The sequence below is a fragment of the Sphingopyxis sp. genome (assembly GCF_050725615.1).
GTDB lineage: Bacteria > Pseudomonadota > Alphaproteobacteria > Sphingomonadales > Sphingomonadaceae > Sphingopyxis.
On record NZ_JBOHHU010000011.1, the window covers coordinates 1 to 56461 of the forward strand.

Annotated in this window: 51 protein-coding genes and 1 tRNA gene (1 of these 52 cut by a window edge); 27 read left to right on the forward strand and 25 right to left on the reverse strand. The window is 65.9% G+C overall.

The window, feature by feature from the left end; translation table 11 throughout:
* Positions 1-91: 91 nt before the first annotated feature.
* Positions 92-1432: a bifunctional folylpolyglutamate synthase/dihydrofolate synthase gene (locus ACREB7_RS04075; protein WP_431591017.1), complete on the forward strand. Its 1341-nt coding sequence runs from the start codon at positions 92-94 to the stop codon at positions 1430-1432.
* A gap of 213 nt (positions 1433-1645) precedes the next feature.
* Here the strand turns inward: ACREB7_RS04075 and ACREB7_RS04080 are convergent, their stop codons facing one another.
* From ACREB7_RS04080 to ACREB7_RS04090, 3 genes are all read right to left on the reverse strand, one after another.
* Entirely contained in the window at positions 1646-2389 is a 744-nt protein-coding gene (locus ACREB7_RS04080) for a tetratricopeptide repeat protein (protein WP_431591018.1), read from the reverse strand.
* A gap of 3 nt (positions 2390-2392) precedes the next feature.
* Entirely contained in the window at positions 2393-3949 is a 1557-nt protein-coding gene (locus tag ACREB7_RS04085) for an AmpG family muropeptide MFS transporter (protein WP_431591019.1), read from the reverse strand.
* 113 nt (positions 3950-4062) lie between these two features.
* On the reverse strand, positions 4063-4500 hold the full coding sequence (locus tag ACREB7_RS04090) for a response regulator (RefSeq protein ID WP_431591020.1): 438 nt from the start codon (positions 4498-4500) through the stop codon (positions 4063-4065).
* 154 nt (positions 4501-4654) lie between these two features.
* Between ACREB7_RS04090 and ACREB7_RS04095 the strand changes: the two genes are divergently transcribed.
* Both ACREB7_RS04095 and rsmD read left to right on the forward strand, forming a co-directional pair.
* Positions 4655-5512 carry a pseudouridine synthase gene (locus ACREB7_RS04095; RefSeq protein ID WP_431591021.1) on the forward strand — a complete coding sequence of 286 codons (858 nt, stop codon included), beginning with the start codon at positions 4655-4657 and terminating at the stop codon, positions 5510-5512.
* The gene (rsmD, locus tag ACREB7_RS04100) at positions 5512-6057 is read left to right on the forward strand and encodes a 16S rRNA (guanine(966)-N(2))-methyltransferase RsmD (RefSeq protein ID WP_431591022.1); all 546 of its coding nucleotides are present in this window, start codon (positions 5512-5514) and stop codon (positions 6055-6057) included. Before ACREB7_RS04095 ends, rsmD begins: the two co-directional genes overlap by 1 nt.
* On the opposite strand, the gene ACREB7_RS04105 is transcribed toward rsmD, so the two are convergent.
* From ACREB7_RS04105 to ACREB7_RS04115, 3 genes are all read right to left on the reverse strand, one after another.
* Positions 6054-7220, reverse strand: a complete 1167-nt coding sequence (locus ACREB7_RS04105) for an aspartyl protease family protein (protein ID WP_431591023.1) — start codon at positions 7218-7220, stop codon at positions 6054-6056. The two genes, rsmD and ACREB7_RS04105, sit on opposite strands and share 4 nt — an antisense overlap.
* Before the next feature lie 74 nt (positions 7221-7294).
* Entirely contained in the window at positions 7295-8557 is a 1263-nt protein-coding gene (locus ACREB7_RS04110; protein WP_431591024.1) for an MFS transporter, read from the reverse strand.
* Between the two features lie 93 nt (positions 8558-8650).
* A complete protein-coding gene (locus ACREB7_RS04115; protein WP_431591025.1) occupies positions 8651-9205 on the reverse strand; it encodes a septal ring lytic transglycosylase RlpA family protein in 555 nt (184 codons plus the stop codon).
* A 326-nt stretch (positions 9206-9531) separates the two neighbouring features.
* Here ACREB7_RS04115 and ACREB7_RS04120 point away from each other — a divergent pair, with 326 nt between their 5' ends.
* The 4 genes from ACREB7_RS04120 (at position 9532) to ACREB7_RS04135 (ending at position 15186) form a co-directional block, all read left to right on the forward strand.
* The gene (locus ACREB7_RS04120; RefSeq protein WP_431591077.1) at positions 9532-11823 is read left to right on the forward strand and encodes an ATP-dependent helicase; all 2292 of its coding nucleotides are present in this window, start codon (positions 9532-9534) and stop codon (positions 11821-11823) included.
* A 154-nt stretch (positions 11824-11977) separates the two neighbouring features.
* A complete protein-coding gene (locus tag ACREB7_RS04125; RefSeq protein WP_431591026.1) occupies positions 11978-12901 on the forward strand; it encodes a DUF4349 domain-containing protein in 924 nt (307 codons plus the stop codon).
* A gap of 54 nt (positions 12902-12955) precedes the next feature.
* Positions 12956-14005, forward strand: coding sequence for an aspartyl/asparaginyl beta-hydroxylase domain-containing protein (locus ACREB7_RS04130; protein ID WP_431591027.1), 1050 nt, complete (start codon positions 12956-12958; stop codon positions 14003-14005).
* Positions 14006-14022: 17 nt separating this feature from the next.
* Positions 14023-15186, forward strand: a complete 1164-nt coding sequence (locus ACREB7_RS04135; protein ID WP_431591028.1) for an acyl-CoA dehydrogenase family protein — start codon at positions 14023-14025, stop codon at positions 15184-15186.
* A 30-nt stretch (positions 15187-15216) separates the two neighbouring features.
* On the opposite strand, the gene ACREB7_RS04140 is transcribed toward ACREB7_RS04135, so the two are convergent.
* Positions 15217-15292, reverse strand: a tRNA-Ala gene (locus ACREB7_RS04140).
* 90 nt (positions 15293-15382) lie between these two features.
* Between ACREB7_RS04140 and ACREB7_RS04145 the strand changes: the two genes are divergently transcribed.
* Positions 15383-16399, forward strand: coding sequence for an NADP-dependent oxidoreductase (locus tag ACREB7_RS04145; RefSeq protein ID WP_431591029.1), 1017 nt, complete (start codon positions 15383-15385; stop codon positions 16397-16399).
* A gap of 179 nt (positions 16400-16578) precedes the next feature.
* On the opposite strand, the gene ACREB7_RS04150 is transcribed toward ACREB7_RS04145, so the two are convergent.
* Both ACREB7_RS04150 and ACREB7_RS04155 read right to left on the reverse strand, forming a co-directional pair.
* Positions 16579-17979, reverse strand: coding sequence for a DEAD/DEAH box helicase (locus ACREB7_RS04150; protein ID WP_431591030.1), 1401 nt, complete (start codon positions 17977-17979; stop codon positions 16579-16581).
* 139 nt (positions 17980-18118) lie between these two features.
* Positions 18119-18643, reverse strand: a complete 525-nt coding sequence (locus ACREB7_RS04155) for a hypothetical protein (RefSeq protein ID WP_431591031.1) — start codon at positions 18641-18643, stop codon at positions 18119-18121.
* A gap of 191 nt (positions 18644-18834) precedes the next feature.
* Between ACREB7_RS04155 and ACREB7_RS04160 the strand changes: the two genes are divergently transcribed.
* The 3 genes from ACREB7_RS04160 (at position 18835) to ACREB7_RS04170 (ending at position 21712) form a co-directional block, all read left to right on the forward strand.
* The gene (locus ACREB7_RS04160; protein WP_431591032.1) at positions 18835-20259 is read left to right on the forward strand and encodes an FAD-binding oxidoreductase; all 1425 of its coding nucleotides are present in this window, start codon (positions 18835-18837) and stop codon (positions 20257-20259) included.
* Positions 20260-20379: 120 nt separating this feature from the next.
* Entirely contained in the window at positions 20380-21156 is a 777-nt protein-coding gene (locus ACREB7_RS04165) for a SapC family protein (RefSeq protein ID WP_431591033.1), read from the forward strand.
* Positions 21157-21169: 13 nt separating this feature from the next.
* Positions 21170-21712, forward strand: coding sequence for a cytochrome b (locus tag ACREB7_RS04170; RefSeq protein ID WP_431591034.1), 543 nt, complete (start codon positions 21170-21172; stop codon positions 21710-21712).
* Positions 21713-21729: 17 nt separating this feature from the next.
* Here the strand turns inward: ACREB7_RS04170 and ACREB7_RS04175 are convergent, their stop codons facing one another.
* Positions 21730-21933, reverse strand: a complete 204-nt coding sequence (locus ACREB7_RS04175) for a DUF1674 domain-containing protein (protein ID WP_431591035.1) — start codon at positions 21931-21933, stop codon at positions 21730-21732.
* Between the two features lie 43 nt (positions 21934-21976).
* Here ACREB7_RS04175 and ACREB7_RS04180 point away from each other — a divergent pair, with 43 nt between their 5' ends.
* Positions 21977-23266, forward strand: coding sequence for an RsmB/NOP family class I SAM-dependent RNA methyltransferase (locus ACREB7_RS04180; RefSeq protein WP_431591036.1), 1290 nt, complete (start codon positions 21977-21979; stop codon positions 23264-23266).
* 10 nt (positions 23267-23276) lie between these two features.
* On the opposite strand, the gene ACREB7_RS04185 is transcribed toward ACREB7_RS04180, so the two are convergent.
* The 4 genes from ACREB7_RS04185 to ACREB7_RS04200 all read right to left on the reverse strand — a co-directional run bounded on the left by ACREB7_RS04185 (position 23277) and on the right by ACREB7_RS04200 (position 29135).
* Positions 23277-25061 carry a tetratricopeptide repeat-containing protein gene (locus ACREB7_RS04185; protein ID WP_431591037.1) on the reverse strand — a complete coding sequence of 595 codons (1785 nt, stop codon included), beginning with the start codon at positions 25059-25061 and terminating at the stop codon, positions 23277-23279.
* Positions 25058-26269, reverse strand: a complete 1212-nt coding sequence (locus tag ACREB7_RS04190) for a YARHG domain-containing protein (RefSeq protein WP_431591038.1) — start codon at positions 26267-26269, stop codon at positions 25058-25060. Before ACREB7_RS04190 ends, ACREB7_RS04185 begins: the two co-directional genes overlap by 4 nt.
* Before the next feature lie 26 nt (positions 26270-26295).
* Positions 26296-27324: a glycosyltransferase family 2 protein gene (locus ACREB7_RS04195; protein WP_431591039.1), complete on the reverse strand. Its 1029-nt coding sequence runs from the start codon at positions 27322-27324 to the stop codon at positions 26296-26298.
* 83 nt (positions 27325-27407) lie between these two features.
* A complete protein-coding gene (locus ACREB7_RS04200; protein WP_431591040.1) occupies positions 27408-29135 on the reverse strand; it encodes a DUF885 domain-containing protein in 1728 nt (575 codons plus the stop codon).
* 129 nt (positions 29136-29264) lie between these two features.
* Here ACREB7_RS04200 and ACREB7_RS04205 point away from each other — a divergent pair, with 129 nt between their 5' ends.
* The 4 genes from ACREB7_RS04205 (at position 29265) to ACREB7_RS04220 (ending at position 33479) form a co-directional block, all read left to right on the forward strand.
* Complete coding sequence (locus ACREB7_RS04205) at positions 29265-30575, forward strand: MFS transporter (protein ID WP_431591041.1); 1311 nt, start codon at positions 29265-29267, stop codon at positions 30573-30575.
* A 151-nt stretch (positions 30576-30726) separates the two neighbouring features.
* Positions 30727-31395 carry an RBBP9/YdeN family alpha/beta hydrolase gene (locus tag ACREB7_RS04210; protein WP_431591042.1) on the forward strand — a complete coding sequence of 223 codons (669 nt, stop codon included), beginning with the start codon at positions 30727-30729 and terminating at the stop codon, positions 31393-31395.
* Positions 31392-32312, forward strand: a complete 921-nt coding sequence (gene cysK / locus ACREB7_RS04215) for a cysteine synthase A (protein ID WP_431591043.1) — start codon at positions 31392-31394, stop codon at positions 32310-32312. The genes ACREB7_RS04210 and cysK overlap by 4 nt, the downstream gene beginning before the upstream one ends.
* A 42-nt stretch (positions 32313-32354) precedes the next feature.
* Positions 32355-33479 carry a cell wall hydrolase gene (locus ACREB7_RS04220; protein ID WP_431591044.1) on the forward strand — a complete coding sequence of 375 codons (1125 nt, stop codon included), beginning with the start codon at positions 32355-32357 and terminating at the stop codon, positions 33477-33479.
* A gap of 277 nt (positions 33480-33756) precedes the next feature.
* Here ACREB7_RS04220 and ACREB7_RS04225 read toward each other — a convergent pair whose 3' ends face one another.
* From ACREB7_RS04225 to cysD, 5 genes are all read right to left on the reverse strand, one after another.
* On the reverse strand, positions 33757-34887 hold the full coding sequence (locus ACREB7_RS04225; RefSeq protein ID WP_431591045.1) for a zinc-binding dehydrogenase: 1131 nt from the start codon (positions 34885-34887) through the stop codon (positions 33757-33759).
* Between the two features lie 296 nt (positions 34888-35183).
* The gene (locus ACREB7_RS04230; RefSeq protein WP_431591046.1) at positions 35184-35948 is read right to left on the reverse strand and encodes a 3'(2'),5'-bisphosphate nucleotidase CysQ; all 765 of its coding nucleotides are present in this window, start codon (positions 35946-35948) and stop codon (positions 35184-35186) included.
* Positions 35920-36198 (reverse strand): DUF2061 domain-containing protein, encoded by a 279-nt coding sequence (locus ACREB7_RS04235; RefSeq protein ID WP_431591047.1) that lies wholly within the window; start codon positions 36196-36198, stop codon positions 35920-35922. The genes ACREB7_RS04230 and ACREB7_RS04235 overlap by 29 nt, the downstream gene beginning before the upstream one ends.
* 3 nt (positions 36199-36201) lie before the next feature.
* Positions 36202-38118: a sulfate adenylyltransferase subunit CysN gene (cysN, locus tag ACREB7_RS04240; protein ID WP_431591048.1), complete on the reverse strand. Its 1917-nt coding sequence runs from the start codon at positions 38116-38118 to the stop codon at positions 36202-36204.
* Entirely contained in the window at positions 38118-39023 is a 906-nt protein-coding gene (gene cysD, locus ACREB7_RS04245) for a sulfate adenylyltransferase subunit CysD (RefSeq protein WP_431591049.1), read from the reverse strand. The genes cysN and cysD overlap by 1 nt, the downstream gene beginning before the upstream one ends.
* A 136-nt stretch (positions 39024-39159) precedes the next feature.
* Here cysD and ACREB7_RS04250 point away from each other — a divergent pair, with 136 nt between their 5' ends.
* Genes ACREB7_RS04250 through ACREB7_RS04260 form a run of 3 tightly spaced genes read left to right on the forward strand, consistent with a single transcriptional unit; the run spans position 39160 to position 41005 of the window.
* Positions 39160-40326, forward strand: a complete 1167-nt coding sequence (locus ACREB7_RS04250) for an isovaleryl-CoA dehydrogenase (RefSeq protein WP_431591050.1) — start codon at positions 39160-39162, stop codon at positions 40324-40326.
* 50 nt (positions 40327-40376) lie between these two features.
* Complete coding sequence (locus ACREB7_RS04255; protein WP_431591051.1) at positions 40377-40727, forward strand: hypothetical protein; 351 nt, start codon at positions 40377-40379, stop codon at positions 40725-40727.
* Positions 40724-41005: a hypothetical protein gene (locus tag ACREB7_RS04260; RefSeq protein WP_431591078.1), complete on the forward strand. Its 282-nt coding sequence runs from the start codon at positions 40724-40726 to the stop codon at positions 41003-41005. Before ACREB7_RS04255 ends, ACREB7_RS04260 begins: the two co-directional genes overlap by 4 nt.
* 174 nt (positions 41006-41179) lie before the next feature.
* Here ACREB7_RS04260 and ACREB7_RS04265 read toward each other — a convergent pair whose 3' ends face one another.
* Positions 41180-43264 carry a M13 family metallopeptidase gene (locus ACREB7_RS04265; protein ID WP_431591052.1) on the reverse strand — a complete coding sequence of 695 codons (2085 nt, stop codon included), beginning with the start codon at positions 43262-43264 and terminating at the stop codon, positions 41180-41182.
* Between the two features lie 147 nt (positions 43265-43411).
* Here ACREB7_RS04265 and ACREB7_RS04270 point away from each other — a divergent pair, with 147 nt between their 5' ends.
* The 6 genes from ACREB7_RS04270 to ACREB7_RS04295 all read left to right on the forward strand — a co-directional run bounded on the left by ACREB7_RS04270 (position 43412) and on the right by ACREB7_RS04295 (position 49379).
* On the forward strand, positions 43412-45010 hold the full coding sequence (locus ACREB7_RS04270; protein ID WP_431591053.1) for a carboxyl transferase domain-containing protein: 1599 nt from the start codon (positions 43412-43414) through the stop codon (positions 45008-45010).
* 7 nt (positions 45011-45017) lie between these two features.
* A complete protein-coding gene (locus ACREB7_RS04275) occupies positions 45018-45545 on the forward strand; it encodes a hypothetical protein (protein ID WP_431591054.1) in 528 nt (175 codons plus the stop codon).
* Positions 45546-45791: 246 nt separating this feature from the next.
* Positions 45792-46052, forward strand: a complete 261-nt coding sequence (locus tag ACREB7_RS04280) for an endonuclease domain-containing protein (RefSeq protein WP_431591055.1) — start codon at positions 45792-45794, stop codon at positions 46050-46052.
* A 182-nt stretch (positions 46053-46234) separates the two neighbouring features.
* Entirely contained in the window at positions 46235-48076 is a 1842-nt protein-coding gene (locus ACREB7_RS04285) for an acetyl/propionyl/methylcrotonyl-CoA carboxylase subunit alpha (RefSeq protein ID WP_431591056.1), read from the forward strand.
* Complete coding sequence (locus ACREB7_RS04290) at positions 48076-48528, forward strand: MaoC family dehydratase (RefSeq protein WP_431591057.1); 453 nt, start codon at positions 48076-48078, stop codon at positions 48526-48528. The genes ACREB7_RS04285 and ACREB7_RS04290 overlap by 1 nt, the downstream gene beginning before the upstream one ends.
* A complete protein-coding gene (locus ACREB7_RS04295) occupies positions 48528-49379 on the forward strand; it encodes an HpcH/HpaI aldolase/citrate lyase family protein (RefSeq protein ID WP_431591058.1) in 852 nt (283 codons plus the stop codon). The genes ACREB7_RS04290 and ACREB7_RS04295 overlap by 1 nt, the downstream gene beginning before the upstream one ends.
* A 99-nt stretch (positions 49380-49478) precedes the next feature.
* Here ACREB7_RS04295 and ACREB7_RS04300 read toward each other — a convergent pair whose 3' ends face one another.
* From ACREB7_RS04300 to hisI, 5 genes are all read right to left on the reverse strand, one after another.
* Positions 49479-50981: a phospholipase D-like domain-containing protein gene (locus tag ACREB7_RS04300; RefSeq protein ID WP_431591059.1), complete on the reverse strand. Its 1503-nt coding sequence runs from the start codon at positions 50979-50981 to the stop codon at positions 49479-49481.
* Between the two features lie 54 nt (positions 50982-51035).
* A complete protein-coding gene (locus ACREB7_RS04305) occupies positions 51036-52838 on the reverse strand; it encodes an acyl-CoA dehydrogenase C-terminal domain-containing protein (protein ID WP_431591060.1) in 1803 nt (600 codons plus the stop codon).
* A 65-nt stretch (positions 52839-52903) separates the two neighbouring features.
* Positions 52904-53335, reverse strand: a complete 432-nt coding sequence (locus tag ACREB7_RS04310) for a MerR family transcriptional regulator (RefSeq protein ID WP_431591061.1) — start codon at positions 53333-53335, stop codon at positions 52904-52906.
* Between the two features lie 68 nt (positions 53336-53403).
* Positions 53404-53937: a hypothetical protein gene (locus tag ACREB7_RS04315; protein ID WP_431591062.1), complete on the reverse strand. Its 534-nt coding sequence runs from the start codon at positions 53935-53937 to the stop codon at positions 53404-53406.
* Positions 53924-54298 (reverse strand): phosphoribosyl-AMP cyclohydrolase, encoded by a 375-nt coding sequence (gene hisI, locus ACREB7_RS04320; protein WP_431591063.1) that lies wholly within the window; start codon positions 54296-54298, stop codon positions 53924-53926. Before hisI ends, ACREB7_RS04315 begins: the two co-directional genes overlap by 14 nt.
* Positions 54299-54419: 121 nt before the next feature.
* On the opposite strand from hisI, the gene purF reads away from it, so the two are divergent.
* Together purF and ACREB7_RS04330 are read left to right on the forward strand one after the other, a co-directional pair.
* A complete protein-coding gene (purF, locus tag ACREB7_RS04325; protein WP_431591064.1) occupies positions 54420-55877 on the forward strand; it encodes an amidophosphoribosyltransferase in 1458 nt (485 codons plus the stop codon).
* A gap of 4 nt (positions 55878-55881) precedes the next feature.
* A protein-coding gene (locus ACREB7_RS04330; protein WP_431591065.1) for an SDR family NAD(P)-dependent oxidoreductase crosses the window boundary here: on the forward strand, positions 55882-56461 show its 5' portion. It continues 155 nt past the right edge of the window; only the first 580 of its 735 coding nucleotides appear in the window; the start codon lies at positions 55882-55884; its stop codon lies beyond the right edge, outside the window.

Genomic DNA, 56461 nt, shown 5'->3' on the forward strand with positions numbered 1-56461 from the left:
CGCAGTGGGTGGGGTCCATCGGCTTGCGCAAGGCCGATGGACCCCACCCCAACCCCTCCCCTGAAGGGGGAGGGGCTTTAAGGCGCCAAAGATGCCCGACCACGCGCACAGCACCGACCCCGCCGTCCAGACCCAGCTCGATCGCCTGACCGCACTGTCGCCGGGGCGCGACATTCTCGGCCTCGACCGCATCGCTGAGATTTGCGCACGCCTGGGCAATCCGCAGAATAGCCTTCCACGCACCTTCCATGTCGCGGGCACCAACGGCAAAGGGTCGACCTGTGCCTATCTCCGCGCGATCCTCGAAGCGCAGGGGCGCCGCGTCCACGCCTATACCAGCCCGCATCTCGTGCGCTTTAACGAGCGCATCCGGATCGCGGGGACGCTGATCGACGACGCCCATCTCGCGTCGCTGCTCGAAGAAGTGCTCGACGTCGCGCACGACCTGCAGGCGAGCTTCTTCGAGGTCACGACCGCCGCCGCCTTCCTCGCCTTCGCACGCACCCCCGCCGACGACTGCATCATCGAGGTCGGGCTCGGCGGGCGGCTCGACGCGACCAACATCATCCCCGCCCCCGCCGTGTGCGGCATCGCCTCGCTCGGCATCGACCATGAGGCGTTCCTGCTTGCCCCCGAGGCAGGGACGCCCGACGATCCCGCCGTCCGCATCGCCTGGGAAAAGGCAGGCATCTTCAAAGCCGGCGCCGCGCTCGCGACGCTCGATTATCCCGAACCGCTGATGCAGATCATCGGCGAACGCGCCGAAGCCGTTGGCGGTTCGCTGTTTTCCGAAGGGCGCGACTGGCGCATCGAATCCGCAGGCGACAGCTTTCGCTGGACCTCGACATTCGGGTCGATCGCCGCCCCGCTCGAAACGCGGATGGCCGGCGCGCACCAGCAGCGCAACGCCGGCCTCGCGATCGCGATGCTCAATATCGCGCCGCATCCGCGCCCTGACGAGGCCGAGGTGGCGCAAGGCGTCGCCGCCGCCTTCTGGCCGGGACGGATGCAAAGGCTGGGCAGCGGCCCCTTGACCCGGCTCCTGTCTGCGGGAACCGCCGTCTGGCTCGATGGCGGGCATAATCCCGACGCGGGGGCCGCGCTCGGACGCGCGCTCAAGGACAAGGCGCCGCTCCACATCGTCTGCGGCCTGCTGCGCAACAAGGATGCGACGGGTTTCCTGCGGCCGTTCGCCGATCGGATCGCGTCCTTTCAGGCGGTGCCGATCCCCGGCCACGAGCATCACGATCCCAAGGATCTCTGTCATTGGGTGCAGGACGATCTGGGGATCGTCGACGCACAGCCCTGCGCGGATGTCGAGGCGGCGCTGCATCATATCGCGGCGCACCGGGCGCCGGGCGAGGTGCTGATCTGCGGGTCGCTCTATCTCGCGGGGGTGGTGCTGGCGGCGAATGGCGAGGCCCCGGTCTAAGACGCGATGCCGGTATCGGCGGTGGGAGAGCGGATGTTCCGTCCAGACCTCCCCTCCCGCAAGCGGGAGGGGCAGCGAGGCTTGGCAGCTTGCTGCCTAGCCGTAGCGGGGTGGGCCTCTGCGCTGCCAGAAGCTCGCTGCGCTCGCGCCCACCCCCAACCCCTCCCGCCTGCGGGAGGGGAGATAAATGGCGGCTCTCGCCCGGCCGTACTCCTACCCCAGCTCGGCCAGCATCCGCTTGGCCCAGTCATACATGTCCGCGTTGGCCTTGAGCATCGCCGGCGGGGTGCGCTTCTTGCGCATCTCGACCTCGTTCAGCATCGCCCGGGCTCCCGCCTTGTCGCCGCCGGCGATGAGCAGCCCCGCGATCCGGCAGCGCACCTCGTCGCCGGGCACGCGGTCGACGATACCGCGATACAGCGCCAGCGCCTCGCCGCTGCGGTCGTCGAGCTCCGCCACCTTGGCGCGGAGGAGGTCGCGGCGGTCGCGTTCGGATTGCGATCCGGTTTCGGGTAGTCGGTCGAGCGCCTTCAACGCATCGGCCGACAGCCCGGCCTCATAGGCGGCCTCGGCGATCCGCATGTCGATCGCACGGTCGTTGTGCGGCGACATGCGCTCGGCCTCGCGAAACTGGTGCAACGCCTGTTCGAAACGGTCGCGGGCCATCAGCGCGTCGCCGAACGCCAGCCGGTTCGCGATCGTATCGCTGAAATCGACCGCATCGCGCGCGTCGCGGACATGGCGTTCGGGGTCCATGCTGTCGGCGATACTCGCCTTCACCTGGCCGACGCGCCGGTCGCGCGACAGGTTCGGCATGATCTCGACGATGAAATAGGCGATCATGCCGATCGCGGGCAGAAAGGCGATCGCCATGATCCACGCCGTGTTGCGTCCGGTCCGAAAGACATGGACGATGCACGCGACCTGCAGCGCGAGGCTAACGAAAAGCCAGAGCATCGGTCAGGCCGCTTTCAGCGCTGCTCCCTTCCACGCCAGCAATGCGCCGACGAGGAAAGCCGCGAGCGAGCCGTACATCACATGGGAGGCCAGCTCGAGTTGATTGGCCATCAACACCCCGACCACCCCGGCGACAATCAAGGCGAAGCCGATGATACGCGCCGCGCCGACCGGTTCGCGAAGCTTGCGTTCATCGATATCGCCGCTCTGGCGAATGGATTGCACGACATAGCCTTTGCGCCACATCATCCACAGCAAGATCATCCCGGGAATCGCCGCAACCACCGTCAGCCCCCAGAAACTGGTCCATCCGAGTTTTTCGGCGGCATAGCCGGCGGGGCCGGCCATGAAGGTCCGCCCGATGACCGCAACCGACGACAGCAATGCAAACTGGGTCGCCGTATAGGCGATGTTCGCCAATCCGGAGAGATAGACGGCGACCACGGTCAGCCCGATGCCGCTCGTGATATTTTCCGTCACGATCGACGCCACCAGCATCCAGTAATTATTGCCCGCGATGGAAAGCGCCATGAACATGAGGTTCGAGAACATCATCAACAGGACGGAAATCAGAAGCGCCCTGCCCATACCGAGCCACAGCACGAACGGCCCGCCCAAAGCCGATCCAATGATGAGCGCGGCAAACCCCCAGATCTTGTTCGCCGAAATATAGTCGAGATCGGCGAATTTCAGGTCGACGATCATCGGGCTGAGCATGGCCTGCCCCATCGCGTCGCCGACCTTGTAGACCAGGATGAACAGCAGGATCATCAGCGCGCCGTCGCGGGTCAGGAACTCGCGAAACGGATTGACCACCGTTTCGACGAGCCATTGCCCCGGCTTCATGCCGGACGCATGACTGAACCGGTCGACAAATTTGCCCTCTCCAGCCCAGAAGGCGCCGATGACCGCGGGAAGCACGCAAAGGGCGGTCAGCGCGTAGGCCACCGCCCAGCCAAGCCCCAACCCTTCCTGCGAGGCGAAATAGATCGTCCCGGCGCCCGCGATCAGATTGCCGGTGCGATAGCCGAACTGGTTGGTGGCCGTGCCGTGCGCGAACTCGTCTTCTTCCAATATCTCGATACGATAGGCGTCGATGACGATATCCTGTGTCGCCGAAAAAAAGGCCGTGACCACCGCCCAGAACAGGAACCAGCGATAATCGTCGGGCAGCGGGTTGCTCGCGCCCATCTGCCAGATGGCGATGACCAGAAAAAACTGAACAAAAAGCAGCCAGCTTCGCCGTTGGCCGAGGGCCTTTGTCAAAATCGGCAAGGGAATCTTGTCGACCAGCGGCGCCCACAGAAATTTGATCGTGTACGGAATACCGACCATTACCGCGAAACCGATGGTCGTCGGGGTGAAGCCGACCTTCGCCAGCCAGAATGTCATGGTGGCGGCCACCAGGGTGTTCGGGAAGCCGCTTGAAATGCCCAGGAGGAAAGCGACGGCCGGGTTCTTGCGCAGATAGGGCCGGAACGCCGGGATCGCGAGCGCGACGACGACCAGCCCGCCGAGGATGCCGGCGAAAATAAGGAAACGGATAAAATCGACGGACATGCGGCGCTCCCCGGGGACCGCTGGACAGCGGTTCTGTGCTTGGCGCCAAGGCCTAATGGCTTGGGGTCAAATTGGAAGCTTGTATTTGACGGTGGTGCGCCGAACCGTGCGGCTTACGCCGCTTCGGGTCGCCAATAGGTCTGGAGCCCCGACACCTTGCGCGGCGCCTGATTCTTGCACGCCATCGTTTCGAGCGCCTTCAGCGCCGACAGCAGCGCCGACGCGCTATGCGGCTTGTTCAGGCAGGCGAGCGCGATGTCGGCAGCGTCCTCGGGGCATTGCCCGGTCACCAACAGGACCGCGATCCCGCGATCGCGCGCCAGCCGCGCGACTTCGCGCCCGGTCATGTCGCCGGCCAGGCCGAGGTCGAGGACCAGCGCGTCGATCTGTTCGACGGCCATCAGCGCGACCGCCGCCTCGCCCGAATCGACCGAGGCGATGACGTCATAACCGCTGTGTTTCAGCGTCCGCTCATTGTCGAACGCGACCAGCGGATCATCCTCGATGACCAGCAGCCGCTTGATGCACGACGGGCGGGGCGCGAACAGCATGATGACTCCCTTTATCGGCGACATGACTCTCACTCCGGTATCGTGCAAGCGGGCAATTGCTTGCCATCGACGAAGCGATGCTTTTCCGGCTATGAGCGTGATCACAACGCAACACTTTGCCCCGAATAACGACAAGAAAGCCGTTTCCGTTCCCATGAAACCACCCCGCCCTCCCCGTTCGGGCCCGCGTTCCGCGCGTCCCGCCGACGTCAAGCCCGACGCGCCGCGCGGCCGCCGTGCCGCGCGTGTCGCCGCGCCGCCCCGCAAGCCCGCCGCCGAGGCCGAGCGCGAGGACGGCCCGCAGCGCATCGCGAAATTGCTCGCCCGCGCCGGCGTCGGCTCGCGCCGCGACGTCGAACGCATGGTCGAGGAGGGCCGCATCGCGCTCAACGGCGACGTGATCGTCCATCCCGCGCCGTTGCTGACCTCGCTCGACGGGCTGACGGTCGACGGCAATCCCGTCGCCAAGCCGGTCTCGACGCGGCTCTATCGCTTTCACAAGCCCGCCGGCTGCATCACTGCGGCGCGCGACCCCAAGGGGCGCAAGACCATCTATGACCTGCTGCCCAAGGGGCTGCCGCGCGTCATGCCGGTCGGCCGCCTCGACTATAATACCGAAGGGCTGCTGCTGCTGACCAACGACGGCGAGTTCAAACGCCAGCTCGAACTGCCCGCCAGCGGGGTCGAGCGCACCTATCGCGCCCGCGCCTTTGGCGACGTCAGCCAGGAACAGCTCGAGGAGCTGGCGCTGGGGATCGAGATCGACGGCGTCCGCTATGGCCGGATCGACGCGAACCTCGAACGCCGCACCGGGCGCAACCAGTGGGTCGAAATGACCCTGACCGAGGGCAAGAACCGCGAAGTGCGCAAGGTGCTCGAACATTTCGGCCTGCAGGTCAGCCGCCTGATCCGCACGCGCTATGGCGAATTCACCCTCGACGGCCTCGGCATGGGCGACGTCGATGTCGTGGCGCGCGACGATTTGTTCAAATTTCGTCGGCACCTCGGCTGATGCGGGTCATTGCCGGCGAATGGCGCGGCCGCAAGCTGCTCGCGCCCAAGGGCGACGCGACACGGCCGACCGCCGACCGCACACGCGAGACCTTGTTCTCGATGCTGGCCAGCCGCCTCGGCAGCTTCGAAGGGCTGCACGTCGCCGACCTGTTCGCGGGATCGGGCGCGCTGGGCATCGAGGCGCTGTCGCGCGGCGCGGCGCACTGCCTGTTCGCCGAACAGGACCGCGACGCGCTCGACGCATTGCGCCGGAACCTGACCACGCTCGACGCGGCAGCGCGCGCCGATGTGCGCGCTGGCTCGGTGCTCAGCCTGGGGCCTGCGCCGCGCGCCTATGACCTGCTGCTCTTCGACGCGCCCTATGGCACCGGCGCGGCGAGCGTCGCGCTCGACAAGATGCGCCGCCACGGCTGGGTCGGCGCCGACAGCTGGATCGCGGTCGAAACCGGCGAAAAGGAAGTGGTCGAGGTCGCGGGCTATACGATCGATACCGACCGCAAGGTCGGCAAGGCGCGGCTCAGCTTCCTGCGCTACGAGGGTTAGAGATAGGGTTTCAGGGTGAATTCGGCGCGCGCGCGTTTGCCGCCGCGTTCATAGTCGAGCGCCACCACATCGCCGCGGTTGCCGCCGAGCCGGCGCAGCAGCGCCGACCATTCGAGGCCGACGATCTCGTCGCCGACCCGCAGCCCGGCTTCCTTCGCCGGGCTGCCGTTGCCGATATCTTCGATGAAGATCCGCTTGCCCTTCTGCTCCATCCACGTCCCCGCCATGCCGTACCGTTCGGTCCCGGCGAAGCTCAGCCCGTTGGGCGCGACCCACAATTGCTTGCGCTTCGGATCGGTCGACAGATGGAAATGGCGGATCATCTCCAGCCCGACCAGCCCGTCGATATCGGGGAAATTGCCGTTGCGCGGCCCCGGCTCGGCCAGCGTCACCAGCGCGCCGGGAAAGGCAAATTTGTGCAAACGCACCTTGTCGGCGCGAAACATGCGCGTCGCGAGACTGCCCTGTCCGAAGCCGCTGGCGCGCACCGGCACATAGGGCCGGTCGCTGTCCCACCAGCCGAGCGTGCGCGCCGCCTTGCCGTCGAGCAGGATGTTGCGCGGCGCCCCGGTGTCGAGCATGAACCGCCCCGAAAAATCGCCGATCTGCACCGGCATCGCCAGGCCATAGCTCGCGCGCCGGGTAAAATAGCTGTCGGGGATCATATGCATGCCCGGGCGCTCGCTGCGTCCGTCGGGATAGATGCGCCACTGGCCCGCCACAAAATCGAGGTCGCTGTCCATGTCGGTGAACAGCGGCGCGCCGATCAGCCCGCGCGTGCGCCCGTCGACCACCGACTTGGTGCCGTGAAATTCCATATAGGGGATGCGGAACGTGCCGCCGATGACGACATTGTTGACGCGCAGCACCGACGTCCGCTCGACTCCGCCCAGCCCGCCGATCACGCTGGCGCCGCGTTCGCGCAATTTGACCTCGCTCGCCCAGCTGTCCGAAATCAGGCTTTCGGTCGTGCCGGTGTCGAGGATGAAGGGTTCGGCGGGCAATCCCTCGACCGACACATCGAGCCAAACGCGCTGGCCTTCGAGCTTGATCGGCGCCGCGAACATCGCCGGCCCGGCGGCCAGCGCCAGGCGCGGAAAGGCGGCGAGCCCCGGCGCGGCGACCGCCGCAGCGAGGAGAGAACGGCGATAGATCAATGACATGGTGCGACCTTGGACAGCGAGGGGGCGGTCAGCCTAACCGGCGGGCGATGACCCCGCAATGACAATCGGGCCAGTCAGCGCCGCCCGCGCACCATCAGCAATCCGAACCAGCTCACCACCCCCGCGAGCGCCAGATAGAGCCCGACCGCCGCCGTGCCGCGCCAGTCGCCCAGCGCCTGCGCGACGATCGGCGCGGCCGCGCCGCCCAATATACCGCCGGCGTTGAAGGTCATCGACGCGCCGGTATAGCGCACCTCGACCGGGAACAGCCCGGTCAGCCAGGCGCCGAGCGGGCCATAGACCAATCCCATCACGAACAGCGCCGACGCGAGCCCCGCGAAGATCAGTCCCCAGCTTCCCGACGCCAGCGCCGGCCCGAACAGGAAGCCGATCAGCACCGTCGCCCCGCATCCCCAGGTGAGCACTTTCTGCGGACTCGCCGCGTCGCTCCAGTAACCCGCGACGACGATGCCCAGGGCCATGAACAATATCGCGCCGAGCTGGATCAGCAAAAACTGCTCCTTCGGATAGCCGAGCGCCGTCGTGCCATGCGCGAGGGCGAAGCTGGTCGAGAGGTAGAAGATCGCGAAACAGGCGACGACCGCGAAGGTGCCCGCGAGGGTCGGCAGCAGATGATGCTTGAGCAACTCGCCGATCGGCACCCCGACGGGGCGATCCTGTTCGAGCGCTTCGGCGAAATCGGGGGTCTCGCCGATCTTCAGCCGCACCCACAGCCCCAGCCCAACGAGGATCGCCGACAGCAGGAAGGGAATGCGCCAGCCCCACGCCGCAAACTCGGCATCGCTCATCCCCAGCCCGAGCAGCAGGAACAGGCCGTTGGCGGCGATGAACCCGACCGGCGCGCCCAGTTGCGGCACCATGCCGAAACGCGCGCGCCATCCCGGCGGCGCATTTTCGACCGCGAGCAGCGCCGCGCCGCCCCACTCGCCGCCCAGCCCGAAGCCCTGGCCGAAGCGCAGGATGCACAGCAGCAATGGCGCGACCCAGCCGACCATCGCATAGGTGGGCAGAAAGGCGATCAGCAGGGTCGAGACGCCCATCAGCATCAGCGACGCCACCAGCGTCGACTTGCGCCCGATCCGGTCGCCATAATGGCCAAACACCACCGCGCCCACGGGCCGCGCGAAAAAGGCGAGGCCGAAGCTCATAAAGCTCAGCATCAGCTGCGCCGACGGCGATTCGGACGGAAAGAAGAGCGGCCCGAACACCAAAGCGGCGGCGGTGCCATAGATATAGAAATCATAAAATTCGACCGCGGTGCCGACAAGGCTCGCGGTCAGGATGCGCCGATGCTTAAGATAGGGTGCCAGATCCATGGGCGACCAATCCCTCCCCTTAGATGATGTTCGCCGCCTTGGACGCACTCCCCCGAGCGATGCAAGCCCGATGCTTCGCCCGGCTTGTTTCGTTTATCGGTCTTTCGCCGCCATCCGGTCGCGCAACCCTTGCAATTCCCGCCCCGAAACGGGTGGCAGCGACGCCGCCGCCTTGCCCTCGCGCAGCCGCTTGCGGTCCTTTTCCGACGGATCGACGCGGCGCACGCGCACGGCGGCATGGCCCTGCGCCTTGATCCCCAGTTCCTCGGCGGCGGCGCGCGACAGGTCGATGATCCGGCCCTGTGCGAAAGGGCCGCGATCATTGACCCGCACGATGATCCTCCGCCCGCTGTCGAGCGCGGTCACCTCGACATAGGTCGGCAGCGGCAGCGTGGTGTGCGCGGCGGTGATCCAGCCGGGCCGGAACTGCTCGCCATTGGCGGTACGGTTGCCCGATTCGTTCCCGTACCAGCTCGCATAGCCGACCGCGTCATAACCCGGTGCGGCGGCGGGCACATAGGTCGTGCCGCGCACCGTATAGGCCGGGCCGATCCGCACCGGCGTGTCGCCGACCGGACGGAAATTGCCGCCGGCGCAGGCGGTCAGCAGCAGGGCCGCCGATGCGGGGATCAGGATATGGGGGCGCATCGGGGCGACGGTAGAGGTGAAGGCGGGTCGGCGAAAGGGTGGCGTGGGTATTTGGGTGCTACCCTGCGCAGATACCCCCTCCCGCAGGCGGGAGGGGCAGTGAGGCTTGGCAGCTTGCTGCCTAGCCGCAGCGGGGTGGGTTTGCGCCCTGTCGGAAGCTCGCTGCGCTCGCGCCCACCCCCGGCCCCTCCCGCCTGCGGGAGGGGAGAGCAAACGTCTGCCCCCGATCGCCAGCCGACACCACGGCGACCAAACTGACCCCACGCCACTGGACAGCCCCCGCGCTGTTCCCTAATCGTTCGCGCGTGACCAACAGCCCTGCCTCGATGCCCGACCTGACCCGCCCCGACCCCTCGGACCCGCCCTATCTGCGCGGCCTCAACGGCCCGCAGCGCCAGGCGGTGCTCACCACCGAAGGGCCGGTGCTGATGCTCGCGGGCGCCGGTACCGGCAAGACTGCGGCGCTCACCGCGCGGCTCGCGCATATCATCGCGACGCGCCGCGCCTGGCCGTCCGAAATCCTCGCGGTCACCTTCACCAACAAGGCGGCGCGCGAGATGCGCGAGCGGATCGGGCGGATGATCGGCGACGCGGTCGAGGGCATGCCCTGGCTCGGCACCTTCCACAGCATCGCGGCGAAGATGCTGCGCCGCCACGCCGAGCTGGTGGGCCTCCAGAGCAATTTCACCATCCTCGACACCGACGACCAGCTGCGCGTGCTCAAGCAGCTGATCCAGGCCGAAGGGCTCGACGAAAAGCGCTGGCCGGCGCGTCAGCTCGCCGGGCTGATCGACAAGTGGAAGAACCGCGGCCTCGTCCCGTCCGACCTCGACGCCGCCGACAAGGAGGCCTGGGCCGACGGCAAGGGGCAGCATTTTTATGCGCTCTATCAGGCGCGGCTGAAGACGCTCAACGCCTGCGATTTCGGCGACCTGCTGCTGCACATGCTGGTGATATTGAAAACCCACCGCGACGTGCTCGAACAATATCAGGACCGCTTCAAATATATCCTCGTCGACGAATATCAGGACACCAATGCCAGCCAATATCTCTGGCTTAGGCTCCTTGCGCAATCGCGGAAAAATATCTGCGTCGTCGGCGACGACGACCAGTCGGTGTACAGCTGGCGCGGCGCCGAGGTCGCGAATATCCTGCGCTTCGACAAGGATTTTCCGGGCGCGACCGTGATCCGCCTCGAACAAAATTACCGCTCGACGCCGCAGATTCTCGCCGCCGCTTCGGCGCTGATCGCGCAGAACAGCGGCCGCCTCGGCAAGACCCTGTGGACCGAGCTTGAGCCCGGCGACAAGGTCCGCGTCGTCGGCGTCTGGGACGGCCCCGAGGAAGCGCGCCGCGTCGGCGAGGAGCTCGAAACGCTGCAGCACCGCCGCGTGTCGCTCGACCGCGCCGCGATCCTCGTCCGCGCGCAGTTCCAGACGCGCGAGTTCGAAGACCGCTTCATCGCGATCGGCATGCCGTACCGCATCGTCGGCGGCTTCCGTTTCTACGAGCGCGCCGAAATTCGCGACGCACTCGCCTATCTGCGCCTCGTCCAGTCGCCCGCCGACGACCTCGCCTTCGAACGCATCGTCAATGTCCCCAAGCGCGGGCTCGGCGACAAGGCGATCCAGCGCATTCACCAATTCGCGCGCGCCGAGCGCGCACCTTTGCTGCAGGCCGCGTCGCAGATCACCGAGACCGACGAACTCACGCCGCAGGCGCGCCGCCAACTCGCGAGTTTCGTCGCGCAGATGCGCGGCTGGCGGACCAAGGCGAACGAATTGTCGCACCCTGAGCTGACCCAGCTGATCCTCGACGAATCGGGCTATACCGCGATGCTCCAGGCCGACCGCAGCGTCGAAGCTGCGGGCCGCCTCGAAAACCTCTCCGAACTCGTCCGCGCGATGGAGGAATATGAGTCGCTCGAGGCGTTCCTCGAACATGTCAGCCTCGTCATGGACCGCGACAATGACGACACGACCGAAACCGTCACCATTATGACGATCCACGCCGCCAAGGGGCTGGAATTCGACCATGTCTTCCTCGCCGGCTGGGAAGATGGCGTTTTCCCATCGCAGCGTTCGATGGACGAGGGCGGCGTCGCCAGCCTCGAGGAGGAACGCCGCCTCGCCTATGTCGCGATCACCCGCGCCCGCGTGCGCGCCAGCATCTATCATGCCGCCAATCGCCGCATCTATGGCCAGTGGACGAGCAGCATCCCCAGCCGCTTCATCGCCGAAATCCCGCCCGAACATGTCGACAGCGAAAACAGCTTCGGCGGCGGGCAAAGCCTGTGGCGCGCCAATTGGTCGGCACAGGGCGACCCCTTTGCGCATGTCGCGGAGCGCCAGCCAGCGCGTACGATGACGCGCGGGCCGGCCTGGCAACGCGCCGTCGCGCAGTCGACGACGATCACCCGCGCCCCCGCCCCCAGCGAACGCGGCCCCGCCGCCTCGGTCGGCGCCAAGCCGCGCGCTGACCTCGCGATCGGCATGCGCGTGTTCCATGAGAAGTTCGGTTATGGCGAAATCATGGACATCGACGGCAACAAGCTCGAGGTCGAATTCGACCAGGCGGGCAGCAAAAGGGTGCTCGACAGTTTTGTGAAGGCGGCTTGAGGGAAGCGCCGTCTTGATGGCTGATTCAACACATTACCAAAGACCGTCGCCCCTTTCCGCCGCCAATCGCCCTATCGCAAACCCCATTGTCAACCAGATCAGTTATGATACTCCATCTCTCGCGACCAGCGAGTCGCTCTTTGGGAGAATCTGCATGAAAAATATGCTCTTAGCGGGCGCGATGGCGCTCGCCCTGGTCGGCTGCGGTGAAAAACCAGCCGAAGAATCCGCTTCCACCTCCTCACCTGCCGCCGAAACAACCGCCGATTCCGCGACGGAAGCCGCCGACGCCCCCGCCGCCCGCTCGACCGACGACGACACCCCCGGCGTCTCGATCTCCTCGGCCCCCGGGGTCGCCTTCGATTATAGCTATGCCTTCCGCCTCGACGACGGGATCATCTCCAAGGTCCAGCAGGAACATGCCGAGGCGTGCGAAATGCTCGGCGTCGCACGTTGCCGCATCGTCGATGTCCGCTACCAGCTCAACGACGAAAAGCGCGTCGAGGCGCAGACCCAGTTCAAGCTCGATCCCGGCATCGCGCGTCGCTTTGGCGCCGACGCGATCGCCAGCGTCGAAAAAGCCGAGGGCGTGCTCGCCGATGCGAGCGTCGCGGGCGAGGATGTCGGCAGCCAGATCGACGCCTCGCAGCAACGCAGCGCCGGCGCGGCGGCCGAGGTCGCGCGGCTCGAAGCGCGGCTGAAGGCCGGCGGGCTCGACAAGAATGAACGCGCCGAAATCCTTGGGCAGATTTCGACGCTCAAGGGCCAGCTCGGCGATGAACGCGCAACGCGCAAAAATGGCGAGGCGCGCATCGCGACGACGACGGTGGTGTTCAACTATGTCGGCACCGGCGGCCTGCCCGGCATCGGGCATAAAAACCCCTTCGCCGACGCGGGCGAGACGTTGATGGTCAGCGGCGGCACCGCGCTGTCCTTCGTGCTGACCTTCGGCGCCGCGGTCCTCCCCTGGGCGCTCGTCCTCGGCCTGCTGATCCTGATCTGGCGCAGCAATGCCGTCGTCGCGCTCCGCCGCCGCGTCGGCGGCGCCAAGCCCGCGCCCGATACGCCCGCCGGCTGACGCACCGCATGGGCGTCGCTTGCAAAGGTCCCCTGCCGCGCTATGGCGAAGGCCATGACGGGGCAGGCAACATGGCTGGACCAGGCACGCGACGCCCATCGCCGCGGCGATGACGCCGCCGAGGCGGCCGCGCTCACCGCCGCGATCCGCGCCGACCGCACGAATATCGCCGCCATTCTCGCGATGGCCGAACTCAAGCGCCGCCTCGCCGACGACCGCGCGGCGGGCAGCTTCTATCGCCTGGCGCTCGGCGTCACCGCACAGGCGCGCAGCGTCCCGTCGGCGCTCCATGCCGGCCTGCAACGCGCCGAAGCCTTCCTCGCCGCCACCGAACGGGCCTTCGCCGACCATCTGCTCGGGCAGTTGCGCGACGCCGGCATCGACGCGGCCGGCGCGACCCCGCGCGTCGCCGAGGCGCTGCGGATGCTGGCGGGCGACCAGCCGCTCTACCTCCAGCAACCGAGCATGTTCTATTTCCCCGGCCTTGCGCAGCGCGCCTTTTTCGAGCGCGCCGACTTCGACTGGGTTCCGGCGGTCGAGGCCGCGACCGCGGCGATCCGCGCCGAACTGGAAAGCCTGATCGCGGGCGCGACCGACCGCTTCGGTCCCTATGTCACCGCCAGCCCCGATCGCCCGCCGCCCAATAATCCGCTACTCGACAAGCCCGACTGGGGCGCCGCCTGGCTGTGGAAGGACGGCGCGGTCGCGGAGGGCATGGACATGCTCTGCCCGCAGGCCTTGGCCGCGCTCGCGCTCGCGCCGCAACCGGTGATCCCGGGCCGCGCCCCGCTCGCGCTTTTTTCGCGGCTCAAACCCGGCACGCATATCCAGCCGCACCACGGCATGCTCAACACGCGGCTGATCTGCCACCTGCCGCTGATCGTTCCCGACGGCTGCGCCCTGCGCGTCGGCGCCGAGACGCGTCCGTGGCGCGAGGGCGAGCTGACGATCTTCGACGACAGTTTCGAACATGAAGCGTGGAACCGCGGCGCCAGCGACCGCACGGTGATGCTGTTCGAAATCTGGCGCCCCGACATCGACGCCGACGAGCGCGCGCAATTGACGCGGATATTCTCCGCGATCGACAGCTATTCCGAACAATAGGGAAAGAGGAAAGACCGATGACCAATCCGGGCATGGACGCCGACATCTACGACGCCTTTATCGAGCAGCTCCAGCGCTATGTCCGCGAACGGCTGATCCCCGCCGAAGAGCAGCTCGAAGAACTCGGCCGCGTTCCCGACGACATCCTCGCCGAGATGCGCGACATGGGGCTGTTCGGCATCACCATGGCGCCCGAATATGGCGGCGCCGGCATGAACACCAGCCAATATGTCAATTTCATCAAGGAAATCGCCTACGCCTCGCCCGCCTATCGCTCGATCCTGTCGATCAACATCGGCATGGTCTGCAAGTCGATCACCGGGTTCGGCACCGATGCGCAGAAGGAGCATTGGCTGCCGAAGCTAGCGACCGGCACCATCGCCGCCTTTGGCCTGACCGAGCCCGACAGCGGGTCGGACAGCGCCGCAATGAAGACCCGCGCGGTGCGCGACGGCAATGGCTATGTACTGAACGGCACCAAGCGCTACATCACCAACGCGCCCTTCGCCGACGTCATCCTGGTGATGGCGCGCACCAATGCTGAGGCTTTGCCCAAGAATGCGCATGTCAGCGCCTTCCTCGTGCCGCGCGACGCGCCCGGCGTGTCGATCGGCAAGCCCGACGGCAAGATGGGCCAGGCGGGCTCGCAGATCGCCGACGTGATCCTCGAGGATGTCCATGTCGATGGCGATGCGCTGCTTGGCGGCGAGGAGGGCATCGGCTTCCGCGCCGCGATGCAGAGCCTCGACAACGGGCGCCTCTCGGTCGCCGCCGCCAGCGTCGGTTACGCCAAGCGCATGCTCGACGCGGGCCTCCAATATGCGATGGAGCGCAAGGCGTTCGGCGAACCGATCGCCAATTTCCAGCTGATCCAGGCGATGCTGGCGGACAGCAAGGCCGAAATCTACGCCGCCGAATGCATGCTGACCGACGCCTGCGCGCGCGCCGACCGCGGCGAAAAGATCATCGTCGAGGCCGCCGCGACCAAGATGTTCGCGAGCGAAATGTGCGGCCGCGTCGCCGACCGCGTCGTCCAGATCCACGGCGGCGCGGGCTATCTCAAGGAATATCTGGCCGAGCGCTTCTATCGCGACTGCCGCATTTACCGCATTTATGAAGGAACGACGCAGATCCAGCAGCTAGTCATCGCGAAGAACATGATTCGCGATTACGCGGGGTAAGCCGTTCGGATGGTGCGGGAAAAGGGTCGCTGGTGGAGCCGAGGGGAATCGAACCCCTGACCTCTGCAGTGCGATTGCAGCGCTCTCCCATCTGAGCTACGGCCCCGCGACGGCGGCGTCTTAACGGGACTGAATACGGCTGGCAACGGCTTTTCTGACGGTGCCGCCGCCGAAGCGGTCAAGCGGGGGAAATCTTATGGCCAAGGCATGGCATCTGACCAGTCGTCCGGCGGGTCTGCCGGTGATGGATAATTTCGCGCTGCGCGAAATCCCTGACGCGCCGCTCCAGCCCGACCAGCTCCGCGTGAAGAACCTCTGGCTATCGGTCGACCCCTATATGCGCGGCCGGATGAACGACGCGAAAAGCTATGCGGCGAGCTTCCAGATCGACCAGCCGATGACCGGCGGCGCGATCGGCGAGGTCATCGAGAGCCGCATGGATGGCTTCGCGGTCGGCGACCTGATCCTCCATATGGGCGGCTGGCGCGACGGCGGGGTGATCGGCCTCGACATGTCGCCGAACAAGCTGCCGGCGGCGGCGCTCGACGCGGGCATGACACCGCAGACCTTCCTGCACAATATGGGCCTGACCGGCGGGACGGCGTGGATCGGCCTGCTGCGCGTCGCGGCGGCGAAGCCCGGCGACACCGTGTTCGTATCGGCGGCGGCGGGCGCGGTCGGATCGGCGGTGGTCCAGATCGCCAAGGCGCGCGAGATGATTGTGATCGGCTCGGCGGGCGGCGCCGACAAATGCGCCTGGGTCAGCGACCTCGGCGCCGATGCGGTGATCGATTATAAGGCGGGCCCGGTGCTTCCCCAGCTCGCCAGGGCGCTCGAAACCCTCGGCAAGCCGGGGATCGACGTCTATTTCGACAATGTCGGCGGCGAGCATCTCGACGCGGCCTTTGCGACCGCCAACGACTTCGCGCGCTTTGCGATCTGCGGGATGATCGACGTCTATAACGACGGCCGCGCGCAGGAGATGAAATATATCATCCGCACCATCCCCGCGCGTATCCGCATGGAAGGCTTTATCTACACCGACCAGTTCTTCGACTGCATGGAGGAATTTTACGCCGACATGGGCGGGCTGATCGCCAGCGGCGCGGTGACGATGCGCGAGACGGTGCATGACGGGGTCGAGGCGACGCCGGATGCCTTCCTCGGGCTGTTCGCGGGAGCGAATATGGGGAAGATGCTGGTTCGGGTTTGACTTGGGGTAACCCCGCTTCGACCCAACGCCGACCCTTCAACCCGTTTGTGTCGAGCGAAGTCGAGACACGTGAAGGCACGCGCAACTTCTAGGTGTCTCGACTTCGCTCGACACAAACGGAAATAGAGGATTGCTCAAGGCAGCCAGCGGCCCCCGCCTTCGCGGGGGCGACGTGCAGATCAGCTACCGAAACCGAACTGCAGGAAGTCGGGCATCGGGCCGTTCCAGCCGTCGTCGGGGCCATCATCATCCTGATTGCGCGATTTCGCGGGTGCCGGCTTGCGGTCGTCGGCCTTCTTCGCGGGTCTCGCGGCCGGCTTTTCGGCGACCGGTTCGGCCGGGGCGGCTTCGGCGCGCTTCGGTTCGGCGGCGGGCTTGGCGCGACCACGGCCGCCCCGCGCGGGGCGTTCGGCGCGCGGCTCGCGCTCTTCGCGCGGCTCGGCCTTCGCCGGGGCGGCGTCGGCCTTGCCGGTGTCGAATACCGGTATTTTGTAGCCCGTCAGCTTCTGGATATTGTCGATCGCCTCGTCGTCCGACGGGGTGACCAGCGTGAACGCCCTGCCCTTCGCGCCCGCGCGGCCGGTGCGGCCGATGCGGTGGACATAGTCGTCGGGGTGCCAGGGCGCGTCGAAGTTGAAGACGTGGCTGACGCCCTTCACATCAAGCCCGCGCGCTGCGACGTCGGAGGCGACGAGAATGTTGATCGTGCCCGCCTTGAAGCGGTCGAGTTCGGCGATGCGGCTCGACTGGTCCATGTCGCCATGGATTTCGCCGGCGTTAAAGCCCGAGCGCTGGAGCGATTTCGCGAGTTCGCGCACCGTCGTCTTGCGGTTGCAGAAGATGATCGCGGTGCTGAGGTTCTCGGCATGGAGCAGGTCGCGCAGCGTGTCGCGCTTGCCGCGCTCGCTGGTCTTGACCAAAAACTGCTCGATATTCTCGTTGCGGCTCGCCGGGCGCGCGACCTCGATCGTCTTGGGGTTCGAGAGGAACTTGTCGGCCAGCTTCTTGATCGGCGGCGGCATCGTCGCCGAGAACAGCAGGGTCTGGCGATTCGCGGGCAGCTTGGTGCAGATATTCTCGATGTCGGGGATGAAGCCCATGTCGAGCATGCGGTCAGCCTCGTCGATCACGAGCAGGTTGCAGCCGGTGAGCAATATCTTGCCGCGCTCGAACAGGTCCATCAGGCGGCCCGGGGTCGCGATCAGCACGTCGACGCCCTTTTCCAGCGCCTTGACCTGATCGCCCATCTGCACGCCGCCGATCAGCAACGCCATCGTCAGCTTGTGATATTTGCCGTATTTTTCAAAATTTTCCGCGACTTGCGCCGCGAGTTCGCGCGTCGGCGCGAGGATCAGCGAGCGCGGCATCCGCGCCCGGGCGCGGCCATGCGCCAATATGTCGATCATCGGCAGCACGAAGGACGCGGTCTTGCCGGTCCCCGTCTGGGCGATGCCGATGATGTCGCGCATCATCAGGACCGACGGGATCACGCCCGCCTGAATCGGCGTCGGTTCGTCATAGCCCGATTCGGTGATCGCGCGCAGCGTTTCGTCGGAAAGGCCGAGGTCGGCAAATTTCATAGGGTCATCATGTCCGGAAAATTGAGGTCGCACGGCGTCCCACGCCAGCCCGCGCTGCGGCGGCCCTTGCGCAACTGGCGACAGAAAGTCAAGGAAAGCCGGTGAAATACACCGATTAATCGTCGTTCTAATCGTCGCCCTAATCCTCGTCGCGCACCGCGACCATCAGGCGGAACTTGTCGACCTCGCATTTGGCGCCCGTGCGCGCGTGAATTTCGTCACGATCCTCGCAAAGCTGGCCGTCCTTATTGCCCTTCATGTAGAAGCCCGCGTAGAAATCGAGCGCCCGGCAACCCCGGTTGAGCTGGGCGCGCAAACGCTGTTTCTGGCGGGTGATCAGGTCGATGCTGTCGCGCTGAACCGCTTGCATCCCGATGATGTTGCGCATCGCGACGCATTTCGGCGCCTTTTTCTCTTTCCAGACGATCGGGACTTCGCGCTTGCGCTGCGGCTCCCCCTGGCTGGCCGAAAAATTGGTCAGCGACGACCGCTGCGCCGGAACCCGGATGATGAGCTGCTGTTCGATGATGACCTGGAACCAGGGCGCATCGGCGCTCTCGGGAAGCGGCACCATCGCGGCGATCGGCTCGGGCGGCGCCAGCGGCGCCTCGGTATCGGCGGCCGGAGCGGCAGCCACCAGCAACAGGGCAAAAGTCGCCGTCACCGCGCGTCCGACGCCTTCGCTGCACCCTGGCAAAAACCGATATCCACCCGACGCTCCCGCACCATATGCTGGCTGGACGAGACGGTCCTGCTCGTCCATTGCCCCCCAATAGCAAGGATGATTGAACAGCAAATGAACTGTTGTCGACCCATTTTGGCAATCCCCATGTTCGCCGAAGCGCGCCGCCGGCGATGACCCGCCCCCCGTCACCCGACCTGCTGTCGCGGCTGGCCGCGCTGCTCGGGCCCAAGGGGTTTGCGACGTCCGACGAGGATCTCGCCCCCTGGCTGACCGACTGGCGCGGCAAATATCATGGCCGCGCCGCCGCGATGCTGTCGCCCGCCAGCACCGAAGAGGTCGCGGCGGTCGTCCGCCTTTGCGCCGAAAACGACGCCGCAATCGTCCCGCAGGGCGGCAACAGCGGCATGGTCGGCGGCGCCACGCCCGACGCCAGCGGCACGCAGTTGCTGCTCAGCACGCGCCGCCTGAACCGCATTCGCTCGATCGACGCCGCGGCCGGGTTCGCAGTTGCCGAAGCCGGCGTCATCCTCGAAACTTTCCACCATGCGGCGCTTGCCGAAGGCCTGCGCTTTCCGCTGACTTTGGGCGGCAAGGGATCGGCGACGATCGGCGGGCTGGTGTCGACCAACGCCGGCGGCACGCAGGTGCTGCGCCACGGCACGATGCGGGCGCTGGTCGCGGGGGTCGAGGCGGTGTTGCCCGACGGCAGCCTTTTCGACGGGCTGGCGCCGCTCAAGAAGGACAATCGCGGCTATGACCTGCGGCACCTGCTGTGCGGGGCGGAGGGCACGCTGGGGGTGGTCACCGCCGCGACCCTGCGCCTCGTGCCCGCCGCGCCGGATCGCACGACGGCCTGGATCGGTCTCGCCAGCCCCGACAAGGCGCTGCTGCTGCTGCGCCAGCTCGATGCGGCGATCGGCGCGCCGCTCGAGGGGTTCGAGATCGTCCCGCACGGCTGCCTCGACGCGGTGCTGTACCACATTCCGCAAACGCGCGCACCGCTGGACGCGCCGCACGCCTGGTATGCGCTGGTCGAACTGGCCGGCGGCAAGACCGACGACCTGTCGGCGCGGCTCGAAACCCAGCTCGCCATCGCGTTGCAGAACGGCGTGATCGACGATGTCGTGATCGCCAAGAACGACCGCGAAAGCGACGATTTCTGGCGGCTGCGCGACTCGATTTCGGAGGCTGAACGCGCCGAGGGTCCCGCGATCCAGCACGACGTCAGCGTGCCGGTCGATCGGATGCCGCGCTTCATCGCCGACAATCCGGCGCGGCTCACCGCCGCCTTTCCCGGCGCGCGCGCGCTGTCCTTCGGGCATCTGGGCGACGGCAATGTCCATCACCATGTCCAGCCCCCGGCGGACAGCGACGGCCGCGCCTGGATCGCCGCGCATGGCGAGGATGCCAGCCGCCTCGTCTATCGCCATGTCATCGAGCTAGGTGGTTCGATCTCGGCCGAACATGGCATCGGGCAGATGAAGCGCGACGTCTTTGCGCAGCTCGACAGCCCGGCCCGCCTCGCCGCGTTGCGCGGCGTCAAGGCGGGGCTCGATCCCGCCGGGCTGTTCAATCCGGGCAAGCTGATCGGCTGAGTCACGCCTTTTCCGGGGTGGCGGCGGGCATCGCCCCCTTGCGTCGCGGCGCGCGGGCCAATAAGGCGCGCAATCGCCTATTTTCGCCTGCACTCGCGGGTTTCAGTTCGGAGTTTCATCATGGCCACTGCGCCCGCCGCCAATCTGCCGCTTTTCTACAAGGATCTGGTTCCGCTCTCGAGCGTCGATCACGCCAATTTCCGCGCGCGTGCGCTCGATACCGCCGATTTCCTGATCAACCAGCACGCGGTGCCGCTGACCTCGGACGAATTTGTTTCGGCCTGCCGTTTCTACCCGATCGTTTTCTCGGCCGGCGACAATCCGGTGCCGCTGGCGCTGATGGGCCTCAACGAAGGCGTCAACACCTTCGTCGATGACAGCGGCAAGCTGATCAACCCCGTCTATGTCCCGGCCTATGTCCGCCGCTACCCCTTCCTGCTCGCCAAGCTGCGTCCCGACACCGACGAACTGTCGCTGTGCTTCGACCCGACCGCGGGCGCCGTGGGCGAATTTGATGAAGGCGACGCGCTGTTCGAGGGAACCGAACCGACCGAAGCCACCAAGGCGGTGCTCGAATTCTGCAAGAATTTCGAGGAAGCCGGCCAGCGCACCGGCGTGTTGATGGACGAGCTCAAAAAAGCCGACCTGCTGATGGACGGCGAAGTCAGCATCCAGCCCGAAGGCAGCGACAAGCCCTTCGTCTATCGCGGTTTCCAGATGGTCGACGAGAACAAGCTGCGCGAACTGCGCGGCGACGTGCTGCGCAAGATGATGCAGAACGGCATGCTCGGCATCATCTTTGCCCACCTCTTCTCGCTGCAGCTGATGCGCGAAGTCTTTGCCGAACAGGTAAAATCGGGCAAGGTGCCGCTGATTTCGGAAGCCCCGCTCGTTTGAGGATTTGAACCCGATGGCCACCATATCGACCGGCGCCCCGCGCTACACGAAGGTGGCCATCTGGCTTCATTGGGCGATCGGCCTCGCGGTCCTCGTCAACATCGGTCTCGCGATGCTGACCGAGGATCTGCCGCGCGAAACGCACCGCGCGGCGATGGCGACGCACAAGGCGCTCGGCATCGCCATCCTCGGCCTGACGCTGCTGCGCATCCTGTGGCGGCTCGGTCACAAGCCGCCGCCGCTGCCCGCCGCGACGCCCGCCTGGCAGCGCCCGCTGAGCAAGCTCGTCCATTTCCTCTTCTACGCGCTGCTGATCCTGCTGCCCTTGTCAGGCTGGGTGTGGATGTCGGCTGCCGACCGTCCGATCGATTTCTTCGGCCTGTTCACCATGCCGTCGATCGTCAGCCCGAGCAAAAGCCTCGCCGACACGCTCCACGAGCGGCACGAACTCTTGGGTCTGATGATACTCGGCCTCGCGGCGATCCATATCCTGGCGGCGCTGAAGCACCAGTTTTTCGACCGCACCGGGCTGATCGGCCGGATGAATCCCTTTTGACCGTCCGCCCGGCGGGGTCAGAAATCGATCGCCAGCCCCTTGAGTTCCCAGTCGCCATAGCGCACGGGATTGCGTCCGCCCGGCTGATCCGCCGCATCCGCTTCGCGGATCGGTTCGGGGGCCGGCACCGGGGCGTTGGTCCAGCCTTCGGGCGCTTTCACATGCGCGGGACGTTTGGCGGCGCGCGGGGTGCCGCCGATGGTTGCGGGTTCATCGGTCATCAGGACCGCAGTATAGGAATTTTCATGCCTGAGGCCAAGCATCATGGCTGACCGCCGTCCCCGCCGCCGTTCGCCGGGCGACGCCGAACCGCCGGGCACCGCGACCCGCCGCGCGGCGCTGCGCCTGATCGACGCGGTGCTGCGCCGCGGCGATCCGCTCGACATCGCGTCGCATGCCGCAACGCAGGGCCTGCCCCCCGCCGACCGCGCCTTTGCCGTCGCGATCGTCTCCGAAACCCTGCGCTGGATGACCGACCTCGACCTGCTGATCGATGGCGCGACCGCGCAGCCGCTGCCCGACGACGTCAAGTCGCGCGCGGTGCTGCGGCTGGCGCTGGCGCAACTGCTGGTGCTGAAAACCTCCCCGCACGCGGTGGTTTCGACCGCGCTGCCGCTGGTCGACGGCGGCCCGCGCCGCCTTGTCCACGCCATCCTGTCGCGCGCGCAGCAAGAGGAATGGCAGCTGCCCGAGCGCGCCAGCTTGCCGCCTGAAACCGCCGAGCGCTGGTCGGCGACCTGGGGCGACGCGATGGTCGAGGCGGCGGAGGCGTCGTGGAGCGCCGCGCCGCCGGTCGACCTGAGCTTCGCCGCCGCGCCCGACACCGCCGTCTGGGAAGACGCTGCGGCGCTCGCTACGCATCATCTCCGCCTGCCGCGCGGCAAGGCGATCGAAACGCTGCCGGGGTTCCGCGAGGGCGGCTGGTGGGTGCAGGATCTGGCCGCGAGCCTCCCTGCCCGGCTGCTCGGCGCCGGTGAGGGCCGTACCATTCTCGACCTGTGCGCGGCGCCGGGCGGCAAGACGATGCAGCTCGCCGCCGCCGGCTGGTCGGTCATCGCCGTCGATTCGAGCGCCAAGCGGCTGTCGCGGCTGGAGGAGAATCTCGACCGCACCGGGCTGGAGGCCGCCGTCATCCAGGGCGATATCCGGCAATGGCAGCCCGGCGAGGCGACCGACGCGGTGTTGCTCGACGCCCCCTGCACCGCGACCGGCATCTTCCGTCGCCACCCCGATGTGCTCCACCGCATCGAGCCGCGCCAGATCGCCGAGATGGCGGCGCTGCAAGCCGAACTGCTGACGCGGGCGGCCGCGTGGGTCAAACCGGGCGGCACGCTGGTCTATGCCACCTGTTCGCTCGAACCCGCCGAGGGCGAGGAGCAGATCGCCGCCTTCCTGTCCGGTCATCCCGGCTGGACGATCGATCCGCCACAGGCCGAGGAACTGCCGGCGGGCATCACGCCCGACGACCAGGGTTTCGTCCGCACCTTGCCCGGATTGCTGGCGGAGGCGGGCGGGCTCGACGGCTTCTTCATCGCCCGGTTGCGCGCGCCCTGACCGGCGCGCGCTAGGTCGACCGCCGCGACAGGCGATACAGCGCCAGCTCGCCATAATCCTTCGCCAGCCGCACCTTGCCGACATAGTCGCAGTCGAAATCGCGAGCATTGCCGAGCGCGAGCATCGCCGCCATCGGCTGGGTGCAATAGATTTGCCCGACCAGCGTCACCGGCTCGATCCGCGCGGTGCGCGTCACCTCGGTGCCATACCACAGCTCGTTGCCGACCACCGGGTCCTGCCCACGATAGATCGGCCCGAAATGGATGCCGGTGCGCATCCCGGCGTGGTGGCCATCGAGCCCCAGCCCCGCCGGCAGCACATCGAGCCGTTCCTGCATGTCGAGCGCGATCCGCGCCGCGATCGCGGGGTCGGAGATGATCGCATAGACGGCGTCGCCCCAGGTGTTGCGGAACAGCACCGCCTCGCCATAATCGTCGAGCACCCGCCCGATCCCGCCCATCACCTCGTTCGCGAAGATCGGCAACTCCGCCTCGCCAAGCTTTGAAAAACCGGCAAAATCGGCAAAGAGAATCGCATAAAGGCCGCGTCGCGTCCCCTCGGGCGGCTTGGGCGCCGGCGGAAAGTCGAGCGAGCGGTCGAGCCCGCCGACCGCGATCGTCACCGTCCGCCCGCCATGTCCGCGCCACAGCGCGATATCGGCGTTGGTGCCGGCGATCGCATCCGCGCTCCGCGCCGCGACGGCCGGATCGACGACCGCGAACTGGATCGCTTCGCTTTCCAGCTCGTGCGCGCGCAGCTTGGCGAGCCCCATCGCGGTGTGCGAGCCGAGGATGAATTGGCAATCGTCGCTGACATAGCGGGTGCTGCTCGCGAAATGGACCATCGCCGCCTCGTCGCGGCAGCGGATATAGCGGGCGATCCACTCCTCCCCGCCCGACCGCACCGATTGGGCGATAAAATCATCCTCGGCGAAGGGCAGGATGATCGTCAGGTCGATACCGCGCGCGATCGCCTCTTCGGCGAAGATGATGTCGGCGCCGCACGCCAGCGGACCGATCAGCGCCGACAGCGGCTGGGCGTCGAGCGCCGCCGCGATCGCCCGCTGCGCCCCCGCCTCGCCCTCGCCGCCGGCGCGGAACATCCGCCCGCAATAGACGCCGACCGGCGGCGGGCGCAGCAGGTCGACGATCGCGTTGGCGCTGTCGGCCGCGATCGCGCCGCTGCGCGCCAGCCGCTGGAACTGGCGGCAGGTCGAGGCGCGGTCGCCCGCGCGCGCGCTGCCCATGACATCGACCGCCTGCGCGTGGCGAACCGCCTCCTCGCCGCGCCCGAGCAGCAGCAGCGCCTCGATCAGCGTCACCGCGTCCCAATAATTCCCCGCCGCCCCCGCCGCCGCGATCGGTTCGGCCAGCGCGGCGGCGCGCTCGCGGTCGCCGAGCAGCGCAAAGAGGCTGGCGGCGTTGATCGCGGGGAAGGTCGCGCCCGACACCTCCCACGCATGATGATAGGCGGCGGCCGCCTTTTCGAGCCAGGGCCGCCGCTCATCAGCCGGATGATCGAAACCCCGGTCCTTCCAGATCCGCCCGGCGAGCGCGAGGCTGTCGGTGTCGCCCGACGCCGCGAGGTCGAGCGTCTCGTACAGATGCATCGCGCCGAGGCTGTCGCCCGAAGCCGCGAGCGCGCGCACCATCAGATAGCGCAGCCGCGGGCTGTCGACGCCCGCACGCCGCGCCGCCGCCGCACAGTCGAAAGCGCTCAGCGCGTCGCCCTGCCCCAGCCGGTGCGCGACCTCCTGCTCGCTCGCCGCGCAATCCGGCGCCGCGCCTTCGGTCATGGCGCGGCGGCTTCGGCCGATTTCAGCAGCGCGACATTGGCCTTTTCGGTCGGCGACAGCTGCACATTGTCGGCGGTCGGCTGATACCAGTCGAACTGGCTGAAATGCGCCCGCAGCCTGGCGTTCTTGAAACGGAAGCCGTGGCGCGCGAAAATCTCGTTGCGCGCGATCCGCAGTTCGAGCGCGCCATAGTTGGTGAGCTCGTCGGCCGACAACAGTCGCTCCGACGAATCGGGAATGACGACGCCGCTGCCGCCGACGCCGGTCGGCATCGGCCCGGCGGGAAGCGCCGACGATGCGCTCGGCGCCGAATCGGGGTTCGGCCCGTCGAGGACGCGGATCAGCTTGCGGAACATATAGCCGGTGGTGCCGTCGCCCTTGCGGACCCGCCACCAGGCGCCGCTCTGCTGATAGGTCAGGAATTTCTCACCCTCGAGCACCTTGCCCAGTATCTCCGACTGCGACGACGGCTTGGCGCGGATATTGGTGAAGCCTTCGGGATCGTTGATCACGGCGGCGAGGACAAAGGCCTCGACCGGCGCCGCGCCGCTGGTTCCGGCCGCAGCGCCGCCGGCCTCGGCCGCGCCGCCCGATCCGGGGCCCTCGCTCACGCTGGTCCGCATCGGCGTCGGCTGCAGCAGCCACCACAGCAATGCCGCCCCGACGATCGCGACCGCGCCCAATATCCACGGCAACGGCGAGGATCGGGGCGCTGCGGGCTCGGCGGCGGCGGCATAGGCGGCAGGCGCCGGGGCCGGTGCAGGCACTGGGGCCGGGGTAGACACAGGGGCTGCCACCGGCGGCGCTGCGGTCGGCGCACGCCCGCATAATTCCTCCAGGCTCATCAGCACCTTGCGCCAGCCGCTATGATCCGGTTCGCCGTTCCAGTCGCCAAGCTGGGCGAACTGGATCTGGTTGAACGGCAGCGGCGGCATGACGTCATCGATCGCCGTCTGCACCAGCTTTTTCTGGTTGCGCGCGACATCGGCCTCGGCCCGCACCCATTCGGACTGCGCCGACGCCTGCGACCAGACCACGATCGCGGCCTTCGCCATGCCGATTTTTTCGGTAATCACATCGCCGTACGAGCGATGCGGGGGCAGTTCGGCGTCCCACCACACCTCGTAACCCGCCGCCGCGACGGCCGCCGCGATATCGGCGACGCGCGCCTTGTTGTCGCGCGAGTAGGAAATGAAGACATCGACCATCGGACCGCCCCCCTGTTGGGGTCAGGCTAGTCGCGCGCGGATCGATTCGCCAGCCTTCGCTGCCCCGCCGGGCGGCGCAGCAGGGCGAAGGCCAGCCGCGCGGCGCGGTCGAAGCGCGCGCCGGCCAGGCAGCGCAGCACCGCCCGCCCGCCGCCGGTGACCGCAATCCCGTCGGCGACGCGCGCGCAATAATCGGCGAACTCGGCGTCGCCCATCGTGCCGACCCCATAGCGCAGCTCGGTCAATATCGCCGCCTCCAGCCGCGCGCCGACGCCCGGCTGGCCAAGCAGCGCATCGAGATCGGCGGTCGGCGGCAGGTTGTCGAGCCCGTCGAACGGGTCGCGCCGCCCGGCCATGCGCTCATCGTGGGCGAGCCGCGCATAGGCCGCCTGCCGCGTCTGCGGCGCATTGTTGAGCACGCTCATCTGCCCCGGCGAGCGGCGATAGTGGAACAGCACATCGGGCAGATTGTCGATATCCGCGATCTCAGTCAGGCGCAGGAACAGGTCATAATCCTCGCAGTGCCGGAACGCCTGCCGGTACAGGCCGGCCTCGCGCAGCGCGGCGGTGCGGAACATCGCGGTCGGGTTGGCGATCGGCTGGCGATGCGCGAGTTCGGCGCGGATCGTCGCGGCGCCGGTCGGCTGGCGATATTGCGCATCGAGGATATGCCCGTCGGCGGCGATCTCGATGAATTGCGTGCCCAGCGCCGCCAGCGACGGCTCCGCTTCCAGACGCGCCAACTGCCTTTCAAAGCGCAGCGGCAGCGCCACATCGTCGGCGTCCATCCGCGCGACGAACGGCGTATCGACCAGCGCCAACATGCGGTTGAGGCTGGCGACGATGCCGCTGTTTTCCTGCCGGATCAAATGGATGCGCGGATCGCCCGCCGCCTTTGCCGTCGCAATCTCGCCCGACCCGTCGGTCGATCCGTCGTCGACGATGTAAAAGATGAAATCGCCCATCGTCTGGGTCAGGATGGAATCGATCGCCATGCCGACGAAGGGCGCGGCATTGTGCATCGGCATGATCACGCTCAGGCGCGATGCGGGCATGATCAGGCTTTCCAGCAGCGACGGTCGCAGGCCTCTTAGCAGGCCTGCGACCGATAGCTACCGGCTTCGGTGGCGGTTTGGCGTCAGAAGACGGCCTTGGGCGTTTCTTCCTTCATCATCGCCGCGCGCACCATCGGGATCGGCGGGCCGCCATAGGACAGGAATTCGTCGTGGAAGGACTTCCACTTCGTCTTGTCGCCTTTTGTCCAGTCGTCGCGCAGCTTGCGGATCATCAGCTTGCCCATCGTGTAGTTGAGATAGGCCGGATCATAGGTGCCGCGCGCCGCCTGTTGCCGGGCATTGCCCTCGTCCTGATAGCATTGTTCCTTGAACAGCTTTTCGGACTCGGCGACGGTCATGCCCTTGGTGTGCAGGCCGATCGCCGACAGGTAGCGGCAGTCGCGCAGCAGGGCGTTCGACAACTGGCCGATATGCGTCTCGGGATCGCCGTTGTTCAGCCCGGCGTCCCACATCATTTCCTCGCTATAATGCGCCCAGCCCTCGGCAAAGGCATAGCCGACGAACAATTTGCCGAAGATGCTTTCGGCGCGGTTCGAGTGGAGGAAGTTCAGGAAGTGGCCCGGCCACACTTCGTGCACCGAGGTGAAGAGCAGGTCCTTCTTGCCGGGAACGAAGCCGTCGCGCGTCGCCTGATCCCAGCTCGGGTCGGGCGGCGAGATATAATAGACCGACGGCAGGCCTTTTTCATACGGTCCCGGAATGTCGATATAGGCGGCGTTCTGCCGGTTGTAGGGCGGCGATTCCTCGACCTGCGCCTGTTCGGTGCCGGGGATGGTGACGAGGTCCTTTTCGACGAGGAAGGCGCGCAGGATCGGCAGTTGGCGCCGCGCCTCGGCGACGGGGCCATCGGCCGGCTTGTCGGCGTTCATCTTGGCCATGCAGTCGGCGATCGTCATGCCGGCGGCATAGGTCGCGCACGCCGCCTTCAGCGCGTCCTGATTGCGCTTGAGGTCGGCCTGTCCGACGGCCTCAAGCTCGGCGAGCGGGGTGTCGACGCCCTCGTTGGTCAGGATCATCTTCGCGAATCTGTCGGCGCCGAGCGCATAGCCGTCGGGGGTTCCGGGCTTGGATTCAACATAGGCGGCGAGGTCCTTCATCGCCGCCGCCGCCTTTGCCGCGACATCGTCGAACTGCTTCTGCAGCGCCGGATCCTTGACCTCGGCAAAGGCCTTTTTGGCGTCGCCGGTATAATAATCGGCAAAACCGCCGAAGCCCGCCGAGCCATATTTCACGAAGGTCGCCGGCAGCGGCAGTTTGAGGTTCGCCTTGATCTGCGCGGCGGCCGTCGGGACTTTTTCGGCATATTGGATAAACGCCTTCATCCGCGTCTCGGCATCGGCATAGGGCCGCGCGATATAGACGTTGGGATCGAGCCCGCCGACATAGAAGGCGGGATTCTTCTGCGCAAAATCGGTGTCGCGCAGGAAGAAGAGCTGGCCCTGCGCGACATGGATCAGATAGTCGCGCTCGAACTTCTCGGCATCGGTCATCTCGATATCGAGCGCCTTGGCTTCGGCGATGGTCTTTTCCAGATAGGCGGCCTGCGCCTCGAGCCCACCTGGCGACCAGTCGGGCAATTGCCCGTCAAATTCATGCTTGCCCTGATAGACCGCGAAATTCGGGTTGAGCGGGAAATAGCCCTTGAGGAAATTGTCGCGGAACTCGGTCCAGGTCTTGGCGCTCGACGTCGATGCGGTGGCCGACTTGTTGTCCGAGGCATTGCAGGCGGTGAGCAAAAGCAGCGACGCAGCCATGGCCGCGCCGCCGAAGCGGGCGAATTTGCGAGTCATATCGTACATCTCCCCGATGGTGATGGCGGGGCTTCTGCCACCCGGACGGGTGGGTGACACGCATTTATCGACGAACGGCAGACCTATGCGGTCTGGACAGCGACGAAAAGCCGTCTAGGGCGGGACGCAATGGCGACGATCCTCCCCCCCGATGCCGATGAACCCGCGATGCCGGCCCCGGCCTCCCCCGCCCCGTCACCGCTGAGCTTTCCCGATTATCGCTATTATTGGCTCGCGCGCTTCACGGCGGTGATGGCGACGATCGCGATGGTCGTCGTGCTCGGCTATCAGCTCTATGACACCGCGCGCACCGACTATGGCATGTCGATCAAGGAGGCGTCGTTCCAGCTCGGGCTGCTCGGGCTGTTCCAGTTCGTCCCCCTCGCCGTCCTGACCCCCGTCGCGGGCTGGGTCGCCGATCGCTTCGAGCGGCGCAGCGTCGCCATCTTCTCGAACCTCATCGACCTCAGCATCGCCGCGATGCTCGGCTGGTTCACCTGGACCGGCGGGCTCACCCTGCCCCTGCTCTTCGGCCTCGCCGCGCTGCACGGCGTCGCGCGCGTCTTTTCGGGGCCGGCGATGAGCGCGATCGCCCCCAATATCGTGCCGCCCGCCGTGCTGCCGCGCGCCATCGCGATGAGCAGCATCGCCTGGCAGTCGGCCTCGGTCATCGGCCCCGCCGCCGGCGGGCTGATCTACGCCGCGCATCCGGCGTCGGTCTATGTGTTCGCGGCGATCCTGCTCGCCATCTCGGCCTTCACGATCAGCCGCGTCCGCCCCGTGCTGCCGCCGCCGACCGAGGTCCGCCGCCACCCGTTGCGCGAAATGCTCGACGGCCTGCAATTCACCTGGCGCGAGCGCTTCCTGCTCGGCACGATCACGCTCGACCTGTTCGCGGTGATCCTGTCGGGGGCGACCGCGATGCTGCCGGTCTATGCCCGCGATATCCTGATGACCGGATCCGAAGGCCTCGGCTTCCTGCGCGCCGCGCCCGCCGTGGGCGCCGCCGTCGTCGCGCTCGGCCTCGCCTGGCGCCCGATCGAGCGCAACGTCGGGGTCAAGATGCTGTGGGCGGTGGTCGTCTTCGGCGCCGCAACCATGGCCTTCGGCCTGTCGACGAACCTGTTCCTCTCGCTGGCGATGCTCGCGCTGCTCGGCGCCGCCGACATGTTCTCGGTCTTCGTGCGTGGCACGCTGATCCAGCTCAACACCCCCGACCATATGCGCGGCCGCGTCAGCGCGGTGTCGGGGCTCGCAATCTCGGCGTCGAACGAGCTGGGCGAGATGCGCGCGGGGTCGATGGCGGCCGCCTTCGGACCCGTTTTCGCCGTCGTCTTCGGCGGCGCGGCGGCGATCGGCGTCACCGCGCTGTGGGCCTGGATCTTCCCCGAGCTGCGCCGCGCGCACACCTTTGAACCGCAGTTCAAACAGGCCGGCTGACGCATTTCAGCGCCCGTCCGAAAGCGCGAAATCAACTCGTCGCAATCGGCCTTCCTTTCGCCACAAAGTGATTGTCAATTTATTTAGTTGAATTATCTCGGTTGCACCCGTCACCGCGGTTTCCTTCCTTCATCCGATGGAGATCCGAAAGATGCACACCACGCTGATACGTCACAAAATCCTGACGATTCCGGGCCTCGACAACAGCGGCCCGCGCCACTGGCAGAGCCTGTGGGAACATAAATTCGCCGACTGCGAGCGAATCGACCTCGGCGATTGGACCGCCCCGGACAAGGACCAATGGGTCGAGCGGATCGCCGACGCGATCGCCGCCGAGGACGAACCGGTGCTGATCGCCGCGCACAGCCTTGGCTGCCATGCCTTTGCGCACTGGTTCGCCCATGCCGGCGGCGTCGCCCGCGCCCGCGTCGCCGGGGCGCTGCTCGTCGCGCCGCCCGACCTCGGCGATCTGCGCCGCGACAGCCGCGTCGCCGGCTTCACCGACGCCCCCGCCTTCACCTCGCGCACCCCGATCACCGTCGTCGCCAGCGACAATGATCCCTATGCCAAGACGTCGCACGTCTGGCGGCTGTCGCGGCAATGGGACGCGCGCTTCGTCAACGCCGGACCCTTCGGGCATATCAACGCCGATTCGGGGGTCGCCGATTGGCCTTATGGACAGTATCTGCTCGCCTCGTTACAACCCGCGCCGGTGCCCGACCTGGCCGATGAAAAGCTCTGGGTCCGGGCGGGCGACTGGCCCAACCGGGTCCGCCGCGATCCGCGCTTCGACGTCAAGGAAAGTGCATACCGACCATGAAAGCCAATTCGATCCTCGATACCATCGGCAACACCCCGCATATCCGGGTCGCCAAGCTGTTCCCCGACGCCGAAGTCTGGGTGAAGTCGGAACGCAGCAACCCGGGCGGGTCGATCAAGGATCGAATCGGCCTCGCGATGATCGAGGCGGCCGAAGCCGACGGCAGCCTCAAGGCCGGCGGCACCATCGTCGAGCCGACGTCGGGCAACACCGGCATCGGCCTCGCGATGGCCGCCGCGGTCAAGGGTTACAAGCTCGTCCTCGTCATGCCCGAGAGCATGTCGCTCGAACGCCGCCGCCTGATGCTCGCCTATGGCGCGACCTTCGACCTGACGCCGCGCGAAAAGGGCATGAAGGGCGCGATCGAGCGCGCGATCGAACTGGTCGAGACCACCCCCGGCGCCTGGATGCCGCAACAGTTCGAAAATGAAGCCAATATCGACGTCCATGTCCGCACCACCGGCCCCGAAATCCTCGCCGATTTTGCCGACACCCCGATCGATGCGATCGTCACCGGGGTCGGCACCGGCGGCCACATCACCGGCGTCGCGCAGTTCCTGAAAGCCCATTGGCCGAACCTCAAAGTGTTCGCGGTCGAGCCGCTCGCCTCGCCGGTCATCTCGGGCGGCCAGCCCGCGCCGCACCCGATCCAGGGCATCGGCGCCGGCTTCATCCCGCGCAACCTGCACACCGACCTGCTCGACGGGGTGATCAAGGTCGATGCCGCCGACGCCAAGGACTATGCGCGTCGCTCGGCGACCGAGGAAGGCATGCTCGTCGGCATCTCGTCGGGCGCCACCCTCGCCGCGATCGCGCAGAAGCTCGCCGAACTTCCTGCGGGCAGCCGCGTGCTCGGCTTCAACTACGACACCGGCGAGCGCTACCTCTCGGTCCCCGATTTCCTCCCGGAAATCTGACCCTTCATCATGGCGTTGGGAGCGCCCAGGGAGACGACGCCATTGTGGCGCGACCGGTCGGCATGGCTGTTCGCGCTGCTGGCGGTCGGCGCGATCATTGCGGTGCTCTATGCGAGCAGCCTCAGCGGTCCGGCGAGCTATAGCGTCACGCTCCCGCCGCCGGCCCCGCCCGCGAACACGATCCCCGAAGTGCTGCCGATGGAACTGGCGCCGGTGACCGAGGACGACGCCCGCGCCGCCAATGCGAAGATCGCGCTGGTCACCAAGGGCTTCGTCGCGGCGCGGCCGTTCATCTATGGCGGCGACGCCGACAATCGCGGCCGCGCGCGCGACTGCCTCGCCGCCGCGATGCTCTATGAGGCGGGCGACGACAGCGGCGGCCAGCGCGCGGTCGGACAGGTCATCATCAACCGCGTCCGCCACCCGGCCTTCCCCAAATCGATCTGCAACGTCGTGTTCCAGGGGGCCGAACGCGTCACCGGCTGCCAGTTCACCTTCACCTGCGACGGCGCCCTCGCCCGCCGCTATTCGGACGCAGCGTGGACGCGGGCGCAAGTGAATGCGGAGATCATCCTGTCGGGCGGCGTCGACCCGCGCGTCGGACTGGCGACGCATTATCACACCGACTGGGTGCGTCCCTATTGGAGCGACAGCCTCGAGAAGATCGCGATCGTCGACACGCATCTGTTTTTCCGCTGGCCGGGCTATTGGGGCACTCCGGGGGCGTTCCGCGGCAATGTCGCGGGGGTCGAGGCGCCCGTCGCCAAGATGGCGGCGCTGTCGCCCTTGCATATGGCCGGTCTTCCCGCCGAACTCGCCGCCATCGATGTCGACCCTGCGGCGGGCGAAGCGCGCATCACCGGCGGCGCGATTCCGGGCCAGGTGACCTCGGGCGGGCGCGAGACGATCACCATAACGCTCGACCGCAAGGCGACCCCCGAAAGCTTCGTCACCCTCGCGCTGCGGCTCTGCGGCACCCGCGAATATTGTAAATTCATGGGCTGGACCAACCCGACGCTGAAGCCCGAGAGCGAAGCGATGAACGACATGCAGCGTTCCGCGATGACCTTCTCCTACCTCCGCGACGACAAGGCGGGGTTCGAAAAGGCGCTGTGGAACTGCACCGAATATAAGCGCGACGATGCGCGGCAGTGCATGAAAAGGTGATGGCGGCCTTGGGGTGGGAAGCTGCCGTTTGTTTGGTCGTCATCCCGGGCTTGACCCGGGGCCCGCCTTCCTTCTGTCGCCGCCGGATCAAAGACAAGGCAGCCCCCGGGTCAAGCCCGGGGTGACGGAGGTGGATTATGCGAGCGTCGCGTTTCGCCTAAAGCGACCGAATTGCCTCATGTGAAATGAATGCGCGCAGAGGCGCAGAGATCGCAGAGAGGAAATCCCTCTTCTCGGCGTCTCTGCGCTCTGCGCTCTGCGCAACTATTCTAATAGTTTACGGCCGGATCAGATATTTCTCGCCCGTCCGCTTGGCGTTATACGCATGCGCGGTGTCGAGGTTCAGCGCCTCGACCAGCGAAATCTCGTGGCTGTAATGGCTCTTGAAGGTCGTCGTCAGCTCGTCGACCACACGCTTCCGCAGCCGCAAATTGGTCTCCATGCCCGCCTTCTGCAGGAAGGGCGTGAGCAGGAAGCCCGACAGCGACCAGGTCAGCCCGAAGCTGCGATTGAGCACCGTCGGCCCGAGGTCGAGCGCGCCATAGATATAGACCTGCTTGAACGTGTCCGAGCCATAGCGGCTGTAGGTCGTCATCCGCTTCACCGCCGCGACTTCCATCGCCGACAAGATCTGTCCCGCCAGCTTGCCGCCGCCGATCGCATCGAAGCCGAGCGTTGCGCCGGTCTCGACCAGCGCGGCGGTCAGTTGCTCGACGAAATCATCGGCGCTGCTGTTGACGATATGCGTCGCGCCGATGCCCTTCAAAATGGCGACCTGCGCATCGCTGCGCACGATATTGACCAGCGGGATGCCATCCTTGGCGCAGATCTTGACCAGCATCTGGCCCAGGTTCGACGCCGCGGCGGTGTGAACGATCGCGCTATGCCCCTCGGCCTTCATCGTCTCGGTAAAGGCGAGCGAGGTCAGCGGATTGACGAAGCAGGATGCGCCGTCGGCGGGCTCGGTGCCGTCGGGCAGGACCATGCACATCATCGCGGGCAGGCAGCGATATTCGGCATAGATTTCGCCGCCGATCAGCGCGACCGTCTTGCCGAGCAGCGCCTGCGCCTCGGGCGCCGACCCCGCCTTGACGACGACGCCGCAGCCTTCGTTGCCGATTGCCAGCGCATCGCCGACCCGGCCCGTCATCGCGCGCATCCCGGCGGGCGGAATGTCGGCGGTGATCACCGGCAGCCCGTCGCGCTCCGACGCCCGCGCAGTCGACATGTCGGCGCCGCCGAACAGCAAGCCGAGGTCCGACGGATTGATCGGGGTCGCCAGGATCTTGACCAGCACCTCATGCGGCGCAGGCTCGGGCATCGGGCGGCGTTCGAACGACACCTCCAGCTCGCCCTCGGGCTTGACGAGGGTCAGCATGGTCAGGTTGGTGGCTGGCAGGTCGGTCATCGCGGCGCTCTCCAATGGCTTTTGGTTTTCGGATGCAACCGAAATAGGCGCGTGGGTGGCGGCTGGCAACAACCTCGGCTGAAGAAAGGGTTTCACGCAGAGGACGCCGAGATAGGAGAGACCGCAGAGGAGAAAGAAAAGGGGCGGCAAAGCGGCCAATCAACTCCCCATCCCTCCGGGTCTCCGCGCCTCCGCGTGAATCCATATCTCTGCGGTCTCTGCTACCTCCGCGTCCTCTGCGTGAAACCTTTAAAAGCCAGATATCCGGCATCGTCGCCCGAAAATGGAATTGGGGCTTATTCTGGCGAATATTCCGCCGCCAGCCGCAACGCGTCCGCAGCGAACTCCTTCCGGCAGATCAGCAGATCGGGCAGATAGGGGTTCGCGCAATTATAGACGAGCGGCGAACCATCGACGCGGCTGACGTGCAGCCCGGCCGCCATCGCGACCGCCGCAGGCGCGCAATTGTCCCATTCATATTGGCCGCCGGTGTGCAGATAGATGTCGGCCTCGCCGCGCACCACCGCCATCGCCTTGGCGCCCGCCGAGCCCATCGCCAACAGCTCGGCGCCGATCTTCTCCGCGACGAACACCGCCTCGGCGGCGGGCCGGGTGCGGCTGACGAGCATCTTCGGCGGCACATTGGCGGGTTCGAGCGGCTGCGGCGACCCCGACGTCAGGGTCAGCCCCAGTCCCGGAAGCGCCACCGCGCCCACCGTCGGCACGCCGTCGATCGCCAGCGCGACATGCACCGCCCAGTCGCTGCGGCCCTCGCTATATTCGCGGGTGCCGTCGAGCGGATCGACGATCCACGCGCGGCTGCTCTCGCACCGGATGACATTGTCCTTTTCCTCTTCGGACAGGATCGCGTCGTCGGGCCGCGCGGCGCGCAGTTCGTGCATCAGCATCGCATTGGCGCGCGCGTCGCCGGCCTTGCCGAGCGCCTTGTCGGCAAACTCGCCCGACGCCTGCAGGTCGCGCAGGATTTGCCCCGCCGCCGTGGCGAGCCGCTGCGCCAGTTGTTCGTCGCTTTCAGCCATGATCGGAAATGATGCTTTCATTCTGTTCGGGTCCGCCCTTGGCCGGCGTCCCCTTGTCCATGCCCCAGCTGATGCGGCTCCAGGCGCGTTCGTGCAAATAATAAAGCAGCATCTTGGTCAGCACCTCGGTGCCCGCGATCGCGCCCGCCGCTTTGACGTTGGCGGTGAAAAGATAGCTGAGGACGAAGGTGTCGATGCTGCCCAGGGTGCGCCAGCTGATCGCCTTGGCCAACGACCGGCTATGCGCCTCGCGGCCCCGGAACAGCAGCATCGCCTATCCCCCCAACAAATGATCGACGATCAGCTCGGCGGCCGCTTCGGGGGTCATCGTGGTGGTGTCGATGCGAATTTCGGCATTTTCGGGCGCCTCATAGGGGCTGTCGATGCCGGTGAAATTCTTGAGCTGGCCGCTGCGCGCCTTTTTGTAGAGCCCTTTGACGTCGCGGAGTTCGGCTTCGGCGAGCGGGGTGTCGATGAAGATTTCGACGAACTCGCCCTCGGGCAGCATCGCGCGCACCATGTCGCGTTCGGCCTTGAACGGGCTGATGAACGCGGTGATGACGATCAGTCCGGCGTCGGTCATCAGCCGCGCGACCTCGCCGACGCGGCGGATATTCTCGATGCGGTCGGCCTCGGTAAAGCCGAGGTCCTTGTTCAGCCCGTGCCGGACGTTGTCACCGTCGAGCAGGAAGGTGTGCCGGTTCATCCGGTGCAGCTTCTTCTCGACCAGATTGGCGATCGTCGACTTGCCCGATCCCGACAGGCCGGTGAACCACAGCACGGCGGGCTTCTGGTTCTTGAGCCCCGCATGCGCCTCGCGGCTGATGTCGAGCGCCTGCCAATGGACATTCTGCGCGCGGCGCAGGCTGAAGTGCAGCATGCCCGCCGCGACCGTCGCATTGGTCAGCTTGTCGATCAAGATGAAGCCGCCCAAAGTGCGGTTGTTGCTGTACGCCTCGAACACGAGCGGCTTGTCGGTGGTCAGCTCGACCACCCCGATGCCGTTGAGCTCGAGCGTCTTCGCCGCCAGATGCTCCATCGTGTTGACATTGACTTCATATTTGGGCGGCTGGACCGTCGCCGAGACGCTCTGCGTCGCCAGCTTCAGCCAATAGGAGCGCCCCGGAATCATCGCCTCGTCGGCCATCCAGACCAGCGTCGCCTCAAACTGGTCGGCCACTTCGGGCGGCGCCTCGGCCGCCGCGATCACATCGCCGCGCGAACAATCGACCTCGTCGGCGAAGCAGAGCGTCACCGACTGCCCCGCGACCGCCTCGTCAAGGTCCTGATCGAGCGTGACAATCCGGCTGATCGTGGTGGTCTTGCCGCTCGGCAGCACCCGCACCGCATCGCCCGGCTTCACCGATCCGCCCGCGATCAGCCCCGAAAAGCCCCTGAAATCAAGGTTCGGCCGGTTAACCCATTGAACCGACATCCGAAACGGCTTTTCGACCTCATGCTGCGCGGCAACTTCGACAGCTTCCAGATGCTCGACCAGCACCGGCCCCTTGTACCAGGGCGTATTCGCCGACCGCGTCGTGATATTGTCGCCCTTGAACCCCGAAATCGGGATCGCGGTGAACTGGGTGATGCCGATCTCGGTCGCGAACGCACGGTACGACAGCAGGATGCGCTCGAAGATCGCCTTGTCATACCCGACGAGGTCCATCTTGTTCACCGCGAGCACGATGTGCCGCACGCCGATGAGGTGCGCGAGATAGGAGTGCCGCCGCGTCTGCGTCAGCACCCCCTTGCGCGCGTCGATCAGGATGACCGCGAGGTCGGCAGTCGAGGCGCCGGTGACCATGTTGCGCGTGTATTGCTCATGCCCCGGGGTGTCGGCGACGATGAACTTGCGCTTCTCGGTCGTGAAAAAGCGGTAGGCGACGTCGATCGTGATCCCCTGTTCGCGCTCGGCGGCGAGACCGTCGACCAAAAGCGCGAAGTCGATCTCCTGCCCCTGTGTGCCGACGCGCTTGCTGTCGGCTTCGAGCGCGGCGAGCTGATCCTCGAAGATCATCTTCGAGTCATAGAGCAACCGCCCGATCAGCGTCGACTTGCCGTCGTCGACCGAGCCGCAGGTGATGAAGCGCAGCAGCGACTTTTGCTGATGCTGCGCGAGATAGGCGTCGATATCCTCGGCGATCAGGGCGTCGGTGACGTAAACAGGAGAGTCCGGGGTATTTGGCATCAGAAATACCCCTCCTGCTTCTTCTTCTCCATCGACGCATCGCCGCCATCCTTGTCGATCGCCCGGCCCTGCCGCTCGCTGGTGGTGGTCAGCAGCATCTCCTGGATCACCTCGCTCAGCGTCGTCGCCTCACTCTCGACCGCGCCGGTGAGCGGGTAGCAGCCGAGCGTACGGAAGCGGATCGAGCGATCGACGGGGACCTCGCCGTCGCGCAGCGGGAAACGCTCGTCGTCGACCATCAGCAACAGCCCGTCGCGCTCCACCGTCGGGCGCGGCGCGGCGAAATAGAGCGGCACGATCGGGATGTTCTCGCGCGCGATATATTGCCAGATGTCGAGTTCGGTCCAGTTCGAGATCGGGAAGACCCGGATGCTCTCGCCCTTCGCCTTGCGGGCATTATAGAGGTTCCATAGCTCGGGCCGCTGACGCTTCGGATCCCAGCCATGGCTGGCGGTGCGGAAAGAGAAGATGCGTTCCTTCGCGCGGCTCTTTTCCTCATCGCGCCGCGCCCCACCGAAGGCGACGTCGAAGCCATGGAGGTCGAGCGCCTGCTTCAGCCCTTCGGTCTTCCACATGTCGGTGTGCAGCGGTCCATGGTCGAACGGGTTGATCCCGCGCTCCTTCGCCTCCGGGTTCTGATAGACGATGAGGTCCATGCCTGACTCCGCCGCCATGCGGTCGCGCAGCGCATACATGTCGCGGAACTTCCAGGTCGTATCGACGTGCAGCAACGGAAAGGGCGGCGGCGACGGATAAAAGGCCTTGCGCGCCAGATGCAGCATCACCGCGCTGTCCTTGCCGACGCTGTACAGCATCACCGGCTTCGCCGCGTCGGCCATCACTTCGCGCATGATATGGAGGCTCTCGGCCTCGAGCCGGTCGAGATGCGTCAGATTGGTCGTCATGGTCATGCCCATTGCCGCTGCCCGGGTCGCCAAGCAAGCACTATGGGCTTTTCGGCATAATAGTCTGGCTTGTGCATCCCCTTCTGTTTGCGGCACCTTCCTGCTAGTCGCAACGACAAGCAGGATAGAGGACAATATGCGCGCCACCCCCGACTTCGACTTCGCGCTCGGCGAAAATGCCGAGATGATCCGTGAAACCACCGCCCGCTTCGCCGACGAACAGATCGCGCCGCTGGCGGCCAAGGCCGACGCCGAGGACTGGTTTCCGCGCGACGAGCTGTGGACCGCGATGGGGGAATTGGGCCTGCACGGCATCACGGTCGAGGAAGAGTTCGGCGGCCTTGGCCTCGGCTATCTCGAGCATGTCATCGCGGTCGAGGAGGTCAGCCGCGCATCCGGCGCGATCGGCCTGTCCTATGGCGCCCACTCGAACCTCTGCGTCAACCAGATCCGTCGCTGGGGCAATGCCGACCAAAAGGCGAAATATCTGCCCAAGCTGATCTCGGGCGAACATGTCGGCAGCCTTGCCATGTCCGAAGCCGGCGCGGGCAGCGACGTGGTGTCGATGAAGCTCAAGGCCGAGAAGGTTCAGGGCGGCTACGTCCTCAACGGCACCAAATTCTGGATCACCAACGCCACCTGCGCCGACACGCTGGTCGTCTATGCCAAGACCAGCCCCGAAGCGGGATCGCGCGGGATCACCGCCTTCCTGATCGAAAAGGACATGCCGGGGTTCAGCATCGGGCAGAAGATCGACAAGGTCGGCATGCGCGGCTCGCCGACCGCCGAACTGGTCTTCGACGATTGCGAAATTCCCGAAAGCCAGGTCATGGGGCCCGAGAACGGCGGTGTCGGCGTGCTGATGTCGGGGCTCGACTATGAACGTGTCGTGCTCGCCGGGCTCCAGCTCGGCATCATGCAGGCGTGCCTCGACACCGTCATTCCCTATGTTCGCGACCGCAAGCAGTTCGGCAAGCCGATCGGCTCGTTCCAGCTGATGCAGGCGAAGGTCGCCGACATGTATGTCATGCTCCAGTCGGCGCGCTCCTATGTCTATAACGTCGCCAAGGCGTGCGACGCCGGCCAGACCACGCGCTTCGACGCAGCGGGCTGCATCCTGCTCGCGAGCGAGAATGCCGTGAAGGTCGCGGGCGAAGCGATCCAGGCGCTGGGCGGCGCAGGCTATACCAAGGACTGGCCGGTCGAACGCTATTGGCGCGACGCCAAACTGCTCGACATCGGTGCCGGAACCAACGAGATTCGCCGGATGCTGATCGGCCGCGAACTGATAGGCGCCGGCTGAACCAAAAAGGGGGGCTGAATGGGGGACATTGGCGACGGAGCGATCCGCGCATGAACTGGTTGTGGCTTGCCGCGGCCGCGATGACGCTGTCCGCCCTCACCCACTCGATCCTCGGCGAGCGGCGGTTGATCCAGCCACTATTGCGCATCAAGCGCGGCATCCTGCTCGCCGATCTGCCGCGCAAGATATTCCGGTTCGCCTGGCACGCCATGGCGGTGCTCATGCTGCTGTCCGCGATCACCGTCGCCTGGCCGGGCACGCCGCACGGGCTGATTATCGTGATCGGCGTCGGCTGGCTGGGAACCGGACTGGTCAATGCGGCGTGTACCGGGGGACGGCACATCATCTGGCCCTTTTTGGCCGGATCGGGCGTGCTCGCCTTGATCGGAGCATGGAGCTGAACGACACGCTGCTGACCGTGATGCAATATTATGGCGCCGGCGCCGCGACGCTGGCGGCGCTCGTCGTATCCCTCAACCTCGGACGCCGCTGGACCGGCTGGGCCTTTGTGGTGTTCGTGACGAGCAGCATCGCGCTGATCGCATGGGGATTTCTGCAACCCGACAGCGAAGGCATCGGATGGCAGAATAGCGCGCTGCTGATCATCAATGCGATCGGGGTGTATCGTTACCTGATCCTGAAGGAAAAGCCGGGCGGGCAGCCAGCCCAAGAAGAGTAGCGCCAAAGATCCTCCCCACGCGAAGCGATGGGGAGGTGGCAGCGGCGTAGCCGCTGACGGAGGGGTAATGGCCCCGACGTCGAAACCCCTCCACCACCGCTTCGCGGCGGTCCCCCTCCCCAACGCTCCGCGATGGGGAGGATCTTTTGGGCCGCTCCAGACTGTCGAGGTATTTTACCCCCAAACCCGTACGCGCTTGTCGGGCGCCAGGTACAGCTTGTCACCTTCCTTCACATCGAACGCCTTGTACCAGGCGTCGAGGTTCCGCGCCGTCAGCGCGCGGTACATGCCGGGCGCATGGCCATCGGTCGCGACGCGGGCGCGCAGGGCCTCCTCGCGCATCTTGGTCGCCCAAGTCTGCGCATAGGCGATGAAGAAACGCTGGTCGCCGGTGAAACCGTCGATCACCGGCGCCTCCTGGCCCTTCAGCGAGGCGCGATACGCGTCATAGGCCGCCTGTAGCCCCGCGACATCGGCGATATTCTCGCCCAGCGTCAGCTTGCCGTTGATCGCGAGGTCGGGGAACGGCTTGTAGCTGTCGAACTGGGCGGCGAGCGCCGCGCCGGCCGCGTTGAATTTCGCCAGATCGGCGGGCGTCCACCAGTTGCGCAGCGCGCCGGTCGAATCAAACGCCGCGCCATTATTGTCGAAGCTGTGGCTGATTTCGTGGCCGATCACCGCACCGATCGCGCCATAATTATAAGCGGGATCAGCCTTGGGATTGAAGAAGGGCGGCTGGAGGATCGCGGCGGGGAAATTGAGCGCGTTCTGCACCGGCAGGTTCACCGCATTGACCGTCTGCGGCACCATCCACCATTCGCCCTTGTCCATCGGCTTGCCGATTTTCGCGAGTTGGTGCGCGGTCTCGGCCTTCTGTCCCGCGACCTCATTGGCATAGGCGTCGGCCCCGACGGCATAGCTGCCATAGTCGCGCCAGCTGTCGGGATAACCGACGCCGACGACGATCGTTTCGACCTTCTTGACCGCTTCCTTCTTGGTCTCGGGCGCCATCCAGTCGATGCCCTCGACCCGCGTCGCAAAGGCCGCCTTGATGTTGGTCACCATGTCGCCGACTTCGGCCTTCGCCGAGGCGGGGAAATATTTGTCGGCATAGGCCTTGCCGACCGCGTCGCCGAGATAGGTGTCGAGGGCGTCGAGCGCCCGCTTGTCGCGCGAACGCTGCTGCGGCGTGCCGGCCAGCGTCGTGCCGTAAAAGGCGAAATGCGCGTTATCGACGGCGGTCGGCAGCACATCGCTGTGGCTGTTGATCTGGTGGAAGACCAGCCAGTCCTTCCACGCATCGAGCGGTTCGGAGGCGACGAGCGCCGACAGGCCGGTAATCGCGCCGGCGTGATAGGCGCCGAATTTTTTGGCGCCATCGAGCCGGGCGGCGGCAAAATAGGCCGGCCAGTCGATGCCCGGCGCCTTTTTGGCGAAATCATCGCGCGTCCACACACCCGACGACTTGGCGAAATCCTCGCTATCCTCGCGCGTCACATGCGCCTTGGCGATCTTGAGCTCGAGGTCATAGATGCGCTTGGCCTTCGCCGCAGCGTCGGGCTGACCCGCCGCGGTCAGCAGCCGGGCGATATAGGCCTGATATTGGTCCCGGATCTTCGCCATCTTGGGATCGGCCGACAGATAATATTCGCGCTCGGGCAAACCCAGGCCGCCTTGCAGCACATAGGGAATGACATCGCCGGGCGTCGCGAGGCCTTGCGTCACGAAGAGGCCGAACAGGTTTTCGGTGTTGAAATTGGTCGCGTTGAGCGGATCGACGTCGGCGCGCGTCTGTTCGCCGAGGATCTTCGACAGTGCCGCCTTGTCGGCAATCGCGTTGAAGCGGGCGATGTCGGCCGCCATCGGCTTCATCCCCGCGGCGTCGATCGCCTTCACATCGGTATAGGCCTTGTAAAAGGCGGCGATGCGGCCGTCGTTGCTGTCCGCCGCGGCATTGCCCTTGACGATCGCATCGACGAGTTCGCGGTTGCGCTTCTCGGTTTCGAGCTGCGCGATATAGAAGGCCCCGATGTTCGACCGGTCCGCCGGAATCTCGGTCGTCTTGGCCCAATTGCCATTGGCATAAGCGAAGAAATCATCGCCCGGCTTGGCCGTCGTATCCATCGCCGCCTTGCTGATGCCGAGTTCGGTGCCGACGGTGTAGGCGGCGCTGCTTTCCGTCGTGCCGCTGGTGCAGGCGGCGGTGCCGCCGACGATGGCGGCGCTGGACAACAGGATGGCGAGAAGGCGATGTTTCATGGGGGACAACCTTGTCTGTTTCAAAATATGCCGAAGCGATACGCCTGTGTGCCGATGCTTTCAACGCCAACCAATTTCGGCGTGCGGCGCTTTCCAATCGACGAGTGACCCGCTAACCCAAAGCCAAGTTATGGGAGATGAACGGACGTGAGCGCACCGGTTCTGGGAACGATGGCCAATGCCGACGGCGAAGATTTCCGCGCCAATGCCGCGCATAATCGCGCGCTGAAGGACGAGCTTAGGGCACGCGTTGCCGAAGCCGGGCTGGGCGGCAATGAAAAGTCGCGCGAGCGCCACACCAGCCGCGGCAAACTGCTGCCGCGCGAGCGCGTCGAGCGGCTGCTCGATCCGGGCTCGCCCTTCCTCGAAATCGGCCAGCTCGCCGCCAACGACCTCTATGACGGCGAAGTCCCGGGCGCCGGCCTGATCTGCGGCATCGGCCGCGTATCGGGGCGCCAGTGCATGATCGTCTGCAACGACGCGACGGTGAAGGGCGGCACTTATTATCCGATGACGGTGAAGAAGCATCTCCGCGCGCAGGAGATTGCCGAGGCGAACCGCCTGCCGTGCATCTACCTCGTCGACAGCGGCGGCGCGAACCTGCCGCATCAGGACCAGGTCTTTCCCGATCGCGACCATTTCGGGCGCATCTTTTTCAACCAGGCGAATATGAGCGCCAAGCGCATTCCGCAGATCGCCTGTGTGATGGGCAGCTGCACCGCGGGCGGCGCCTATGTGCCCGCGATGTCGGACGAGACGGTGATCGTCCGCAACCAGGGCACGATCTTCCTCGCCGGCCCGCCGCTGGTGAAGGCAGCGACGGGCGAGGAAATCAGCGCCGAGGATCTGGGCGGCGGCGACCTGCATGCGAAGAAATCGGGCGTGGTCGACCATCTCGCCGAGAATGACGAACATGCGCTGACGATCGTGCGCGACATCGTCAGCCATTTGGGAGCCGACGCGGGCTTCGACGTCGCGATCAACGACCCGCGCCCGCCCAAATATGACAGCGAGGAGCTTTACGGCATCGTCCCGCAGGACGTGCGCGCGCCCTATGATGTGCACGAAGTGATCGCGCGCATCGTCGACGGCAGCGAGTTCCACGAGTTCAAGGCGAATTACGGCAGTACGCTCGTCTGCGGCTTCGCGCATATCTGGGGCATCCCGGTCGCGATCCTCGCCAACAACGGCGTGCTGTTCAGCGAGTCGGCGGTCAAGGGCGCGCATTTCATCGAACTGGCGCAGCAGCGCCGCATCCCCCTGCTCTTCCTCCAGAACATCTCGGGCTTCATGGTCGGCGGAAAGTATGAGGCCGAGGGCATTGCGAAGCATGGCGCAAAACTCGTCACTGCGGTGGCGACCGCGACGGTGCCGAAGATCACCGTGCTGATCGGCGGCAGCTTTGGCGCGGGCAATTATGGCATGTGCGGGCGGGCTTATTCGCCGCGCTTCCTGTTCACCTGGCCCAATGCGCGGATTTCGGTGATGGGCGGCGAACAGGCGGCGAGCGTGCTGGCGACGGTGCACCGCGACGCCGACAAATGGACGCCCGAGGAGGCCGAGGCCTTCAAGGCGCCGATCCGCCAGAAATATGAGGATGAGGGCAATCCCTATCACGCGACCGCGCGGCTTTGGGACGACGGGATCATCGATCCGGCGCAGACGCGGGCTGTGCTGGGGCTGGCCTTTGCTGCGACGCTGAATGCGCCGATCGAAGAGCGCGGGTTTGGCGTGTTCAGGATGTGAGGGGGATATGCGACTTTCCATTCTGGTTTTAGCGACAAGCCTTTCAACTTCGACGACGGCAGCCGATGCGCGTCAGTTCAAGATGTCCACTGATTTTGACTATGACGCTCATTATACGAAGCTTGCGGCAAATCCGCCTTACCTATCGAAAGAACGACTGCCTAAGGGATACAAGATTGGACGATGCCTGTTGGTCGTAGACGAGCAAACACGGATTTCGGGGGCTTGTGCATATTCCATTGAGAAGGGCGGCGATTTTCACATTGACGGCCCAAGGCAGGTCTATGGCGGCATTGACTATCCCACACCCGAGATCGGCCCGATGGAAATGTCCACCGACTATTGGGCCAATGTCTTCAAGGACGAAAACGGCAATTGGACCGGTTATGCCAATGAGGATGTCCGCTACACGAAGGGCGATGGAAGCGCTTGGTACGAACTGGTAAGAAACGGCGCTTGCTATTCAAACGAAACTAAACGCCAGCCATCTGACACCTACCAGCAACTGGTCAAGGTGTGTCTTTGGAAGAAGTGATAGGCTTAGAATGATCCAATCCCTCCTCATCGCCAATCGCGGCGGTCCTCCCCGGAACGGGGAGGGGGACCATGCGGAGCATGGTGGAGGGGTACGGGCAGGAATGCACGGCGGTGTGAACCGGGAAACGACAGTCCCTAATTTTTGGCGGGCACAAACTGGAGGCCAGAGGTTGCGCTTACTCGCCTGTACCCTTCCACCATCCTTCGGGTGGTCCCCCTCCCCGTTCCGGGGAGGATCGGCTTTGTGATCAATGGGCCGCAGGAGACGCTCAAGCGGGCGCGCAAGCTGCGCAGCGAAATGAGCTTGCCTGAGCTTATGCTCTGGCGCGTGCTTAGGGGGCGACCGAGCGGCTTTAAATTTCGGCGTCAGCATCCGGCGGGCGTCTACATATTGGACTTCTATTGCCCGGCGGTGCGCCTGGCCGTTGAGGTGGATGGCAAGGTTCACGAAGGCGAACGGGCAGCGCAGCATGACGCAGCCCGGGCGAACTTCCTGAAATCGTAGCATGTCGCGACATTGCGCGTGCCAGCGACGGCCATCATGACAAGTCTGGAGAGCGCGGTGACGCGAATAGTCGAAGTGTGCAAGGAACGGGCAATGAAGATCAGCGAACGGCAAGGCAAAGCGCCTGTGCCCCTCCACCATCCTGCGGATGGTCCCCCTCCCCGTGCCGGGGAGGATCGGCCGTGATCGCTTCCCTCCTCATCGCTAATCGCGGCGAGATCGCCTGCCGTATCATCCGCACCGCGCGCGAGATGGGCATTCGCACCGTTGCCGTCTATTCGGACGCCGACGCCAAGGCGCTGCATGTACGCGAGGCCGATGAGGCGGTGCATATCGGCCCGTCGCCGGCGCGTGAATCCTATCTGATTGGCGAGAAGATCATCGCCGCCGCCAAGTCGACCGGAGCCGAGGCCATCCATCCGGGCTATGGTTTCCTGTCCGAAAACGCCGAGTTCGCGCAAGCTGTCGCCGATGCGGGGCTCCTATGGGTCGGGCCCAAGCCTTCGTCGATCACGGCGATGGGCCTCAAGGATGCCGCCAAGAAGCTGATGGCGGAGGCCGGGGTGCCGGTGACGCCGGGCTATATGGGTGAAAATCAGGATCCGGCTTTCCTCGCCGAACAGGCGGCCGTGATCGGCTATCCCGTGCTGATCAAGGCGGTCGCGGGCGGCGGCGGCAAGGGGATGCGCAAGGTCGATGCTGCGGCGGACTTCGCCGACATGCTCGCCTCGTGCCAGCGCGAGGCGGCGGCGTCTTTCGGCAACGACCATGTGCTCATCGAAAAATATATCCTGACCCCGCGCCATATCGAGGTGCAGGTGTTCGGCGACACGCACGGAAACGTCGTCCACCTGTTCGAGCGCGACTGCTCGCTCCAGCGCCGCCACCAGAAGGTGATCGAAGAAGCCCCCGCCCCCGGCATGGACGAGGCGACGCGCGCCGAACTCTGCGCTGCGGCCGTGCGCGCGGCGCAGGCGGTAGATTATGTCGGCGCGGGGACGATCGAGTTCATCGCCGACGCCAGCGAGGGTCTGCGCGCCGACCGCATCTGGTTCATGGAAATGAACACGCGGCTGCAGGTCGAGCATCCGGTGACCGAGGAAATCACCGGGGTCGACCTGGTCGAATGGCAGCTTCGCGTCGCGTCGGGCGAGCCGCTCCCGCTGACGCAGGACGAGCTCGCGATCAACGGCTGGGCGATGGAGGCGCGGCTCTATGCCGAGGATCCCGCCAAGGGCTTCCTCCCCTCGATCGGCACACTCGAACTGTTCCAGCTTCCCGAACAACTCGGCCGCGTCGACACCGGCGTCTATGAGGGCGCCGAAGTGTCGCCCTTCTACGACCCGATGATCGCCAAGGTCATCGCCTGGGGCGAGGATCGCGAGGAAGCGCGCGAATTGCTGTCGGAGATGCTCGAGGACAGCGCGATCTGGCCGGTGAAGACCAATTCGGCTTTCCTGATCAACGCGCTCGACCACCCCGACTTCGTCGCGGGCAGCGTCGACACCGGGCTGATCGGCCGCGACGGTGACAGCATGACCGCCGAGCCCGAGCCGTCGGCGCAGGCGCTCACCAACGCCGCGATGGCGATGACGCCGCGTGTCCTGCAGGCGGGTTTCCGCCTCAACGCGCCCGATGTGCGCAGCGCGCCCTTCCTGCTCGACGGCAAGCGCGTCGAAGTCGCGCTCCATGGCCCCGGCGCCGAGCAGCCCGCGCCGGCGATGCTCGTTGCCGAGGCGGGTTCGGTGTGGCAGCTCACGCCCTGGCGCGCTGCCGGCGGCGCTGGCGGGGCCGCCGGAGATGGCGCGATCCTGTCGCCGATGCCCGGCAAGGTCATCGCAGTCGAGGTCGCAGCGGGCGACATGGTCAGCAAGGGCCAGAAGCTGCTCACACTCGAAGCGATGAAGATGGAGCATAGCCTGACCGCGCCCTTCGACGGGGTGGTGGCGGAACTAAATGCCACTGCGGGTGCGCAAGTACAGGTCGAGGCGCTGCTGGTGCGCATCGAGAAGGAAGAAGGCTGATGGCCGGCAAATATTTCGACGAATGGACGATCGGCGACACGCTGACCCACGAGATCCGCCGCACGGTGACCGAGACCGACAATCTGCTGTTCACGGTGATGACGCACAATCCGCAGCCGCTGCACCTCGACGTCGAGGCGGCGAAGGCGTCGGAGTTCGGGCAGATCCTCGTCAACGGCACCTTCACCTTCAGCCTGATGGTCGGGCTGTCGGTCGGCGACACGACGCTCGGCACGCTCGTCGCCAACCTCGGTTACGACAAGCTCGTCATGCCCAAGCCGGTGTTCATCGGCGACACACTTCACGCGACGAGCGAGGTCGTTGGTCTCAAGGAGTCCAAATCGCGGCCGAATGCGGGTATCGTGACCTTCCTGCACCGCGCGATCAACCAGCGCGACGAAATCGTCTGCCAGTGCGAACGCTCCGCGCTGATCAAGAAGAAAGCCGCCTGATGCGCCTCCGCTCCCTCCTCTTCGTCCCCGGCGACCGCCCCGAACGCTTTGCCAAGGCCGCCGCCTCGGGCGCCGACGCGATCATCCTCGACCTTGAGGATTCGGTATCGCTCGCCAATAAGGATGCGGCGCGCCACGCGATCGCCGACTATCTGGCGGGAACGCGCGAGGTCATCACAATGGTGCGCGTCAACCCGCTCGACGGACATCTGACCGCCGCCGACGTCGCCGCGATTGCCGCCGCGCGGCCCGACGCGATCATGCTGCCCAAGGCCGAGGGCGCGCCGAGCATCTTGCAGCTCGACACGATCCTGCGCAGCGAATCGGCCGACGATGCATCGCTGCCGGCGATCCTGCCGATCGCCACCGAAACCCCCGCGGCGATCTTCACCCTCGGCAGCTATCGCGAAGTCCGCGACCGGCTTGTCGGCCTGACCTGGGGCGCCGAGGATTTGCCCGCCGCGATCGGCGCGACGACCAGCCGCGAAGCCGATGGCAGCTATACGTCGCCCTATGAGGTCGCGCGCGCGATGACCCTGTTCGCCGCGCACGCCGCCGGCACCGCCGCGATCGACACCGTCTTTCCGACGATCAAGGACGAAGCCGGCCTCATCGCTTATGCCGCCCGCGCGCGCCGCGACGGCTTTACCGGGATGATGGCGATCCACCCGTCGCAGGTCGCGTCGATCAACGCCGCCTTCACCCCCGCCGCCGACGAGGTCGCGCGCGCGCAGGCGATCGTCGATGCCTTTGCCGCCAATCCCGACGTCGGGGTGCTGCAGGTCGACGGCAAGATGGTCGATGCCCCGCATTTGAAGCAGGCGCGGCATATATTGTCGCTGGCGGACTAAACACCGCCTCTTTCACGGTTAGTGTCGAGCGAAGTCGAAAGACCCTGAAGGCAGGCATTTCCCAAGCGTGTCTCGACTTGGCTCGACACCAACGGGAATTTAGGCCGGCTTTCTCCCGAACGGCCGATGCCGCGCCATCCACGCCCTGCCCCGATGCCAGTTTTTGCGCATTCCGCGCTCGGGGATCGCATCGAACATCGCGTCGGGGCTTTCAGGATCGAGCAATTCATGTTCGGCGATATAGGCGTCGAACGGTCCCGGCTTGATGAGGTCGAGCAGTTCGAGCGACCGCCCCTCGCCGCTGCACAGCGCCTCGATCGTTTCGATCAGCGACCCGCTCGCTTCGAAACCGCGCCCGACCAGCGTGGGCTCGACCCCCAGATGTTCGGCGATCAGCGATTCGCGCAGCCGGCAGATCGTGGGTTCGATCCCGGTATTGGCGGACAGCGCGGCATCGATCGTCACGTCGCATTCGCTGTCGAGCCCCATCGAGCGGTTGTTCATATTCGCCGAACCGACGCGGATCAGACGGTCATCGACGATCGCGGTCTTGGCATGGACATAGATCGGCTCGCCGCCCTTGGTATGCGGGACATAGATGCGGAGCCGGTCGCCATGCTTCGCCTTGGCGATCTCGCGGACGAGTTGCACGCGCGCGGCGTCCATCGCCATCTGCTCCAGCCAGCCATCGGCCTGTTTCGGCATCACCAGTACGAATTCGGGCGGGTCGTCCTCGTTCAGCCGTTCGGCGATCGCGGCGGCGATTTTGGCCGACGTGAAATATTGATTCTCGAAATAGATGAAGTGCTTCGCCGCCGCGATCATGTCGAGATAGAGTTGTTCGATCTCGCGGATTTCCTCGAAGCCATCATATTCCGCGCGCGTGCGCGAGATGGCGACGTCGACCCCGAAGAAATCGGGTTCGATCGCCTCGGGCCAGCTTTCGCCGTCGCCGCTGATCTCGCGCAGCGGTTTTTTGGTCGCGCGCTGCCAGCGTTCGTTGCCCAGCTCGGCGAGCGCATTGCCGACCGGGCCGGCGAGGATCATCGTCGAATCATGCCAGGGCATATAGGTTTTGCCATCGGGATCGGTTCGACGGGTGTCGCCGTCCTGATGATCGCGCGTGTCCCAGCGCCGCGCCGCGACATCGATGCCGCCGCAGACCGCCAGATGATCGTCGAACACGGCGACCTTCTGGTGATGGCTGCAACCGAAGGGATGGGCGCTGTCCAACCGGAAGCTGATCGCGCGCGTCCATTTCCAGCGCGCGATCATCGACACGATCGTCGGCGACAGGAACTGTTTTAGTCCGCCGAAATTCCAGCGCAGGATATCGATATCGCGGTCGGGGCGATGTTTCGCGAGCTGCAGCAGATAGTCGCCGAGCGGCTCGCCCTTTCCCGTCGCATCGGGGCATAGCGGTATCCGCGGATCGAAATCCCAGCCGATGAGCAGGATACGCTGCTTCGCGCCCGCCATCAGTTCCTGGAGCAGGGCGTAATAATCGGCCGCGTCGACGATCATCCGCGCCCTGTCGGCGCGTTCGATCCGCCAGCAGTTGCGGCCTTCGACGACAATCGGGGAAAGCGCGCCCTCGCTCATGCCCGCACAGACGCGCCGCAACCGCTTTGGTTGCGGGCGTCCGGCAGAAAGCGATCAGCCGGCGTGGAACTGCTCCGGGGTCAGCGCCATCATCGCGTCGCTGCCCGCCTCGATCTTGCGACGGAGCGCGCCCGCGTCGGGCATGAAGCGTTCGGCGAAATGGCGCGCAGTGACCAGCTTGGCCTCCATGAAGCCCTTGTCGCCGCGCCCCTCGGCCAGGGCCTTGTGCGCCGCCTCGGCCATCATCAGCCACATCGAACCCAGCGCGACGATGCCCATGATGTGCATATAATGATGCGCGCCGGCGCCGACATTGTTCGGGTTCGCCATGCCGTTCGCCATGAACCACATCGTCGCGGCCTTGAGTTCGCCATTGGCCTTTTCAAGGCGTTCCGCGAAATCGGCGAGTTCGGGAACATCTTTCGCGCGCGCGCATTCGCCGTCGACCACCGCGAACAGCGCCTGCACCGCGCGGCCGCCATTCTGCGCCAGCTTGCGCCCGACAAGGTCCATCGCCTGGACGCCGTTGGCGCCTTCGTAGATCATCGTGATGCGGGCATCGCGGACATATTGCGACATGCCGGTTTCTTCGATGTAGCCGTGGCCGCCGAACACCTGCTGCGCGTTGGTCGCGACATCATAGCCCTTGTCGGTGCCATAGCCCTTGATGACCGGGGTGAGCAGGCTGACGAGGTCGTCGGCCTGCTGGCGTTCCTCCTCGGTTTCGGCGACATGCGCGAGGTCGACCTGCAGCGCCCCCCACAGGCACAGCGCCCGCAGCCCCTCGACGGTCGCCTTGCCGTCCATCAACATGCGGCGGACGTCGGGATGGACGAACAGATGATCGGCCTTTTCCTGCGGGTCCTGCGGGCCGGTGAGCGCGCGGCCCTGGCGGCGGTCCTGCGCATATTGGACCGCGTTCTGGAACGCGATATCGGCCTGCCCCAGCCCCTGAATACCGACGCCAAGGCGCGCCGCGTTCATCATCACGAACATCGCGGCGAGGCCCTTATTCTCCTCGCCGACCATCCAGCCGGTCGCACCGTCGTAATTCATCACGCAGGTCGAATTGGCGTGGATGCCCATCTTGTGCTCGATCGACCCGCACAGCAGCGTGTTGTGCTCGCCCAGCGAGCCGTCGCTGTTCACCAGATATTTGGGCACGATGAACAGCGAGATGCCCTTGACGCTGTCGGGGGCGTCGGGGGTCTTCGCGAGGACCAGGTGGATGATATTGTCGGTCAGGTCATGCTCGCCCGACGAGATGAAGATCTTGGTGCCGCTGATTGCGTAGCTGCCGTCGCCATTGGGCACGGCGCGGGTGCGGATCAGCCCAAGGTCGGTGCCGCAATGCGGCTCGGTCAGGTTCATCGTCCCGCCCCATTCGCCCGAGATCATCTTGGGAACGTAGACCGCTTTCTGCTCGTCGCTGCCCTTGACGAGGATCGCGGCGACCGCCGCCTGCGTCAGGCCGGGGTACATGGCGAAGGCCTGATTGGCCGCCATGCGATATTCCTCGACCGGGAAACCGACGACATGCGGCAGGCCCTGCCCGCCAAATTCCTCGGGCTGGGTCAGCAGGGTCCAGCCGGCGTCGCAATAGGCCTTATAGGCTTCCTTGAAGCCCGCCGGGGTGGTCACGCTGCCGTCGGCGTGGCGCGTACAGCCTTCGAGGTCGCCCGACAGGTTGATCGGGAACAGCACCTCTTCGCAGAACTTGCCCGCTTCGGTCAGCACCGCCTCGACCATGTCGGGGCTGGCATTGGCGAAGCCCGGCAGGTTGGCATAACGTTCGATGCCAAGCACTTCGTTGATCAGGAACAGCGTGTCTTGGACAGGGGCGCGATAGACGGGCATGCAAAATCTCTCTGAAAAACAGGGTTGGTACCATGTCTTGCCCGGGGAGGCTGGATTGTCGAGGGTCAGTTCGCCTTTTGGCGCTCATCGACCTTTTTCACCATGTCGATGAAGCGTGACAATTCATCGACGGCGCTGTCGATATCGTCGCGCTGGCCACGGAGCAGCGCGATGCGCTCCTGGCATTTCTCGATCGTCACCTGGCGCTGGGTCTTGCGCCCGTCGCCGACGTCGTAAAGGTCGATCATCTCGCGAATGTCGGCGAGGCTGAAACCGGTGCGCTTGGCGCGCAAAATCCACGCGAGCCGCGCGCGGTCACGTTTCGAATAGATGCGCGACAATCCCTTGCGCGACGGACTGATCAGCCCCTCATCCTCGTAAAAGCGCAGCGCACGCGCGGTGACGCCGAACTCCGACGACAGGTCGGTGATGCTGAACTGTTCGCGGCCGAGGTGATCGGGCGTATCGATGTGGGCGTGGCCGTAATCGTCACTCATGCCGCTTAGGATTAGTTTCCGTTGACGTGAACGTCAAGGCTGGCCGTGCGTCGGGGAAGGCGTGGCGTTCAGATCCCGCACGGCCGGATCATATTGCCGCCTTTATCGCGCATCTGCAAGCGTTTCGCGTCGCCCTCGTTCCAGCTCGCACGCGGCAGACGCAATCCCGACAGCGAAGCGCGCGCGGGGCAAAGCCGGTCGCATTGCGCGGGCAGCTGGCCGGGCAGCCGCAGTTCGTCCTCTTCTTCGCGAACGAGCGCGCTGCACCCTTCCGCACCGGCGAAATCGAGCCGCCAGTTCTCGCCATCGCGGACGATATGCCCGCTCGCCTCGCACGACAGTCCGGGGCCGAAGGCGGCAGTGATGGCGAAGCGCCAGCGCCCTTCGCCCTCGGGTACGGCGCACATCGCGTCGCGGCCGAGATCGTGGCGTCGTTCGAACACCCCGGTCAGGTCGGCGGCCTCGGGCCGGACGATACCGCGCTCGCGCGCTGCAACTTCGAGTGGATTGCCGCTGTCCACGCCCTCGCCCGCGTCGGGTGCGGGCCGGCCGCAGGCCGCGAGCAGCAGCAACAGGCAGGCCGCGATCTTACGCATCGTCATCGAGGAAGGTCAGCCGTCCGTCCTTCTCGACCCGGCGATAGAAGCAGGATCGCCGCCCGGTATGGCAGGCCGGGCCCGCCGGCGTCACCCGCAACAGCAAGGCATCCTGATCGCAATCGACCCGCATCTCGACCAGCGTCAGCCCGTTCCCGGACGTTTCTCCCTTGCGCCACAACGCCTGCCTTGACCGCGACCAGAAATGCGCCTGCCCCGTCGCCTGCGTCAGTCGGATCGCCTCATCGTTCATATGCGCGACCATCAGCAACACCCCGCTGTCGGCATCGGTGACGATGGCGGTCACCAGGCCGGCGGCGTCGAAGCGCGGGTCGAAACGATCGGTGCTGTCGCGAATATCGGTCATGGAAGGCGCTTTAGAGCAGGACAAACGCCGCTGTCACGCATGAGTCAAAATTGGGGGGGCGACATTTGCGATTCCCCTCCCTATATGCGCCGCAGTCACTGCCCCGCACAGCTGGACAAAAATGCTCACCACACACCCGTTCGATGACGACAAGCTCCGTGAGGAGTGCGGCGTTTTTGGTATTCACGGCGCCGAGAGCGCCGCAGCCGTGGTCGCGCTCGGCCTCCACGCGCTCCAGCATCGCGGTCAGGAGGCGGCCGGCATCACCGCCTTTGACGGCCGGGATTTCCACACCCACCGCGCGATGGGCCATGTCGCGGGCAATTTCGACCGCGACGACATCATGCGCCAGCTCGCCGGCGCTTCGGCGGTCGGCCATGTCCGTTACTCGACGACGGGTGAGACCGCGCTGCGCAACGTCCAGCCGCTCTATGCCGACCTGTCGACCGGCGGCTTTGCGGTGGCGCATAACGGCAATATCTCCAACGCAACCGCGCTGAAGAAAATCCTGGTCCGCCGCGGCTCGATCTTCCAGTCGACCAGCGATACCGAGGTGATCATCCATCTCGTCGCGACGTCGAACTACCGCACCCTGCTCGACCGCTTCATCGACGCGCTGAAACAGGTCGAGGGCGCCTATTCGCTGATCTGCCTGACCGCCGAGGGCATGATCGGCTGCCGCGACCCGCTCGGCATTCGTCCGCTCGTCATCGGCAAGCTCGGCGATGCGCATATCCTGGCGTCGGAAACCGTCGCGCTCGACGTTGTCGGCGCCGATTTTGTCCGTTCGGTCGAACCGGGCGAACTGGTGATTATCCGCGACGGCGAACTGACCTCGCACCGGCCCTTCGCCGAACGGCCGGCACGTCCGTGCATCTTCGAATATGTCTATTTCTCGCGTCCCGATTCGATCGTCGACGGCACCAGCGTCTATTCGGTGCGCAAGGCGATCGGCGCCGAACTCGCCCGCGAAAATGGCGTCGAGGCCGATCTGGTCATTCCGGTTCCCGATTCGGGCACCCCGGCGGCGATCGGCTATGCACAGGAATCGGGTATCCCGTTCGAACTCGGGATCATCCGCTCGCACTATGTCGGGCGCACCTTCATCCAGCCGGGCGACAAGGTCCGTCACCTTGGCGTCAAGCTGAAGCACAATGCGAATAAGGCGCTGATCGCCGGCAAGCGCGTCGTGCTGATCGACGATTCGATCGTGCGCGGGACGACGAGCCTGAAGATCGTGCAGATGATGCGCGATGCCGGCGCCGCCGAGGTGCATATGCGCATCGCCAGCCCGCCGACCCAGCACAGCTGCTTCTATGGCGTCGACACCCCCGAACGCGCCAAGCTGCTCGCCGCGCAGATGACCGTCGGGCAGATGGCGAACTTCATCAACGCCGACAGCCTCGCCTTTCTGACCATCGACGGCCTCTACCGCGCGCTGGGCGAAGCCGAACGCAGCGACCGCGCGCCGCAATATTGCGACGCCTGCTTCACCGGCGACTATCCGACCACGCTCACCGATTTCGACGAGCATGGATTGGAAGACCAATTTTCCCTGCTCGCCGAACGAGTTGTCTGACACCATGCACAAACAGTCTGAAGAATTGGCGGGCCAGGTCGCGCTCGTCACCGGGGCAAGCCGCGGCATCGGCGAAGCGATCGCCGAAGCACTGGCAGCACGCGGCGCGCATGTCGTCATCACCGCGCGCACCGCGGGCGGGCTCGAAGAACTCGAAGATCGAATCCACGCGGCCGGCGGCAGCGCGACGATCGCGCCGCTCGACCTGACCGACGGCGACAGCATCGCCCGCCTCGCCAGCGCGATGGCCGAACGCTGGCAGAAGCTCGACATGCTGGTGCTCAACGCCGCGATGCTCGGCACGCTGACCCCGGTCGGCGCGATCGACGGCAAGGAATTCAACAAGCTGCTGACGCTCAACCTGATCGCGCAGCAGGCGCTGATCGCCAATTTCGACCCGCTGTTGCGCCGTGCTGCCAGCGGCCGCCTCGTCGCGCTGTCGAGCGGCGTTGCGCGCGAACCGCGCGCCTATTGGGGCGCCTATGCCGCGACCAAGGCGGCGCTGGAAACGCTGGTCACCAGCTATGGCGCCGAAATGCGCAATATCTCGACCGTGCGCACGGCGATCCTCGATCCCGGCGGCA

Bases quoted from the DNA above. Each gene is read 5' to 3' on its own strand.
- ACREB7_RS04075 (WP_431591017.1), top strand. From the start codon at position 92: ATGCCCGACCACGCGCACAGCACCGACCCCGCCGTCCAGACCCAGCTC.
- ACREB7_RS04080 (WP_431591018.1), bottom strand. From the start codon at position 2,389: ATGCTCTGGCTTTTCGTTAGCCTCGCGCTGCAGGTCGCGTGCATCGTC.
- ACREB7_RS04085 (WP_431591019.1), bottom strand. From the start codon at position 3,949: ATGTCCGTCGATTTTATCCGTTTCCTTATTTTCGCCGGCATCCTCGGC.
- ACREB7_RS04090 (WP_431591020.1), bottom strand. From the start codon at position 4,500: ATGCTGTTCGCGCCCCGCCCGTCGTGCATCAAGCGGCTGCTGGTCATC.
- ACREB7_RS04095 (WP_431591021.1), top strand. From the start codon at position 4,655: ATGAAACCACCCCGCCCTCCCCGTTCGGGCCCGCGTTCCGCGCGTCCC.
- rsmD (WP_431591022.1), top strand. From the start codon at position 5,512: ATGCGGGTCATTGCCGGCGAATGGCGCGGCCGCAAGCTGCTCGCGCCC.
- ACREB7_RS04105 (WP_431591023.1), bottom strand. From the start codon at position 7,220: ATGTCATTGATCTATCGCCGTTCTCTCCTCGCTGCGGCGGTCGCCGCG.
- ACREB7_RS04110 (WP_431591024.1), bottom strand. From the start codon at position 8,557: ATGGATCTGGCACCCTATCTTAAGCATCGGCGCATCCTGACCGCGAGC.
- ACREB7_RS04115 (WP_431591025.1), bottom strand. From the start codon at position 9,205: ATGCGCCCCCATATCCTGATCCCCGCATCGGCGGCCCTGCTGCTGACC.
- ACREB7_RS04120 (WP_431591077.1), top strand. From the start codon at position 9,532: ATGCCCGACCTGACCCGCCCCGACCCCTCGGACCCGCCCTATCTGCGC.
- ACREB7_RS04125 (WP_431591026.1), top strand. From the start codon at position 11,978: ATGAAAAATATGCTCTTAGCGGGCGCGATGGCGCTCGCCCTGGTCGGC.
- ACREB7_RS04130 (WP_431591027.1), top strand. From the start codon at position 12,956: ATGACGGGGCAGGCAACATGGCTGGACCAGGCACGCGACGCCCATCGC.
- ACREB7_RS04135 (WP_431591028.1), top strand. From the start codon at position 14,023: ATGACCAATCCGGGCATGGACGCCGACATCTACGACGCCTTTATCGAG.
- ACREB7_RS04145 (WP_431591029.1), top strand. From the start codon at position 15,383: ATGGCCAAGGCATGGCATCTGACCAGTCGTCCGGCGGGTCTGCCGGTG.
- ACREB7_RS04150 (WP_431591030.1), bottom strand. From the start codon at position 17,979: ATGAAATTTGCCGACCTCGGCCTTTCCGACGAAACGCTGCGCGCGATC.
- ACREB7_RS04160 (WP_431591032.1), top strand. From the start codon at position 18,835: ATGACCCGCCCCCCGTCACCCGACCTGCTGTCGCGGCTGGCCGCGCTG.
- ACREB7_RS04165 (WP_431591033.1), top strand. From the start codon at position 20,380: ATGGCCACTGCGCCCGCCGCCAATCTGCCGCTTTTCTACAAGGATCTG.
- ACREB7_RS04170 (WP_431591034.1), top strand. From the start codon at position 21,170: ATGGCCACCATATCGACCGGCGCCCCGCGCTACACGAAGGTGGCCATC.
- ACREB7_RS04175 (WP_431591035.1), bottom strand. From the start codon at position 21,933: ATGACCGATGAACCCGCAACCATCGGCGGCACCCCGCGCGCCGCCAAA.
- ACREB7_RS04180 (WP_431591036.1), top strand. From the start codon at position 21,977: ATGGCTGACCGCCGTCCCCGCCGCCGTTCGCCGGGCGACGCCGAACCG.
- ACREB7_RS04185 (WP_431591037.1), bottom strand. From the start codon at position 25,061: ATGACCGAAGGCGCGGCGCCGGATTGCGCGGCGAGCGAGCAGGAGGTC.
- ACREB7_RS04190 (WP_431591038.1), bottom strand. From the start codon at position 26,269: ATGGTCGATGTCTTCATTTCCTACTCGCGCGACAACAAGGCGCGCGTC.
- ACREB7_RS04195 (WP_431591039.1), bottom strand. From the start codon at position 27,324: ATGCCCGCATCGCGCCTGAGCGTGATCATGCCGATGCACAATGCCGCG.
- ACREB7_RS04200 (WP_431591040.1), bottom strand. From the start codon at position 29,135: ATGACTCGCAAATTCGCCCGCTTCGGCGGCGCGGCCATGGCTGCGTCG.
- ACREB7_RS04205 (WP_431591041.1), top strand. From the start codon at position 29,265: ATGGCGACGATCCTCCCCCCCGATGCCGATGAACCCGCGATGCCGGCC.
- ACREB7_RS04210 (WP_431591042.1), top strand. From the start codon at position 30,727: ATGCACACCACGCTGATACGTCACAAAATCCTGACGATTCCGGGCCTC.
- cysK (WP_431591043.1), top strand. From the start codon at position 31,392: ATGAAAGCCAATTCGATCCTCGATACCATCGGCAACACCCCGCATATC.
- ACREB7_RS04225 (WP_431591045.1), bottom strand. From the start codon at position 34,887: ATGACCGACCTGCCAGCCACCAACCTGACCATGCTGACCCTCGTCAAG.
- ACREB7_RS04230 (WP_431591046.1), bottom strand. From the start codon at position 35,948: ATGAAAGCATCATTTCCGATCATGGCTGAAAGCGACGAACAACTGGCG.
- ACREB7_RS04235 (WP_431591047.1), bottom strand. From the start codon at position 36,198: ATGCTGCTGTTCCGGGGCCGCGAGGCGCATAGCCGGTCGTTGGCCAAG.
- cysN (WP_431591048.1), bottom strand. From the start codon at position 38,118: ATGCCAAATACCCCGGACTCTCCTGTTTACGTCACCGACGCCCTGATC.
- cysD (WP_431591049.1), bottom strand. From the start codon at position 39,023: ATGACGACCAATCTGACGCATCTCGACCGGCTCGAGGCCGAGAGCCTC.
- ACREB7_RS04250 (WP_431591050.1), top strand. From the start codon at position 39,160: ATGCGCGCCACCCCCGACTTCGACTTCGCGCTCGGCGAAAATGCCGAG.
- ACREB7_RS04255 (WP_431591051.1), top strand. From the start codon at position 40,377: ATGAACTGGTTGTGGCTTGCCGCGGCCGCGATGACGCTGTCCGCCCTC.
- ACREB7_RS04265 (WP_431591052.1), bottom strand. From the start codon at position 43,264: ATGAAACATCGCCTTCTCGCCATCCTGTTGTCCAGCGCCGCCATCGTC.
- ACREB7_RS04275 (WP_431591054.1), top strand. From the start codon at position 45,018: ATGCGACTTTCCATTCTGGTTTTAGCGACAAGCCTTTCAACTTCGACG.
- ACREB7_RS04290 (WP_431591057.1), top strand. From the start codon at position 48,076: ATGGCCGGCAAATATTTCGACGAATGGACGATCGGCGACACGCTGACC.
- ACREB7_RS04295 (WP_431591058.1), top strand. From the start codon at position 48,528: ATGCGCCTCCGCTCCCTCCTCTTCGTCCCCGGCGACCGCCCCGAACGC.
- ACREB7_RS04300 (WP_431591059.1), bottom strand. From the start codon at position 50,981: ATGAGCGAGGGCGCGCTTTCCCCGATTGTCGTCGAAGGCCGCAACTGC.
- ACREB7_RS04305 (WP_431591060.1), bottom strand. From the start codon at position 52,838: ATGCCCGTCTATCGCGCCCCTGTCCAAGACACGCTGTTCCTGATCAAC.
- ACREB7_RS04310 (WP_431591061.1), bottom strand. From the start codon at position 53,335: ATGAGTGACGATTACGGCCACGCCCACATCGATACGCCCGATCACCTC.
- ACREB7_RS04315 (WP_431591062.1), bottom strand. From the start codon at position 53,937: ATGACGATGCGTAAGATCGCGGCCTGCCTGTTGCTGCTGCTCGCGGCC.
- hisI (WP_431591063.1), bottom strand. From the start codon at position 54,298: ATGACCGATATTCGCGACAGCACCGATCGTTTCGACCCGCGCTTCGAC.
- purF (WP_431591064.1), top strand. From the start codon at position 54,420: ATGCTCACCACACACCCGTTCGATGACGACAAGCTCCGTGAGGAGTGC.